This is a genomic window from Verrucomicrobiia bacterium (assembly GCA_036405135.1).
Taxonomy (GTDB): Bacteria; Verrucomicrobiota; Verrucomicrobiia; order Limisphaerales; family JAEYXS01; genus JAEYXS01.
This window is the reverse complement of record DASWYF010000013.1, coordinates 57,672-115,342: the sequence shown is the minus strand read 5'-3', so window position 1 is coordinate 115,342 and position 57,671 is coordinate 57,672. Positions and strand designations below refer to the sequence as shown.

The 57,671-nt window shown below is 55.8% G+C and carries 42 protein-coding genes and 2 tRNA genes (2 of these 44 cut by a window edge); 19 read left to right on the top strand and 25 right to left on the bottom strand.

Annotated elements, in window-relative coordinates; translation table 11 throughout:
* From VGH19_05930 to VGH19_05875, 12 genes are all read right to left on the bottom strand, one after another.
* Positions 1 to 1,698: the 5' portion of a nitrate reductase gene (locus VGH19_05930; GenBank protein HEY1170891.1), read on the bottom strand. Its footprint begins 609 nt before the window's first position; 1,698 of the gene's 2,307 nt are visible here — the first part of the coding sequence; it begins with the start codon at positions 1,696 to 1,698; the stop codon falls past the left edge of the window.
* Entirely contained in the window at positions 1,695 to 3,362 is a 1,668-nt protein-coding gene (locus VGH19_05925) for a DmsC/YnfH family molybdoenzyme membrane anchor subunit (GenBank protein ID HEY1170890.1), read from the bottom strand. The genes VGH19_05930 and VGH19_05925 overlap by 4 nt, the downstream gene beginning before the upstream one ends.
* Positions 3,363 to 3,719: 357 nt before the next feature.
* Positions 3,720 to 5,189: an alginate export family protein gene (locus VGH19_05920; GenBank protein ID HEY1170889.1), complete on the bottom strand. Its 1,470-nt coding sequence runs from the start codon at positions 5,187 to 5,189 to the stop codon at positions 3,720 to 3,722.
* Between the two features lie 27 nt (positions 5,190 to 5,216).
* Positions 5,217 to 6,125, bottom strand: a complete 909-nt coding sequence (locus VGH19_05915) for an ABC transporter ATP-binding protein (protein ID HEY1170888.1) — start codon at positions 6,123 to 6,125, stop codon at positions 5,217 to 5,219.
* Positions 6,122 to 7,039 (bottom strand): ABC transporter ATP-binding protein, encoded by a 918-nt coding sequence (locus tag VGH19_05910; protein ID HEY1170887.1) that lies wholly within the window; start codon positions 7,037 to 7,039, stop codon positions 6,122 to 6,124. The genes VGH19_05915 and VGH19_05910 overlap by 4 nt, the downstream gene beginning before the upstream one ends.
* 18 nt (positions 7,040 to 7,057) lie before the next feature.
* Positions 7,058 to 7,897, bottom strand: a complete 840-nt coding sequence (ntrB, locus tag VGH19_05905; protein HEY1170886.1) for a nitrate ABC transporter permease — start codon at positions 7,895 to 7,897, stop codon at positions 7,058 to 7,060.
* Positions 7,898 to 7,914: 17 nt separating this feature from the next.
* Positions 7,915 to 8,223, bottom strand: coding sequence for a hypothetical protein (locus tag VGH19_05900; protein HEY1170885.1), 309 nt, complete (start codon positions 8,221 to 8,223; stop codon positions 7,915 to 7,917).
* 155 nt (positions 8,224 to 8,378) lie between these two features.
* Entirely contained in the window at positions 8,379 to 9,656 is a 1,278-nt protein-coding gene (locus VGH19_05895) for a CmpA/NrtA family ABC transporter substrate-binding protein (protein ID HEY1170884.1), read from the bottom strand.
* Positions 9,657 to 9,663: 7 nt separating this feature from the next.
* Positions 9,664 to 9,852: a hypothetical protein gene (locus VGH19_05890; GenBank protein ID HEY1170883.1), complete on the bottom strand. Its 189-nt coding sequence runs from the start codon at positions 9,850 to 9,852 to the stop codon at positions 9,664 to 9,666.
* Between the two features lie 305 nt (positions 9,853 to 10,157).
* Complete coding sequence (locus VGH19_05885; protein HEY1170882.1) at positions 10,158 to 11,840, bottom strand: protein phosphatase 2C domain-containing protein; 1,683 nt, start codon at positions 11,838 to 11,840, stop codon at positions 10,158 to 10,160.
* Between the two features lie 149 nt (positions 11,841 to 11,989).
* On the bottom strand, positions 11,990 to 13,195 hold the full coding sequence (locus VGH19_05880; GenBank protein HEY1170881.1) for an MFS transporter: 1,206 nt from the start codon (positions 13,193 to 13,195) through the stop codon (positions 11,990 to 11,992).
* Between the two features lie 84 nt (positions 13,196 to 13,279).
* Positions 13,280 to 14,380 carry a CmpA/NrtA family ABC transporter substrate-binding protein gene (locus VGH19_05875; GenBank protein ID HEY1170880.1) on the bottom strand — a complete coding sequence of 367 codons (1,101 nt, stop codon included), beginning with the start codon at positions 14,378 to 14,380 and terminating at the stop codon, positions 13,280 to 13,282.
* Positions 14,381 to 14,451: 71 nt separating this feature from the next.
* On the opposite strand from VGH19_05875, the gene VGH19_05870 reads away from it, so the two are divergent.
* From VGH19_05870 to VGH19_05860, 3 genes are all read left to right on the top strand, one after another.
* Positions 14,452 to 15,450, top strand: coding sequence for a LysR family transcriptional regulator (locus VGH19_05870; GenBank protein HEY1170879.1), 999 nt, complete (start codon positions 14,452 to 14,454; stop codon positions 15,448 to 15,450).
* Between the two features lie 54 nt (positions 15,451 to 15,504).
* The gene (locus VGH19_05865) at positions 15,505 to 20,037 is read left to right on the top strand and encodes a polysaccharide lyase family 8 super-sandwich domain-containing protein (protein HEY1170878.1); all 4,533 of its coding nucleotides are present in this window, start codon (positions 15,505 to 15,507) and stop codon (positions 20,035 to 20,037) included.
* Positions 20,038 to 20,171: 134 nt separating this feature from the next.
* A complete protein-coding gene (locus VGH19_05860) occupies positions 20,172 to 22,964 on the top strand; it encodes an AAA family ATPase (protein HEY1170877.1) in 2,793 nt (930 codons plus the stop codon).
* A gap of 2 nt (positions 22,965 to 22,966) precedes the next feature.
* Here the strand turns inward: VGH19_05860 and VGH19_05855 are convergent.
* The 4 genes from VGH19_05855 to VGH19_05840 form a co-directional block, all read right to left on the bottom strand.
* Positions 22,967 to 23,050, bottom strand: a tRNA-Leu gene (locus tag VGH19_05855).
* Positions 23,051 to 24,414: 1,364 nt separating this feature from the next.
* Entirely contained in the window at positions 24,415 to 25,674 is a 1,260-nt protein-coding gene (cls, locus tag VGH19_05850; GenBank protein HEY1170876.1) for a cardiolipin synthase, read from the bottom strand.
* 214 nt (positions 25,675 to 25,888) lie between these two features.
* On the bottom strand, positions 25,889 to 26,677 hold the full coding sequence (locus VGH19_05845) for an SDR family oxidoreductase (protein ID HEY1170875.1): 789 nt from the start codon (positions 26,675 to 26,677) through the stop codon (positions 25,889 to 25,891).
* A gap of 131 nt (positions 26,678 to 26,808) precedes the next feature.
* Complete coding sequence (locus VGH19_05840; GenBank protein HEY1170874.1) at positions 26,809 to 27,186, bottom strand: response regulator; 378 nt, start codon at positions 27,184 to 27,186, stop codon at positions 26,809 to 26,811.
* Between the two features lie 234 nt (positions 27,187 to 27,420).
* Between VGH19_05840 and VGH19_05835 the strand changes: the two genes are divergently transcribed.
* Genes VGH19_05835 through VGH19_05825 form a run of 3 tightly spaced genes read left to right on the top strand, consistent with a single transcriptional unit; the run spans position 27,421 to position 33,789 of the window.
* Complete coding sequence (locus VGH19_05835; GenBank protein ID HEY1170873.1) at positions 27,421 to 30,951, top strand: pyruvate carboxylase; 3,531 nt, start codon at positions 27,421 to 27,423, stop codon at positions 30,949 to 30,951.
* 13 nt (positions 30,952 to 30,964) lie between these two features.
* Positions 30,965 to 32,320, top strand: coding sequence for a Trk system potassium transporter TrkA (gene trkA / locus VGH19_05830; protein HEY1170872.1), 1,356 nt, complete (start codon positions 30,965 to 30,967; stop codon positions 32,318 to 32,320).
* Complete coding sequence (locus VGH19_05825; protein ID HEY1170871.1) at positions 32,317 to 33,789, top strand: TrkH family potassium uptake protein; 1,473 nt, start codon at positions 32,317 to 32,319, stop codon at positions 33,787 to 33,789. Before trkA ends, VGH19_05825 begins: the two co-directional genes overlap by 4 nt.
* A 27-nt stretch (positions 33,790 to 33,816) precedes the next feature.
* Here VGH19_05825 and VGH19_05820 read toward each other — a convergent pair whose 3' ends face one another.
* From VGH19_05820 to VGH19_05805, 4 genes are all read right to left on the bottom strand, one after another.
* On the bottom strand, positions 33,817 to 35,319 hold the full coding sequence (locus VGH19_05820; protein ID HEY1170870.1) for a sigma 54-interacting transcriptional regulator: 1,503 nt from the start codon (positions 35,317 to 35,319) through the stop codon (positions 33,817 to 33,819).
* A 110-nt stretch (positions 35,320 to 35,429) separates the two neighbouring features.
* Positions 35,430 to 36,089 (bottom strand): hypothetical protein, encoded by a 660-nt coding sequence (locus VGH19_05815; protein ID HEY1170869.1) that lies wholly within the window; start codon positions 36,087 to 36,089, stop codon positions 35,430 to 35,432.
* Positions 36,090 to 36,230: 141 nt separating this feature from the next.
* Positions 36,231 to 37,670: a sulfatase gene (locus VGH19_05810; GenBank protein HEY1170868.1), complete on the bottom strand. Its 1,440-nt coding sequence runs from the start codon at positions 37,668 to 37,670 to the stop codon at positions 36,231 to 36,233.
* 49 nt (positions 37,671 to 37,719) lie between these two features.
* Positions 37,720 to 39,381: an arylsulfatase gene (locus VGH19_05805; protein HEY1170867.1), complete on the bottom strand. Its 1,662-nt coding sequence runs from the start codon at positions 39,379 to 39,381 to the stop codon at positions 37,720 to 37,722.
* Between the two features lie 87 nt (positions 39,382 to 39,468).
* Here VGH19_05805 and VGH19_05800 point away from each other — a divergent pair, with 87 nt between their 5' ends.
* Entirely contained in the window at positions 39,469 to 39,927 is a 459-nt protein-coding gene (locus VGH19_05800) for a hypothetical protein (protein HEY1170866.1), read from the top strand.
* A gap of 65 nt (positions 39,928 to 39,992) precedes the next feature.
* Here VGH19_05800 and VGH19_05795 read toward each other — a convergent pair whose 3' ends face one another.
* Together VGH19_05795 and VGH19_05790 are read right to left on the bottom strand one after the other, a co-directional pair.
* On the bottom strand, positions 39,993 to 41,027 hold the full coding sequence (locus VGH19_05795) for a fatty acid desaturase (protein ID HEY1170865.1): 1,035 nt from the start codon (positions 41,025 to 41,027) through the stop codon (positions 39,993 to 39,995).
* 339 nt (positions 41,028 to 41,366) lie between these two features.
* Complete coding sequence (locus VGH19_05790; protein HEY1170864.1) at positions 41,367 to 41,786, bottom strand: secondary thiamine-phosphate synthase enzyme YjbQ; 420 nt, start codon at positions 41,784 to 41,786, stop codon at positions 41,367 to 41,369.
* Positions 41,787 to 41,954: 168 nt separating this feature from the next.
* Here VGH19_05790 and VGH19_05785 point away from each other — a divergent pair.
* The 3 genes from VGH19_05785 to VGH19_05775 all read left to right on the top strand — a co-directional run bounded on the left by VGH19_05785 (position 41,955) and on the right by VGH19_05775 (position 42,775).
* A tRNA-Asn gene (locus VGH19_05785) sits at positions 41,955 to 42,029 on the top strand.
* A 219-nt stretch (positions 42,030 to 42,248) separates the two neighbouring features.
* On the top strand, positions 42,249 to 42,560 hold the full coding sequence (locus tag VGH19_05780; protein HEY1170863.1) for a hypothetical protein: 312 nt from the start codon (positions 42,249 to 42,251) through the stop codon (positions 42,558 to 42,560).
* Entirely contained in the window at positions 42,557 to 42,775 is a 219-nt protein-coding gene (locus tag VGH19_05775; protein HEY1170862.1) for a hypothetical protein, read from the top strand. The genes VGH19_05780 and VGH19_05775 overlap by 4 nt, the downstream gene beginning before the upstream one ends.
* Before the next feature lie 3 nt (positions 42,776 to 42,778).
* Here the strand turns inward: VGH19_05775 and VGH19_05770 are convergent, their stop codons facing one another.
* On the bottom strand, positions 42,779 to 44,089 hold the full coding sequence (locus VGH19_05770) for a PQQ-binding-like beta-propeller repeat protein (protein HEY1170861.1): 1,311 nt from the start codon (positions 44,087 to 44,089) through the stop codon (positions 42,779 to 42,781).
* Between the two features lie 94 nt (positions 44,090 to 44,183).
* The gene (locus VGH19_05765; protein HEY1170860.1) at positions 44,184 to 44,630 is read right to left on the bottom strand and encodes an SRPBCC family protein; all 447 of its coding nucleotides are present in this window, start codon (positions 44,628 to 44,630) and stop codon (positions 44,184 to 44,186) included.
* A 1,036-nt stretch (positions 44,631 to 45,666) separates the two neighbouring features.
* Here VGH19_05765 and VGH19_05760 point away from each other — a divergent pair.
* The 9 genes from VGH19_05760 (at position 45,667) to VGH19_05720 (ending at position 57,275) form a co-directional block, all read left to right on the top strand.
* A complete protein-coding gene (locus VGH19_05760; GenBank protein HEY1170859.1) occupies positions 45,667 to 47,133 on the top strand; it encodes a sulfatase in 1,467 nt (488 codons plus the stop codon).
* Between the two features lie 18 nt (positions 47,134 to 47,151).
* Positions 47,152 to 49,344 carry a prenyltransferase/squalene oxidase repeat-containing protein gene (locus VGH19_05755; GenBank protein ID HEY1170858.1) on the top strand — a complete coding sequence of 731 codons (2,193 nt, stop codon included), beginning with the start codon at positions 47,152 to 47,154 and terminating at the stop codon, positions 49,342 to 49,344.
* Positions 49,345 to 49,385: 41 nt separating this feature from the next.
* Positions 49,386 to 50,825 (top strand): neutral/alkaline non-lysosomal ceramidase N-terminal domain-containing protein, encoded by a 1,440-nt coding sequence (locus VGH19_05750; GenBank protein HEY1170857.1) that lies wholly within the window; start codon positions 49,386 to 49,388, stop codon positions 50,823 to 50,825.
* A 52-nt stretch (positions 50,826 to 50,877) separates the two neighbouring features.
* The gene (locus VGH19_05745; GenBank protein HEY1170856.1) at positions 50,878 to 51,720 is read left to right on the top strand and encodes a DUF3800 domain-containing protein; all 843 of its coding nucleotides are present in this window, start codon (positions 50,878 to 50,880) and stop codon (positions 51,718 to 51,720) included.
* Between the two features lie 151 nt (positions 51,721 to 51,871).
* Positions 51,872 to 52,756 (top strand): DMT family transporter, encoded by an 885-nt coding sequence (locus VGH19_05740; GenBank protein HEY1170855.1) that lies wholly within the window; start codon positions 51,872 to 51,874, stop codon positions 52,754 to 52,756.
* Positions 52,757 to 52,882: 126 nt separating this feature from the next.
* Positions 52,883 to 55,966 (top strand): PVC-type heme-binding CxxCH protein, encoded by a 3,084-nt coding sequence (locus VGH19_05735; GenBank protein ID HEY1170854.1) that lies wholly within the window; start codon positions 52,883 to 52,885, stop codon positions 55,964 to 55,966.
* A gap of 6 nt (positions 55,967 to 55,972) precedes the next feature.
* Positions 55,973 to 56,773, top strand: a complete 801-nt coding sequence (locus tag VGH19_05730; GenBank protein HEY1170853.1) for a TatD family hydrolase — start codon at positions 55,973 to 55,975, stop codon at positions 56,771 to 56,773.
* Positions 56,774 to 56,815: 42 nt separating this feature from the next.
* Entirely contained in the window at positions 56,816 to 57,037 is a 222-nt protein-coding gene (locus VGH19_05725) for a hypothetical protein (GenBank protein ID HEY1170852.1), read from the top strand.
* The gene (locus tag VGH19_05720; GenBank protein ID HEY1170851.1) at positions 57,030 to 57,275 is read left to right on the top strand and encodes a hypothetical protein; all 246 of its coding nucleotides are present in this window, start codon (positions 57,030 to 57,032) and stop codon (positions 57,273 to 57,275) included. Before VGH19_05725 ends, VGH19_05720 begins: the two co-directional genes overlap by 8 nt.
* 50 nt (positions 57,276 to 57,325) lie before the next feature.
* On the opposite strand, the gene xylA is transcribed toward VGH19_05720, so the two are convergent.
* Positions 57,326 to 57,671, bottom strand: partial view of a xylose isomerase gene (gene xylA, locus VGH19_05715; protein ID HEY1170850.1) — the end only. The gene runs 965 nt beyond the window's last position; only the last 346 of its 1,311 coding nucleotides appear in the window; its start codon lies beyond the right edge, outside the window; its stop codon occupies positions 57,326 to 57,328.

Below are 57,671 nucleotides of genomic sequence, written 5' to 3'. Positions count from 1 at the left end.
ACCGCTCTCGTCGAGATGCGCATAATCACGCACGCCGGTGATGTCGCAGGGACGACCGGCGGAGAAGCGTTTCAGGATTTGGAAGGCGGCTTCCGGCGAGGACCATTCCTTGAACAATTCCTCGCAGCCCCAGTAATGTGCGATGAGGCGGAAGATATTGAAATCACTCAGCGCCTGACCGGGAGCCAGCGAGACTTTCTTCACCAGACCGATGCGCCGTTCGCTATTGATGAACGTGCCTTCTTTCTCGCCCCAACCGGCAGCAGGCAGCACCAGATGCGCGTTCTCGATCGTCTCGGTGGTCGCATACATGTCCTGCACTACTAGGAAATCCAGCTTGCGCGCGATCTCGCGGAACTCTTTTTGGTTCACCCAGGAATGCGCCGTGTTAGTGGCGATAACCCATAGGCCCTTGATTTTACCCTGCTCAATGCCATCGATGATCTGATCGTAGGCCCACGAATTCTTTTGTGGGATGCGTTCTTCCGGGATGCTAAGGAGGCGGGCGATGTCAGCGCGATCCTCTGCCTTCATGAAGTCGCGACCGCCGGGCAAACCGGTGACATTCGCATACAGACGTGAGCCCATCGCGTTGCATTGGCCCGTCACAGAATTCGCACCGGTGCCGGGTCGGCCCATATTGCCCGTCATGAGCGCGAGATTGATGATGGCTTGCGCCGTGCGAGTCGCTTCGTGGCTTTGATTCACACCCATTGTCCACCAGAAGGAAACAGCTTTGCCCTTCGCGATCGTCTCCGCGCAATGATAGAGCTGACCAACGGTCAGACCCGTTTCCGCTGCGACCTTATCCGGCGTGAATTGACGCACAAATTCGGCGAAGTCGTGGAAGCCCGTGGTGTGATGCGTGATGTAGGCGAGCTTGATCCAATGATTTTGGATGAGCAGGTTCGCCAGTCCGTAAAGCAACGTGAGATCGGACTTCGGTTGCAGTGCGAGATGCTGCGTGGCGGCGGCAGCGGTCTCCGTGCGACGCGGATCGATGACGATGATCTCCGGCTTCTTCTTATTCAACAGCACGCGCTGCCACATGATGGGATGCGCGATGCAGAGATTTGAACCGATGAAGAACAGCACGTCTGATTCTTCGAAGTCCGCGTAAGTGTAAGGCGGCGCATCGAAACCGAAGCTCTGCTTGTAAGCGACGTGCGAGGTGGCCATGCATTGGCGCGTGTTGGAGTCGCAGTGCAAGCCGCCCATGCCGAATTTGTAGAGCGTGCCGAGGAACGCCATCTCTTCCGTGCAGATCTGGCCAGTGCTGAGAAACGCGACGCTCTCATTCCCATGCTCTGCCATGATGCCTTTGAAGCGGCTGGTGAAGAGCTTCATGGCATCATCCCAGGAGGCCGGTTGCAGCTCGCCACGTTCATCACGGATCAGTGGCGTCTTGGCGCGATCAGTAGCGTAAAGCGGTGTAAGTGCTTCCCAACCTTTTGGGCAGGCCATGCCGAGATTCACGGGATAACCGCTGCTCGGGCTGAGGTTCACCGCCACACCGTCCTTCAGATGGATATCGAGCGAGCAACCCGTGGAGCAGAAGCCGCAGACGCTACGCGTGGTGGCATCGGGCTTCAAACGCGCAGGCACCTTGCCCAGACCGAAATCGCCGGGATGCAACAGGAGTTCCTCGGTGAGAGGACCCTGCCATTGGCGGAACAAGGTGTTGGATTGTTCGCTCATATCGAACCCGGCATTTTGCGGGCGGCTTCGGCGACAAAGAACAGATGGCGCTCCAGCAGTTCACCCGCGAGACAGAAGCAGAAGATCAGCGCGGCCATGCCAGCCAACGGAGTGCCGCTTGCCAGCATCAGGAGCGGCAGCAGCAAGCCACCAACCACTGCGAGTGCTACACGGCCACGGAACAATTCGCCGAGCGGACGCGTGAGGTGCAGGCGGGCGGACTTGCTCAGCGGTGCATCGGGCGCGTGTTGGTGATTCGAGAAGATGGAACATTCCACCGCGAGCTTCATGGCAGTGAACAATGTCGTCATCATGACCAGCACCACGCGGTCTGCATCCGATGGCGCGAATATCATGCAGCCGGTCCAGCCGAGCAGCAGCGCGGTGAAACCGAACTTCGGGAACGTCAGCGCACCGCTCCAGAAGGGCCGTTTCGTATCCACATAGATCATCGCGGAGCAGAAGACAGCGGCCAATCCCACACCGGCGGTGAGCCAGGCGGTCCACGGCTTTAGCAACACGATGTGCAGTGCCAAAGCGCCGAGGAACTTGTTGAAAACGATCAGCTCACGGCTCAACCACGAATGGCGCCAGCCAAGAAAACCGCGCCACGCTTTCAACGGCTGACCGAGATGCAACGCGGCGGCGACCATGCCTACCAACGAAACCGCGAGAGCGAAAATGCTTTGCGCGCGGTTCGGCACGCCACTGATGGCTTCGAGCAAGGTCATGCCCACACCCGCTTGCGTGAGCACCAGCATCAGCGTGAGCGGCACGTGTGCCTTGGCCGGACGTACTTCATGGCTGTCGCCAGAGACCAATTCGGTGACGGGCTTGGCGGAACGATAGCGCGTGGTCGGGGCGGTGATGGCCGGACTGGGCGTGCTCGGCAAAAAGTTGGGAATGACGAATGACGAAGCACGAGTGGATTGACCATTGGAAGATTTGGTCATTCCTTCGTCATTCGTGCTTGGGCATTGGACATTCTTGGCGCGGTAGCCGGAAACGATCTCTGCCTTATCCACCACAGCGATGCGGATGGCTTCGTTCGGGCAGGCTTGCACGCAGGCGGGCGCTTCACCCACTGCGAGGCGGTTCGCGCACATGTCGCACTTGCGCACGATGCCGAGACGTTCCGAATACTTCGGCACATCGTAAGGGCACTTCATCACGCAGTACTGGCAGCCGATGCATTGGTCATCCAAGTGACGGACGATGCCCGTGAGTGGATCTTTGTCATAAGCCAGCACCGGGCAGCCGTTAAGGCAGCCGGGATCGGCGCAGTGATGACACGCGGTGGTGACGTGCTTGTGGAAAGACTTGGGCTGTAAAATCGTGATGTCGTCCGGCTCCACTTCGGCGGGCGGCGGAACGAGCAGTCCCACACCGCGCCAAGTCTCCGTGTCATCCAAACCGTTCAGGGAGTGGCAGGCGGTCACGCATGCCTTGCAGCCGGAGCAGACATCCAGATCCACATCGAAGGCGTATTGCTGACCTTTGCTGGGTGCTTGAGCGGGAAGAAGGCTGCGATAGCGGGATTCGAGAGCGGGAGACTTGTGGCCCTCATGCCAGTTGGCGAAGCGCTCCACGGCGGTGAGCGACCGTTGCTCGGCGAGCAACTGGTCGATCAACGTCATTTCAGGTTCTTCAGCCACGGTTTTCATTGGCAGTGCATTGGCACCTGCCGGGAATTCAGCAATCGGGGGGCCTAACCATCAAATAATCAGGTTCATAATTTTGTTAAAATGTATGAATTTTATTCATACACAGCTCATCCCCTTCATTTGCATCGTTTTAAGGGTGTTACGACGGTTTTTGGAGCGTCTTAACCACGTGTACCAGACAGGTTTGAGAATGTTTGATGGTCATTTCACAACTGTCGTTTTTTACCCACACTGACCAAGCTCAACACCGTTGAGCGGGAAAGACATCCGCCCGTTCAGCAGGCAAGCCAAACGGGCGGATGGAGCGTTTCCGGATGCACGCCGGAATCGCGCGGAGGAACCCGCAGACCGAAAGGCCTAGAAGCTGAAATTCGTCTGCAAATAGAAGTAGTTCGCATCGGTGGAGCCAAAGGCCGCACCGCTCAAGGACTGCTTCACGTAATCACCGCGGAAGAAGTGGGCGTAGGCCGCTTCCACCGTGATGTGCGGGGAGACCGCGTAGGTCACTACGAAGTCCACTTCGGAACCGACGTAGCTGCTGTAGCTAGGATTGATACCGTAGCCCGTGCCGCCCGGAGTCGCTGCGATACCGCCACGGCGGGCACCTGCGACCGTGTAGAAGTTATCACTTGTATCCGCGAGCCAGAAGAACTGGCCTTCCAGCAAAATCGTCAATCGCGGCAAGGGCTTGATAGAACTTTGCAGACGGACGTTGTGTATATTTTGCAGAGAGACGAAATCCATGAACCCGTAGAACTTGTGGTTCGTGGGGAACAGGTTTTCGAATGTCTCATGCTTGCCATCAGTCGGATTGCTGTCACCCGTGGCGAAGTTGTATTCCAAGCCTACACGAGGGGTCATGGACATCTCCGTCCAAGTGTAACCACCACCGGCGAACACGGCGTAGGCTTCATGTGACAAGCTGGCTGTGGCGGCAGGAAGAGCGGTGTCATTGAAGTGACCGAACTGGCCCATCAACTCATATGTGTAATCCCAGTTGCCGATCTCACCGGGATTCGATTTACCACGGATGCCGATGGTGTAGATGTCACGCGCGGATGGAGTCGGCACCAAGTTGCCGAGCTGCAGCGAAGGAGATTGTGCATTCGCATTGCGGGCCAGGAAGTAGATGTCTGTGCTCTGTTTCGGGATCTTCTTCGTCGTGGCGTAGATGCCAGAGAACGTCTCGTATTCATTGGAAACGTTGAAATTATTGTCATCCGGAACGACCAATCGGCTGGTGAAGATGTCTGCAGCGAACCACGGATTCTGCCAGCGCAGCTTGGCAGCATCAAAGGTACGGCCGATGTTGTTCCACGCAAAAGCACCAACGAGACGCTCATCACCGTAGGACAATTCCTGGCGACCAACCTTCAAGGAGACGGGAAACTCTTTGTGATTACCGATAGTCACGAAAGCCTGATGCAAATCCATGGGACCATCGGATTCGGGATTGGGATTGCGGTCATCACCGGTGCTGCTGCTGTGGCGGCCTTCCACCATCGCGCTGAACCACTCGCCGGTATAACCGACACGCGGACGCACGCGGGTGAGCAGATAGGAGTTATCCACATCGGCATTGTTCGCGCGGAAGTCCAAGGAACCAGGAGCGCCGGCGATGACGAAATTGTCTTTCACTTCATAACGCAGACGGACTTGGGCGCCGATATCCCAAGCGGTCATGTAGGGATCGTCCTTGCGCAGGTAATCATTCAGAAAACCTTGGCTGGGGCGAACGGGGCCAGTGACAGTGTAATCACCAGCATACAAGGAACCGGCGACAGCTAGAACGAATGCGCTAGTGAGCAGTGGGGTCGTGTGTTTCATTTGGGCGATTTTAGCGGTTGAATTAGTTCAGACGGAGTGGACTAAAGCTTCTTTGGAGACAGGGGCATTGACTGACGACGTGACGGTTGCCTTTTCGGCAGGCGGTTGCGCCGATGTAGCCACAGGCGGTGGAGTCGGAGTCGCGTGCTTGTGCTTGTTCTTATGGGCGTGAATCTCGAGGAACTCGATGAGACGTTCGCGCAACGGATAGTAATCCGGATGTTCCATCACTGCTTTACGCTCTCGCGGGCGTGGGAATTTCACTTCGATGATGTCACCCACCTCTGCCTCAGGGCCGTCCGTCATGCAGACGATGCGATCAGAGAGGAAGAGCGCTTCATCTACATCATGTGTGACCATGAGCGCAGTCTTCTTGTCCTTGCGCCAAAGCTCGATGAGCACCTGTTGCAACTCGTAACGCGTGAGGGAATCCAACATGCCGAACGGTTCATCCAGCAAGAGCATCTTGGGCGAGAGCGCGAAAGCGCGGGCGATACCGACACGTTGACGCATGCCTTGCGAAAGCTCGGCGGGCTTCTTGTGCATGGAATCGCCAAGGCCGACGACCGTCAGGTAATATTCCACGATCTGTTCGCGCTCTTCGTTATCCGCGGTGTAGAACACCTGGTCCACGCCGAGCTTCACGTTCTCGAATGCGGTGAGCCAGGGCAGCAGGCAAGGAGCTTGGAACACCACGCCGCGGTCTGGCCCGGCGCCCACAAGTTCCTTCCCTGCCAGAATGATGCCGCCACCGGTGATGTCGTTCAGACCGGCGAGCATGGAGAGCACCGTGGACTTGCCGCAACCGGAATGGCCGATGAGCGTGATGAACTCGCCCTTCTTGATGTTCAGGTTGAAATCTTTGACGACGGCCACCGGCCCTTTGGGCGTGGGATAGATCTTCGTCAGATTGGAAAGCTGCACGTAGTCGCTCATACTTCGACCTCCACTTTTTCGACTTTTTCTTCACTACGGCGGCGAGGCCGACGTTTCGTGCCGAACATCTGCTGCGGCACGGAAAGATCCTCTGGCTCGATATCCGGCAGCACCAATTTCTTGGTGATGGCAGCGGTGCGCTGCTGGCGGGAGCTCAATAGGAACTCGACCACTTCACGACGGATCTTTTTGAAAACAGGATCGTGATTGATCGCGCGACGATCACGCGGGCGAGCCATGTCCACTTTGAAGGAAGGTCCGAGCGTCGCATTCGGCCCGGCGGTGAGCGGGATGATGCGGTCCGCGAGGTAGATACCTTCATCGGGATCGTTCGTGATGAGCACCACCGTCTTTTTGTTCTCCTGCCAGATGCGCGAAATCTCGTCCTGCAACGTGGCGCGGGTCAAAGCATCCAAGGCACCGAGCGGTTCATCGAGCAGCAGGATTTGCGGATCCATCGCGAGAGCGCGGGCCACACTCACGCGCTGGCGCATACCGCCGGAGAGTTCGCTAGGTTTCTTGTCACGCGCGGGGGTGAGATTCACCATGGCGATGTGACGTTCCACATGTTGCTGCTTCTTGGCAGCAGCCCAGTTCGGGAACACCTGATCGACCGCGAGGTAGATGTTCTCATAAACACTCAACCACGGGAGCAGTGAGTAGTTCTGGAACACGATACCGCGATCAGGACCGGGCTCTTTCACTTCCAGATCGTTTAATGTAACCGAGCCAGTATCCGGGCGGATGAGACCGGCGATGAGGTTCATCAGCGTGCTCTTGCCTGCGCCGGAGTAACCGACGATGGCCACGAACTCACCCTTCTCGATGCTCAGGTTGATGTCCCGCAGAACCTCGTTGCGCTGACCGACCGCACCGAAGCCCTTGTTGACGTTTTTTAATTCAAGAAATGCCATGGCAATCAGAGTTGGTTGTTAGGCGGTCTTGAAGCGGCGTTCCACAACGCTCATCAGACGGTCGAGCACGAAGCCGACCAGACCGATGGTGAGGATGCACAAGATGATCTGCTCATAGATGAGCGCGTTGTATTGCTGCCAGAGGAAACCACCGACACCCGGGCGACCCGTGAGCATCTCCGCGGCCACGATCACGAGCCAAGCGATACCAAGGCTCAGGCGGAAACCTGTGAACATGTAAGGCAGTGTGGCGGGGATCATTACCTTCGTGAGCGTCTTCCACTTGGAGAGCTTCAGCACCTTGGCGACGTTCAGGTAATCTTGCGGGATGGCACGCACACCCACAGCGGTGTTCAGCACCGTGGGCCACATGGCGCAGATGGCGATGGTGAAGAGCGCAGCGAGATCACTCGCGTTCTTGCCCGCACCGAGGAAAAGCACCATACCGAGCGGCAACCATGCGAGCGGCGATACCGGGCGCAACACCTGGATGATCGGGTCCATCATCTTAGTGAATGACTTGGACAAACCGAGAAAGAAGCCCAAGGGCGTGCCGATGATAAGCGCGAGGAAGTAGCCTTTCGCCACGAGGATCAGTGAGAGCCAGGTGAAGCGCAGGATGCCTTGATCGAGTTCACCGCGCTTGGCGAAGGGCTCCATCACATACGGCTTGCTGGATTCCCACGTCTCCTTGACGTTCGGCAGCGCGGCGATGGCTCCGACGCGCTCTTCGGAAGTCACGTTACCTTCCGCGTCTTTGACGACGACTTTCTTGCCCGCCGCCAAGTGCCACGCACCGATGACGAGGAGAGCGCCGACGATCGGCAAGATCAACCAGTCGAGTTTAAATGATTTCATAAGTATAAAATTCTAAGTTAACGGGAAATTTCAGCAGTTTCAGGTTCCACCCGCACAACGACCGTGGTGTAAGTCTCCGTCTCACGTTGCCTTTCCACCCAAGTAGCGGCCGCAGCGACCAAGGCCACACTGGAGGTGACAAGCGGAGAGACGATTGTCTTAAAAAGTGTCAGGCCGGTGGCCTGATGGTGATACCAGACATCACCTTGATTGATGATCGATTGCAGAATCCCCACCGGCAGACCGACCTTTAGCACGCGCATCCAGACGACACGCTGACGTAGTGCAGCGAGCCAGAGGTTGCGGTTGCCGGTGGAGGATTTCATTGATTTCTAACTGTTCAGGTTTAAGTCCGTCTTGCTTATCCAGTAAGAAACACCGGCACCCCTCACCCCGGCCCTCTCCCCTCCGAGGGGCGAGGGTGATGGCACTACTGACATTCTGTGGTGTTTCTTGTTGGAGTTCATTCCGGACCTAATCATCAGCCCTTCGCGTTGTTCACAGCGAAGCCCTTGGCGTAAGCTTCGAGATCACCCTTTGGATCGAACTTCACGCCATCGAACATCTCCCAACCGGAATCATCTTGGGCGCGATCAGTGACACCGATTTCCTTCATCGCCTCGGTGTAGATGTCGCCGCGCATGACTTGCTTGGCCACGCCATCGTAATCCGGCTTGCCCGTGACCATGCCCCAACGGCGGAACTGGGTGAGCCACCACTTGGCGTAGGACGGCTGCGGGAAGTTGCAGTTGCGCTTGCTGAAGTGCATGTAGAACTCATCCTGGATGGTGCGGCCGTCACCGTAGTCCATCTTGCCCTGCAAGCGGCCGAGGATGGTTTCCTTGTCGCAGTTGATGAAGTTCGGCTTGCTGACGATTTCGCATTGTTCCGGACGGTTGTTGAGATCATCCAGCCACACACTGGTGTCGTGCAGACCTTTGAGCACCGCCTTCACGGTCTTGGGATTCTTGGCCGCGAAATCGGCGGTAAAGGCGCAGACCTTCTCCGGGTGATCCTTCCAGATATCTTGCGTGGTGACAGAGGTGAAACCGATCTTGTCCGCGATGGAACGGGCGTTCCAAGGTTCACCCACGCAGAAGCCATCCATCTTACCGATCTTCATGTTGGCAACCATCTGTGCAGGCGGAATAGTGAGAAGTGAGATATCCTTGTCAGGATTGATGCCGCCCGCAGCAAGGTAGTAGCGCATCCACATGGCGTGCGTGCCAGGCGGGAAAGTCATGGCGAAAGACATCGGCTCACCGAGTTTCTTGGCCTTGTCTACAAAAGGTTTCAACGCTTTCGGATCGTTGCTGACCTTTCCTTTGAGCTCGGCCTTCAACGAGATCGCCTGACCATTACGGTTCACCAGCCAAGGAATGATCATCGGTTTCTTGGGGGAACCGAGCAGGCCCATCGTGGAGGCGATCGGCATGCCGATCAGCATGTGCGTCATCTGATTATCGCCGGAGGAAAGTGAATCGCGGATGGCGGCCCAGTTGGCACCCTTCGCGATCGTCACGTCCACACCATACTTTTTGAAGAAGCCTTTTTCAGATCCGACCACGAATGGCGAGCAATCCGTCAGGGCGATGATGCCGCATTTAAGTTTTGGAGTCTCCGGAGCATCACTGGCGTAGGTGCTGCCGACCCAGCCTTTGGGCAGGCCGGAGAACAAGGCGCCGAGCGTGAGGCCCTTGGCGGATACACCGAGGAATTTGCGGCGGCTGAGTGAGGAGTTGGTTGGCTTCTGTTTCATGTGTTCGTTAGCGGGTGTTTTTATTGGAGGCGATAGAGCCGGAAAGACGGCGGCGGGCGAGACTGGCAACGGCGGTCTCCAGCGCGGACTTGCCAAGGCCGCACTCGGAAGTCGTCAGGAGAATATGCGACCATCCGCGCGTGCGGTTCGTGCGCATCATCGGCCTGAGCAAGACGGTTGACTTCTCGGTCACCATGCCGCGCCTTTAAGCTCCCGGCATGCCAGCACCTCGAATGGCGTGCCACCAACGCCACACATTCTATCTCTCAAATTGATGAATGCGGCTCATGGACCACTTATCTGCCTTGAAACCAAAGCAGAACCGTATGAACAACCCATGAAGAGACGCAGGACGTTTGAATCACGAAACCATTTGACGTCTCGCGGAGAAGTACAGGAATGAACAGTTGCCAGAAACGATTTGGCGAAATTTAAGCAAAACAGTGATTTCGCAGCAGCACAGGGTGTAGAAAAATAAACTGCGAAGACCGTGAGGAAGCACTACTTGAGAAGCATAAAAAGCAGGATAATCACTGTAATCAGAAGGAAATAGAACCCGTATTTATAGAACTTCAACGGGTCGCGCTGGATCAGCGGCGTGTCGGCTTGATGGAAAGGACGCACTTTTTCAGGGTGTTCCAGATCAAACAGCATCTCGCTGTAATTGAGATACCGGTCTTTCGGCTCTATCGCGAGCGAATGTAACAATATCATGTCCAACCACTGCGGGATATGATGGTTGGTGGTAGAGGGAGGACGCACCTGGCGGAACACGGGAGTTTGAAACGGCTCCACCTCGCCGAAGGGTAAACGGCCGGTCAGTGCTTCATATAATGTGACACCGATCGCAAAGATCTCCGTGGTCTCACTGAGGGCGGCTCCGTGAAAGCGTTCAGGAGCTAAATAACTAGGAGTGCCAGCGCGACGGTTGAAGCTGAAGACTTCGGCGACGCTGCCGAGGTCGATGAGTTTGAAACGCATCTCCGCGCCGGTGCCGATGACGACGATGTTCTCTGGCTTAAGATCGCCATGAACGAAATCATGGCGGACGAGAAACTGAACTGCGTTCAGCAGGAAGACGCCCAAACGAACGGCTTCTTCCACGGCCAAGTCACCATGGTCTTTCAGATACTGCCGGAGGTTCGGGGCGTGGAGATATTCCTGCGCGTAGTAACAATAGGTGCAGGGATCTGGCAGAAAGGCGGTCGGAAAGTATTCTGCCTGCAATCGCGTGGCGTGCCATATCTCGCGGAGGAACTGGGCTTGCAAGGGCTCATTGGTCGCGGCTTCGACGGGGGCGAATTTAAGGACGTAGGAGTTGCCAGCACGGGAGGCAAGCCAGATGCGGTCGCTCTCGCGGAAGCTGCGGCGCAGGGTGAAGCCATCCACAAGGTCACCGGCTTTTAATTGTCCGGCGATGGGGAGGGATTCGGAGGCATCAGAGCAAGCGCCCGTTTCCATCACTTCTACGAGCACGGCGGAGATGTCGTCGAGTTGCTCGAGTGTGGCGCGTTCGCGGGCGGTGCTGGCCAGACTGCGGGCGGAGGATTGTTTGCCAAGAAGTTCAGTCAGCGCATCTTCCTTCAACACGTCACTGAGACCATCGGAGCTGAGCAGGACGAGATCACCTTTAGCGAGATCATGCACGGAATAATCCGGGGTGATCTCGCCGATCATGCCGAGGGCTTTGATGAGATGATGTTCGCAGCCGGGATTGGTATCGCGATGATCTTGGGTGATCTGGTGTAGCTTACCTTTGCGGAAGAGGTAGCAACGGGAATCACCCGCGTGGATGACGTGCAGGCGATTGCCATCGAGCAAGGCGGCGACAATCGTAGTGCCCAGCTCGGATTGTCCGAAGCGCGCCTGGCCTTCTTGATACAGAAGGCGGTTCAGTTGGCGGGTGATCTCTTCCAGCACTTTCGCGAGCGGCCATGCGCGCGGGCGGCTGGCGAAATGGGTGGTGAAGGCGCTGGTGACGCGTTGTGCGGCTTCACGACCGTGGCGGGCGGAACCCATGCCATCGGCGAGGACGGCGAGGAAGAGGCCATCGGGATAGGTCTCCGAGGTGACGGAGTCATCGGGCGGAGCGGCTTCGTCTTTGCTGATGACGAAGGCGGTGGCGTGGACGCGCAGACGGGTGGCGGCCAGAGGCTTCGTTGCATTGGGGACGGTAAGGGGCATTTTAATACTAAAGGTCCGTGCTTAAAAATATCTGTGCTTTACGGCAATACGGGCACCCCTCACCCCGGCCCTCTCCCCTCCGAGGGGCGAGGGAAATAGTGAGCGACTTAGCCTATCATAAGCTTCCCGACCATTCGCTCGCAGGCATTTTAAATGCGGGCAGCGGATTGGGCGCCCCAGGTTGTGCGCCAGCGTTTCTTGACCAGTTGCAGGCCGACGAGCGCCACGAGGCAGAGGACGGCGAAGCTGGTGAAGCCGATGATATAGCTGCCGGTCTGGCCTTTGGAATAACCAAGTGCCAGCGCAAGGAGGAAGCCGCCAAGACCACCACCCGCACCGACCAAGCCGCTCATGGTGCCGAGATCGCGACTGAAACGCTGGGGCAGAAGTTGGAACACTGCGCCATTGCCACAACCTAAGGTTCCTGCGGCGAGGAAGAAGAAGAGGACGTTCAGCCAGAGGTTATGCACCATCACGCCGCAGACGAGGAAGATGGCGGCGAAGACGTAAACGAAGTGCAGCGAGCGGATGCCGCCGATGCGATCGGCGAGCGCGCCACCGATGGGTCGTGCCAAGGCACCCACGGCGATGCTGAGGGCGGCGAAGTCACCGGCTTGAATTTTAGAAAGCTGATATTCGTTGTGGAAATACATGACGAGCGAGTAAGCCAACCCGCTGAAGCCGCCGAAGGTAACGGTGTAGAAGAAGCAGAACCAGTGTGTGTCTTTATCGCGCAGGAGCGTGACGTAATCGGAGAGCGTCTTGGGCTTCACTTTGCCGGGCGGCTCTTTGGACATCACGATGTAAACGATGAGCACGAGCACGGCGGGGATAAGGGCGAGAGCGAACACAGCTTGCCAGCCGTAGGCTTCTGCGAGACGCGGAGCGATGAGGGAATCCAGCACGACACCGATGTTACCTGCGCCTGCGAGACCAAGCACGGTGCCTTGCATGTGAGGTGGATACCAACGACCGCTCTGCGGCAATGCCACAGCGAAGCTCGCACCGGCGAAGCCGAGGTTGAAGCCCATGAGCAGAATCGCAGGATAGGAGTTCAAGCCCACAAGCCATGCATACACCAGACCGGCGATGACGATACATTGGGCGAGGATGCCGGTATTCTTCGCGCCGATGCGGTCCACGAGCAAGCCGAGGGCGATGCGGAGAATCGCGCCGCCCAAGCTGGGGATGGCGACCATGAGGCCGACCTGTTGCTGATTCAGCTTGAGGGCCTCGGCGATGTGCGCGCTGAGCGGGCCGAGGAGCGTCCACACCATGAAACTGAAGTCAAAGTAGAGGAAGGCCGCGAAAAGTGTGGGCCAATGACCGTTTTTCTTAATTTCAGAGAGATTCATTCGTTTTGTTCATGGAGAAAAGCGTGAGAAACCCCTATACGGGTTAGTGGCCATTTTACCGGCCATCTCTGCTTGATTGCTTAATTACACGACGAGTGGCTGGTTACCGGCGTTGGCGATGGAGAGCGGACGGCGGCATTCAGAGAACATCTGATGCCCTTCTTCGTAGAGGTCCTGACGGAATACTTTGCTGGCAGTGCTGCGGACAATGCCATCCGGTTGTGTAGCCATGCCGCTGTGGATGAGGTGATTGATGACCCACGCGGCCTTGTCCATGGAGGGCTCATTCGCACCATGGCGGTGGAACACCAAGAAATCTGTGGTTGGACGCGTGCGGCCGTAACCGCAATCGAACGTGGAGGTCAGGCTTTGCCGAAGATTCTGCGCGGGGACGTTCAGATAGACGGGGCGCGAGAGGATGTTCACGAGTTCATCACGGTGCTCGGGATTGTCGCAGTAATCACAGGCTTCGAGCATGGCGGCGACGAGGCGGGTGTGTTCATCCGCGTGGTGGTCGATGAATTCCTTGCGCACCATGAGAACTTTCTCGGGGTGGTTCGGAGCGAGTTCCGCACTGGTGGTCACGCACCAGCCGATACCCGCGCGCACAGCGACGGAGTTCCACGGTTCACCGACGCAATAGCCATCTAAGTTACCGGCCCGGAGATTGGCGAACATCTGCGGCGGGGGGACGACGACGATATGTACGTCCTTATCCGGATCGATGCGACCGCTGCGAAGCCATTGGCGCAGGAGGAAATTGTGCGAGGAGAAAGGATAGACGACGCCGAAGGTGTAGGTGCGTTCTCCGCGATCGCGATCAATGACCTGCTTCAAGGTGCGAGCATCGCGGACGCCGCGTTCGTAGAGATCCTTTGAGAGCGTGATAGCGTTGCCGTGGAGGTTCAGGACGAGGGCGGTAGCGCATTCGCAGACGATGGAGCCGAGGCCGAGCGTGGCAGCGAAGGGCATTCCGGCGACGGCATGGGCGGCATCCAGCTCACCATAGATGACCTTATCCCGGATGGTGGCCCAGCCTGGTTCGCGGGAAAGTTCCACGTTCAGATCGTAACGCGCGAAGAAGCCTTTCTCCTGCGCGACGAGGAATGGCGCGCAGTCGATCAGCGGCACATAGCCGATTTTTAGCCGCTTCACGTTACGCTGGGACCGGTTACGAATGGTCATAAAAGGTGTCACAAATTGCTCACCGGCGGTCTGTGTAGCCTTCTGCGTGCCAGTTTTTGGAAGTTGGCCCAATGAATGCTCTGAATTGTTTCGATGAAGAGCATGAACCAGTTTCATCCATGAACCAGCCGCTCGATAGCCGCCAATTAAGGGCCTTTGTGACCCTTGCCAGAACGGGAAGCTTCACGCTTGCCGCCAAAGAACTGTTCCTATCCCAGTCCGCCGTCAGTCATTCTATGAAGGCTTTGGAGAATGATGTAGGGTGTAGACTTTTTGACAGGGTGGGCAAAAAAGTTTCCCTGACGCTCGCAGGTGAACAACTTCTGCAGTACGCGGAAAAAATACTACAGGAGATGAATAGCGCGCGGGATTCGCTGGAAAATCTCGGCAAATGGGGCCGGAGCCGGTTGCGTCTCGGAGCCAGCACGACGGCGTGCCAATACGTGCTGCCATCGGTGTTGCGGGAGTTCAAGGAGAGCTTCCCGGATTGTATCGTGACGATCGAGCCGGGTGATTCCCCTGCCCTCGTGGAGATGATCCGCAATCATCGTGTGGATTTGGCCCTCACACTTGAGCCGAAACTGGATGAGCAACTTTCTTTTCATCCGCTTTTCCATGATGAGCTGATGTTTCTGGTGAGTCCGTTGCATCCGTGGGCGGCGAAGAACCAGGTGAACCGGTTGGAGATACCGAAGCAGAATTACATCCTGTACAATCGTCATAGTTACACCTTCGGTGCGGTGGATGAATATTTTGCTCAGGAAGGTTATGAGCTGAAGACGTTCATGCAGCTCGGCAGCATGGAGGCGATCAAGGAACTGGTGAAGTTGGGCTTGGGCATCAGCGTGCTGGCACCGTGGATCGCGCAGAAAGAAATCCAGGAGCGTTCACTGGTGGCGTTGCCACTGGGTCGTCGCAAGCTGAAACGGAACTGGGGCGTGCTGCAGTGGAAGAGCCGTCACCTGAGTCTCGCAGAGCAGACGTTTTTGGGATTGTGCGAATCGGTGACGGAGGAGCTATCCAGGAAAATCGCGATCTCGGAAGGTGTCAGTGTTGGGGAGGCGGCTTAGCATCTCATATTTTCAGGGTTGTCTCGGGTCAAAGCAGGTCTATCTTAAAGCCCGATGACCCCTGTTCGTGAGTTGTACCAAAAGCCATGGGCGTATTGTGCCTATGGGGTGCTGTGCTGGCTTTTGCTGAGCGTCGCCACGCTGCGTGCAGATGAGTATGACACAGTGCGGCAGAAGTGGTTCGATACGATGGTGGGAGCGGGTTATGATCCACTGGATCCGATCATCGCGCCGAAGCTGACGAGCATCGCGAACGGGGCTAATTCCAACTGGTCGAGCATGGATAAGTCCCCTACCCGCACTTATCTGTGGAGTGATCTGGCTAGTTCCACGGTTTCTGCGAACATCACCAGTTCCTACGGACGACTGCGCTCGATGGCGCTCGCCTATGCTACTCCCGGTTGCTCGCTCCAAGGTAATGCCACGTTGCTCGCCGATCTCCTCAGTGCGTTGGATTGGATGCATGCCAATTATTACAACTCCACGAAGGTCATCTACGATAACTGGTGGGATTTCGAGATCGGCACGCCGATGCACCTCACGGACATCGCCGTATTGCTCTATGACCAGCTGAGTTCCACCCAGCTTTCCAATTACATGGGGGCGGTGGAGAAGTTCACGCCTTCGGCGACGACGCAGGCAACGGGAGGCAGCACAGGGACTTTTACGGGGGCGAACCGGATGTGGAAGATCCGCGTGGTGGCGGTACGCGGAACGGTGGTGAAGGATGGAGCGAAACTGATCGCAGCGCGGGATGCGTTCAGCGCACTTTTTCCGTATGTGACGAGCGGGGATGGTTTCTATACGGATGGTTCTTTCCTGCAACACGCGACGCATCCTTACACCGCGGGGTATGGGGCCAGCCTGTTGGGGACTATTGCACCGGTGATGAATCTGCTGGCGGGTTCTACGTGGGAAGTGACGGATCCTTTGAAGGAGAATGTGTATCGCTGGGTTTTCGATTCGTTCGAGCCGATCATCTATCGCGGAGCTGCGTGGGATCTGGTGCGCGGACGGGAGGCGGGACGATCTGGAGCGAATGCGCAGGCAACGGGACATTCGATGATCGATTCCATCATGCAGGTGGCGCAGTTCGCCCCGGCAGCGGATGCGGCGCGGATGAAGAGCATGATCAAGGAATGGGCGTTGAGTGATACGGTGCGGGATTTTGTGAGCAACCGTCCGCTGCCCACGATCAAAATGGCGCAGACCTTGATGAATGATGGAGATATCGTACGGCGTGGTGAATTGATCACGCATTTCACGTTCCCGGAGATGGATCGTGTGGTGCATCTGGGGGCGGGTTATGGTTTCGGGTTGAGCATGAGTTCTACCCGGATCGCGAATTTTGAATCGATCAACGGGGAAAATCTCAAGGGCTGGTATACGGGTGATGGCATGACGATTCTCTATAATTCCGACCTGCTCCAGTATGGGGATAATTATTGGGCGACGATCGATGCGTATCGCTTGCCCGGCGTGACGGTGGATGTGACGAAGAGCAAGCTGCCGCATCAAACGGCGTCCATCGGACCGCGCGCGCAGGGGCAGAACACGCTCTCGCCACATAACTGGGTGGGTGGCGCGACGCTGGATAAATTTGGCGCGGCTGGGATGCAGTTCAAGGGCGTAGCGGTGACGCTGACGGGGAAGAAATCGTGGTTCATGTTCGATGATGAGATCGTGTGTCTCGGTGCGGGCATCACGAGCACGGATGGGCGGCCAATTGAGACGACGGTAGAGAATCGCAAGATCTCCAGCACAGGAGCGAATGCGTTCACGGTGAATGACACAAAGCTGCCGTCTTCACTTGGGTGGACTGATACACTAGGCGGCACTGCTTGGGCGCACCTCGCAGGACATGTCGGGGGCGATGACATCGGTTATTATTTCCCGCAAGCCACGGAAATCAGAGCGGTACGGGAGGCGCGGACGGGTGCAATCTCAGATATTGATGATGGTGGCTCCACCACGCCGATCACGCGGAACTATCTGCGGATGACGTTAGATCATGGCTCGAACCCATTAGACGCAACCTACCAATACGTACTGCTCCCCGGACGCTCGGCCAGACACACGAAAACTTACGCCCAATATCCGCAGGTCATCGTGTTGACGAACACCGGAAATATGCAAGCCGTGCAGGAAACGACACTGGGCATCACGGCGGCAAATTTCTGGACGGATACGACCCGCACGGTGGGTGGCATCACAGCGAACAAAAAGTGCTCGGTGCTGGTGCGCGAAGACGGTGCATTCATCGACGTGGCGGTCAGTGACCCTACGCAGGCGAATACCGGAACCATCAAGCTGCAAATCGCCAAGGTCGGCACATGCATCAGCGCAGATCCGAGCATCAGCCTAGACCCCCTATCGCACACGATCGACATGACGATCAACGTGAACGGCTCAAACGGGAAAACGTTCAAGGCTCGGTTTTATCGTGGTGAACCGCAGCTCGTGACCATCCCCGCGGAGGCGGATACTTACACATACGATAACGATGCCAACAAAGATTCGAATTACGGCAATGCCTCCAATCTTGTCATCAAGAAGAGCGGCGCCGGGTTTAACCGTGAGGCTTACGTTCGTTTCAATATACCCGATGTCGGCGGCATCATGTTCAGCTTGTCGATGGGGCTCTACTGTCTGCAGGCGAGTTCGCCTGGAGTGCATGGAGTTTATCTGGTGCCAGATACGAGCTGGTCGGAAACAGCGGTCACCTGGAACAACGCTCCCGCTGCAACAGGTCCGGCATTGGCGACCTGGACACCGGTTTCTGCCGCCACCCTAGTTTTCGGTTTCGGCAAGACGATAACCAATACCGGGCCCATATCTTTCAAGATTTCTGCCACCACACAGACAGCGGATGGTTATGTGTCTTACGCCTCGAGCGAAAACAGCCTCACCTCAAATGGACCTCACCTCACTCTGGCAGTGGGGCACACTCCACCTGAGGTCAAAATCACGAGCCCAACAGATGGAGCGTATCATCCGCAAGCCGGACCAGTAACTATCACGGCGAATGCCATCGCGACGGATGGGGCGGTGACGGAGGTGAGGTTTTACAACGGAGCCACTTTGTTGGGCACGGATAACAACGGTGTACCTTATGAATTGGCGACGAGCCTTCCGGGCGGGCAACATCAACTCACGGCTGTGGCGATGGATGCGAATGGGTTGAGCCGCACGAGTCTGGTGCATCATGTGGAGGTTTCTTATGCGCCCAATGCGATCAGCACCACGGTTACAACTCCCCAGAGCACGGTGGTGGACGTGGACTTGCGCACGCTGGTGAGTGATGTGGAGACGCCGACGGCACAATTGCGCTTCGCCGTGAGCGCGCCGCAGAATGGCACGGTGACGCTGCTGGCGGATGGTTACACGGCGCGGTTCACGCCGACGGCAGGTTACAATGGCCCGGCGAATTTCACTTACATGGTGAAGGATAAGTCGCACGGAGAGAACGCGCTGTTCCTCTATGATTTCCAAACGGGCAATGCCACGGATACGACGGGGCAAGGGCGGGAGGCGACGGTGACGGTCGTAGGGACAGGGAGCGCGGCTTATACGTCCGATGTGCCGACGATCTTTGCACCGCAAGCGGGGCAAAGCATTTATCTGACGGAGAATGGCACGGCGGGAGCGGCGCGATTGGAGCGGGCGCTGACGACGACGGAGGTGGACTTGAAGAATGGGGATTGGACGATCGGTGGGTGGTTCAAACGGGCGAGCACGGCGAATATCGATTTCATCGTGCAGGTGGGTGAATCGGGCGGTTACGGGAACAGCGCGATGACGTTGGGTTATTATGGCACGGGCAACACGTTGGAGCTGCGTAACTACAATAACGCGACGCAGGACGTGGGCATCACGAAGGCGAACGTGGCGGCGAATGTGTGGCATCACTTCGCCATCGTGCGAAATAGCGGCACGCTGAGTCTGTATGTGGATGGGACGTTGGCGGGGAGCGATAATGCGTTCGCGTTCAGTTTCGATAATAGCAAGACGGTGCGCTTTGGCGGAGTCAGCACGTCCACAAGCAGTGCGATGTGGGATCGTTGGTGGAAAGGTCCGCTGGCGGATCTGGCGATGTTCAACACGGCGTTCAGCGCGAGTGAGGTGACGAAGCTGGCTGGATTGCCAACAGCTTACTTCGCGGGGCAATCGGGGACGAACACGGTGAATGTCACGGTGTTCAGTCCGCTGGAGAGCTGGCGGATCGAGAACTTCGGTTCTGCGAGCAATAATGATGCAGGGGATGCAGATGGCGATGGTTTCACAAACGCGCAGGAGTATGTGCTGGGGACGAATCCGCAGACGGGTGATGCGGAACGGATGTCCCCTGCCCTCGCGGGTGGGATGGTGAATTTCAGTTTCACCGCGGTGAAGGCGGAAGGTGTGGCGTATGCGGGGCTGACACGGCGTTATACGGTGGAGTATGCGACGGAGTTCGGGAATCCCACGGTGTGGACGGCGGTAACGGGGTACGTTGATATCGTGGGGAATAATCAGGCGGTGGCGGTGAGTTTGCCTGCAAGTGGAGAGCGGAGGTTTTATCGGGTGAAGGTGGTGTTGGGGCTTTAACCACAGATGGAATGCAACTCAGACAGCACCATGCCGTTTTGCAGCTTACAGTCGATTGCTTTTGACTCTCAATCCCCTGAGTGCATCATCCCGATTGAACAAACTGCAGCTAACCACTGCTTTCCAAGAGGGATATGGACAAAGGTGCTCATTTCTATAAATGCGATTTTCAGGTTCACACGCCAAGAGATTCACAGTGGTCTGGAACTGAAGCGATAACACCAGAAGAACGACAAGCCTATGCGAAAGAGCTTATCCAAGCTTGTCGAGATAAAGGTCTGCATGCAATCGCGATAACGGACCATCACGATTTCGTTTTCTACCCTTACATACGAACTGCAGCAAAAGAGGAAATCGCCCCCGATGGTCAACCATTTCCCGAGGAGGAAAAAATCATTGTTTTTCCCGGAGTAGAACTGACACTTTCATCTCCTCCCTGCCAAGTCATAGTTATTTTAGACGCGCATTTCGACGAATCCAAACTAAACGACGTTTTAACCGTTCTGACAATTGCGCAGGTTGATCCCTCCAAAAGTAAGCTCCCATCCGTCACATCAGTGTCACCAACTTCAATCACCGGGCTCAACAACCTTGAAGAAACACTCAACCAACACCTGTGGCTAAAAGGCAAGTTCACGATTCTTCCGAATGTCACTTCTGAAGGCTACAAAACAATTTTTCGAGATGGATTCACCAAGCACTATCAGGAAATGAGGTGTGTGGGTGGTTATATTGATGGAGATTACGCCAAATCCAAAACCGGCCATAAAAACATCTTTGAAGGCCGCCAAATTAACAATGGCTTCAAAGCACTTGCTGTCTTCCAAACTTCCGATAACCGTGACCGCAACCATTTTGAACTAGGAGTGCCAAGCACATATGTAAAATGGTCAGTACCGACTGCGGAGGCACTGCGGCAAGCATGCCTGGCAAAACAATCACGGCTATCCCATAACGAACCAGCACTGCCTAGCATTTGGGTAACATATCTAAAGGTTTCCAACTCAAAATTCCTTGGAAAAATTGATCTCCATCTAAATCAGCAACTGAATGCAATTATCGGCGGCAGGGGAACCGGGAAATCCACCATCCTTGAGTACCTACGATGGGGACTATGCGATCAATCTATTGAGAGTGAAGAAATTGATGTCGTTCAAACCAAGAGAAAAAATCTTATCGACAACACGCTTCAAAAGGTCGATGGCGAAGTAACTGTAGGATTCTATCTAAATGGAGTACACCATGCAGTCCGGAGAGATTCGAAGAAAAACGAAATTTTCCTCCAAATCGGAAGCAGCGATTTCAGTCCAGCCACTGAGCAGCAAATCCGCAGCCTGCTTCCGATTCAGGCTTACAGCCAAAAACAACTCAGCAGTGTGGGAGTGCGTGTCGATGAATTAAAACGATTCGTTGAGCTACCAATAAAGCAGAAACTCGACGACATTCGCTCGGAATTGAGAAATACAGCAGCGAATATGCGCGCCGCATACGGGCATTCAATTCGAATGAGCGAAATTGAAGTAGAAGTTCAAAAAAACAATGTCGAAATCACCTCTCTCTCAGAGCAGCTAACAGCTTTACGCAATAGTCTTAAGGGACTTTCTGAGGAAGATCAAAAACTGATCAACTTAAAATCGAAATACGACCTCGAAGAAGGCTTAATTGAAGGACTCCACAACAAGCTCGCAATTGCCAAAAGCAATATTGAACTACTTGTAGATTCGTTCAATGAAACAGAACAGAAAAACGACCCTCCCGAAGACATTGAAAACAAAGAAGCGATCAGACAGGTCCAAGAGAAGTTCAATGCAAAATTTCTGGAAATAGAATCAGCAGTGACATCCTTGTCCAATCTACTCAGTCCGCAATCTCTAGTTGAAATAAACGAATCCGTAAGCATCTGGGAAAATCTACGTGAGGAGTTCATTAAAAAGTACGAGGAAACTAAAACGAAAGCGAATGACAACAAACTTCAACTGCAACAAATCCAAACGCTAGAGCAGCGGATTGCTCTCCTGCGAAAACAGCAAACCGAAAAACAAAACGCTCTAACAACCTTAGGAGACCCCAAAGCAACTTATGTAACTCTTCGAAAATATTGGGACGAATTGCACACCAGAAAACTCGCAGAACTTAAAAGCCAATGCACTCAATTTACCGATCTTTCCGATGGGCTTATCAAAGCAGACCTTAGTAAAGGCTTGGACACATTCAAGTTAACCCAAAAGCTGAAACAGGCATTCATTGGAATGATTGTCCGAGAAGAAAAGCTCGATAGAGCCTGTCAAGGCATCCTAAATTCCACTGACCCATTCTCCGAGTGGAACACCATACTGACGGACCTTGAACATTTAGCTAAGCACTCAAACGAAGCCTCTACCGCACTACCAAATACGCCCACACTCGACAAATACGGCTTCATTGAAAGTGAAAAATCCAGAATTGGCTCAATGTTCGACTCTTCAAAATGGCTAGAGCTGTCAGTAACCGAACTCGAGTTCAATCCAAAATTTCATTACTGTTCCAACAAAAAAACAAACGAATACATAGATTTCAAAGATGCCTCTGCCGGGCAACAAGCCACTGCACTGTTAACAGTTTTACTCAATCAAACAGGTGCTCCACTGATAATAGATCAACCCGAAGACGACATTGATAGCCGAATGGTCAGGGATATTGTGGAACTTGTTTGGAAAGCCAAATGCCGGCGTCAACTTGTTTTCGCGAGCCATAGTGCAAACTTTGTAGTAAACGGCGATGCTGAGTTGGTTGTTTGCTGTGACTATGTAAAGACTGGTGACCAGACAAAAGGTATTGTTAAAGCCGTCGGCGCAATCGACAGCGAATCAATCAAAGAGGAAATCACGTCAGTAACAGAAGGAGGCAAGGAAGCATTCAAACTCCGTATGGAAAAATACGGATTCTAAAATGGTGCGCGAGAAAGGACTTGAACCTTCACCCCTTACGGGACCAGATCCTAAGTCTGGCGCGTCTGCCATTTCGCCACTCGCGCATCCGCTGGGAAGGAAGGTGCCTCTTCGGGGAGGGAGTTTCAAGTTTTCAGTGTTCAGTTTTCAGCCGGTTGCACCGGAGGCCAGAAGGTTTCTGGTTTCTGGTTTTGAGTTTCGAGTTTTGAGCATCTGGGACGCGGAGGGGGAATTTTTCAACCGAATGGGGTCAAGCGAATGAAGAAATTGTCTCAGGTTTCAGATTTAATGTTTCAGGTCCAGATTAACCGCGAAACACGCGAACTACGCGAAAACGGGGCGGATTTGTTTACTTAGTAAATTTGGCGGGCGTGGTTTAGGCTGGGAATTAAGAAATTATCGGTTGAATTTTCCTCTTTCGCAACAGGTTGGGAGAAATGTCGCTGTGGGATAACAGATTTCGGTGGTTTGAGTGGTTGGTATGATGGATAGTGGGATTGCTGACAACTCGTTGTCGGTAAAGGAAGGGCCGAAGGCCAAGTTTCTGGTTCCTAGTTTTGAGTTTCGAGTTAGGGACACGAAAGGCTGAAATCCCCGCTGAATGATTCAATGGAATCGTTTGGGCAATCCTTATGGGACCGTCAGGAAAGGGGCGAGGTGTGAGGTGGGAAGTGCGAAAAGCGCTTTTAGCTTCGAAGTCTCTGCTCTGAAGTTCGGTGGGGCAGTCGTGTGAAATAGTCAGGGCTCGTCGGGAGCCTCGCCCTACCATGTTTCAGGATCTGTGGGTGTATCGGGTGCTGGATCAGGGCTCGTAAGCTGGAGGGTGAAGTGGACGTCGGGCGGTGTAGGATTTTATGACCGCCCGGGGAATCTATCAGTAGCCACTGCGGAACCGGCCGGGTCTTGGACGGCGCTAGAGTCTGGCCTCCCTGTGAGGAGGAGCCATAGGCCAGATACATCAACAGGAATCGGATGGTTTCATTGCTCTTTGACATAGTTCCTGAGACTGGCTGTAAAGCTGTCTTGAGGCCGTCTGCTGGTCTGAATGGGCCAGGGCGTTGTTGTGGCTCGGTCACGTATCTTTTTATTGATATGCTCCCTCGCCACGCCTAGCCCTGTCCCATTCATCCGGCGCAGCCGACCTCAACCCAGCTTTCCAGACAGTCTCCGCCTTTGTGGAAATGAAGGTGTTTTGGAGTGGCTGGCGAGGGTCGGATCCGGGAGGTGCAGACTGGTAGCTAGAGTGCCGCAGGACAGGATGCTATCGAGAAGAGGGAGCATCAAGCAGACGAGACGGGAAGGCCGCTTCGGGGGAATGAAGAATTAGGAAGCCGAAGTTCGGCCTCCCAAGAATGAAGAAAGGGACGGGGGAAAATAGGTCTTATGGGTCCGATGGGACTAATAGGGCTTATGGGATAGGAAACCGCCTGAAGGCGGAACTCTTACGCGGCTACAGTTGCGAGCGGAAGGGAGTTGTTATGACTTCCATGACGCGGCGGTGGAAGGGGCGTTTCTTCCAGATCTCGTAGGTGACTTCGTCGGTCTTGGCTTTGTCGGCTTCGAAGATCTTCACCTGTTCGGCGGCGAAGGCAGCGGAGTAAATGTTCATGTTGGATTCGTCGTTCAGGCGGAAGGAGCGGTTGTCCACATTGGCAGAGCCGACGGAGACCCAGATGTCGTCCACGATCATGAGCTTGGTGTGGAACATGGTGGGTTGATACTCGTAGAACTTCGCACCAGCGCGGAGGAGCGGTCCCCAGTGGCCGCGGGAAACGTGGCGGACGAAGGGGACATCGGTGTTCGAGCCGGGGACGATGAACTCGACTTTCACGCCGCGTTCGCAGGCGCGGAGCAAGGCTTCCTCAGTGCCTTCACCGGGCACGAAGTACGGGGTGCAGATGCGGATGCTGTGGCGCGCGGAATCAATGGAGAGCAGAAACATCATGCGAACACTCTCGACGTTATCGCGCGGGGAGCTGCCGAAGACCTGGACGAGTTGATCGCCAGCTGGCTTGAGCTCAGGGAAATAATCTTCTCCGGCGAGGACTTCGGCGGCTGCCTTCTTCCAATTGTCCATGAAGACGGCTTGCATCTGGCCGACGGCGGGGCCTTCGAGTTGGAACATGGTGTCGCGCCATTCGCCGGGATGCTCAGCATTACCAAGCCAGACATCCGCGATGCCCGCGCCGCCGGTGAAGCCGATCTTGCCATCGACGATGAGGAGCTTTCGGTGATCGCGGTGATTGACACGAAGCACGCGCCAAGGGAGGAGCGGATTATACTTCACCACTTGCACACCAGCGGCACGCATGCGGATGAAGTGACCGGAAACAATCTCGCCGGAGCCCCACCAATCCACCAGCACACGGACGCGAACCCCCTGCTCTGCCTTCTGAATGAGCAAGTCAGCGAATTCCTCACCAATGTCCCCAGACCAATAAATATAGGTTTCCAGGTTGATAGATTTTTCGGCTTTTTTTACCGCATCGATCATGGCGGGAAAAATCCGGTCACCATTCACAAGGCTGGTGACTTTGTTGCTGGCGAGCAAACCGGGGCCGGTGAGGTAACTCAACGAACGGAGGAATTGTGGACTGCCGGCGGCGTGCGAAGGCTCGATGCGGTATTTGACGCGTTTGGCAAAATAGGACGTGCAGCCGGACGCAAACGTCAGGCAAAGCAGCAGGACCAATGAACGGAACAACTTCATCAGAGGGGTGAAGTGTGGAAGACGGGGGGAAAGTGGAAAGGGAAAAATGGAGGACACGGAAAGGGACGCGAATAAACGTAGGCAGGTATTGTCTCGAGAGAAACCTCTTGGCGCGCTCACCCCTCACCCTTGCCCCTCTCCCCATTGAGGGGAGAGGGAGAACATTTGTTGCCTGCTCTCGAAATCGAACCATTATCGGTTCACGAAAATATCCTTAGAAACACGAGCGGGCTACGCCGCCATCGACGCGGAGGGCGGCGCCGTTGATGCCGGAGGCGTTCGGGCTGCAGACGAAGGTGACGAGGGCCGCGATCTCTTCAGGGGTCTCGAAGCGTTTCAGCAACGAGCTGGGGCGGACGGTTTGGAAGAATTCTTTCTCGAATTCAGCGAAGGGTTTGCCACCGCTGAGTTCTTTCACGAATTCCTCCACGCCTGCAGAGCGCGTAGGGCCGGGCAAAACGGAGTTCACGGTGACAGCGGTGCCCGCGCAGGATTCGGCGAGGCCACGGGAGACAGCGAGTTGGGCGGTCTTCGTCATGCCGTAGTGGATCATCTCCACGGGGATCTGCAGGCCGCTCTCGCTGCTGATGAAGATGATGCGGCCCCAGTTGCGCTGCTTCATGCCAGTCAAGTAAGCGCGGCTCAGGCGGACGCCGCTTAGGACGTTCACCTCGAAGAAGCGGCGCCAGTCGTCATCGGGGATTTCCTCGAACGGTTTCGGCTCGAAGATGCCGAGGTTGTTCACGAGGATTTCGACATGAGGAAACTTCTTCACCAAGGCTTCGGCGGCTTCCGCAGTGGCGAGGTCGCCGGTGAAGCTCTCGATGAGGGCGTTGGGAACGGCCTTCTTGAGTTCCACGATGGCTTCGGCGACGGATTTCTCCGAGCGGCCATTCAAGATGACGCGAGCGCCTTCGCGGGCGAGATCGGTGGCGATGGCAAAGCCGATGCCCTTGGTGGAGCCGGTGACTAGAGCGAGTTTACCCGTGAGTCGTAAATCCATGGGCCGATACTAGTGCAGGAGGTGCGCCAGTGCAAATGGGATGGAAAACAATGGAAAACGCTACGTCGGACGCTCACTTACTGCCGGCTGGAATCCGGCAGCACGGGCTTAGCGCTTAGTCGACCTACTAACTAAGCCTCCTGTTTCACAAGCGCCTTGTTCAGCGTCTCGGCCAGTTCGTCATTGGAGAACGGCTTGGAGAGGGCGAAATTGGCTCCAAGTTGTTTGGCGACCTTCAACAAATCCTTCATGTGGATGCGGCCACCGGCGGACATGGCGATGATGATGACGCTCGGATAACGGCGCCGGAATTCCTGGATGATCTCCAAGCCCTCTTTTTCGGGCATGATAAGATCGGTAAGCAGCACGTCAGCCAAAAACTTCTTTTGCAAGTCGAGGGCCACCTTGCCGTTCGGCGCCTCTTCTACATCATATCCCATCTGCTCCAGGGTCATGACCAGAGCATTGCGGAGTACGTCGTTATCATCCGCTACTAATATCTTTGCCATACTACGTCCATCTGCTGTTCGGTTTGCCTGCCATCTTTGCCTCTTTCCCAGCTTCCGTGCATGGGTTGACCACCCCATATTTCCAATTAACGGGAGGTTGAGATGGTATACCGTAAACCACATTTCCATGTCTGCAAGCAGCTCAGCCATAAAGTTCTTCCTTTGCCTTGATTCCCCGGCTGCCGTATAAAGGCGGGCCGATTTCAAAGTATGAGTTCAGCATCCGGAACAGCCATGAAGAAAGCAGCCAAAGCAGCGGAAGAGACAGCAGTAGCGGGACCGAAGCCCTTCAAGAAATTGATGGCGGCGAATCGCTCGGAGATCGCCATCCGCATTTTCCGTGCAGCGACCGAACTCGGCCTGCGCACGGTGGCCGTGTATGCGCAGGAGGACCGCTTCTGCATGCACCGTTTCAAGGCGGATGAATCCTACCTCGTGGGCCAGGGCAAAGGGCCCGTGGCGGCTTACTTGGACATCGACGGCATCGTGGCCCTCGCCAAGGAAAAAGGCGTGGAGGCGATCCACCCCGGTTACGGCTTCCTGAGCGAGAATCCGGCGTTTGCCCGCGCTTGTGCGAAGGCGGGAATCACGTTCGTCGGGCCACGTCCTGAGTTGCTCGAGATGATGGGTGACAAGACCGCTGCCCGTGCGCTGGCGCAAAAGATCGGCGTGCCAGTGCTGCAAGGAACGGAAGAGCCCATCTCGGATCGTGACGAGGCGTTGAAGCTGGCGAAGCAGATCGGTTTCCCGCTCATCATCAAGGCCGCCTTCGGCGGTGGCGGTCGCGGTATGCGCGTGGTGCTGAAGGCCGGCGATCTCGCGAATCTTTTGGATGAAGCGCAGGCGGAAGCGGGTCGCGCGTTCGGCAATCCGGCCGTGTTCCTCGAGAAATACATACCCCGCGCTAAGCACATCGAGGTGCAGATCCTCGGCGACCAGCACGGCAATGTCATCCACCTACACGAGCGCGATTGCTCGGTGCAGCGTCGTCACCAGAAGGTTGTGGAAGTCGCGCCGAGCTTTGGCCTGCCGGAGCATGTCATCAAAGACCTTTGCGATGCCGCCGCCCGCATGGCCCGCGAGATCAAGTATGACAACGCGGGCACGGTGGAATTCCTCTACGATCTGGACAAGCACGAGTGGTTCTTCATCGAGATGAACCCGCGCATCCAGGTGGAGCACACGGTCACGGAAGTCATCACGGGCATCGACCTTGTGCGTGCGCAGATGCTCATCGCGCAGGGCTACAGCCTGCACTCCCGCGAGATCGGTTTGCCGGGGCAGAACGAGATTCCGCGCAACGGTTACGCTATCCAATGCCGCGTGACCACGGAAGATCCGGAGAACAAGTTCATGCCGGATTACGGCAAGATCCTCGCGTATCGTTCACCCGGTGGTTTCGGCATCCGTCTGGATGGCGGCATGGGTTACAGCGGAGCGGTCATCACGCCGTTCTACGACTCCATGCTCGTGAAGGTCATCGCCAGCGGCCGCACGTATGACATCGCGATGGATCGCATGGATCGCGCGCTATCCGAATTCCGCATCCGCGGCGTGAAGACGAACATACCCTTCCTGGAAAACGTCATCCGCCACACGCAGTTCCAGACGGGTCAAGCCACGACGACGCTCATTGATACGACGCCTGAGCTGTTCGCGTTCAAACTCAAGCGCGATCGCGCCACGAAGATCCTGAACTTCCTCGGCAACGTCATCGTGAACGGCAACCCGCATGCGAAGGGTTACAAGCCCACGAAGCTCATCGAACTCGCGCCTTCACCAACCTTCGAGCGCACACAAGTGATTCCGAAAGGCACACGCGATCTCTTGCTGGAACTCGGGCCGAAGAAATTTGCGGAATGGACGTTGAAGCAAAAGCGCCTGCTCGTCACGGACACGACGTTCCGCGATGCACATCAATCCCTCATGGCCACGCGCGTGCGCAGCTATGACATGCTCGCTTGCTCGGATGCCCTCGCCCGCCGTTTGGGCGATGTGAAGACAGGCTTGTTCTCCCTGGAGATGTGGGGCGGTGCGACGTTCGATACGTCCATGCGCTTCCTGAATGAAGACCCGTGGGAACGCTTGCGCGATCTGCGCACGAAGATCCCGAACATCTGTTTCCAGATGCTTTTCCGCGGCTCGAACGCCGTGGGTTACAGCAATTACCCGGAGAATGTCGTGGCTGGTTTCGTTAAGCACGCGGCAGCTTCCGGCATGGACATCTTCCGTATCTTCGATTCGCTGAACTATCTGCCGAATCTCAAGGTGGCGATGGAATCCGTGCAGGACACGCACGCGATCTGCGAAGCGGCGATCTGCTACACCGGCGACATCCTCGATGAGAAGCGCGACAAGTATTCGCTCAAGTATTACGTGAAGCTCGCGAAGGAGCTGGAGAAGATGGGCGCGCATTTCCTCGCCATCAAGGACATGGCGGGCCTGTGCCGTCCGTTCGCGGCGAAGAAGCTCGTGAAGGCGCTGCGCGAAGAAGTCGGCATGCCGATTCACTTCCACACGCATGACACGGCAGGCACGCAATCCGCCGCGATCTTGAACGCCAGTGAAGCGGGTGTGGACATCGTGGATCTCGCGATGGCTTCTATGTCCGGCAGCACCTCGCAGCCGAACTTGAACTCCACCGTGGCCGCACTGCAACACACCACGCGCGATACGTTGTTGAACATCGATGCGTTGAACGAATTCTCTGATTACTGGGAAAAGGTGCGCGAGTATTACACGCCGTTCGATACCGCGCCGAAGACTGGCAGTGCGGAAGTGTATCTGCACGAGATGCCCGGCGGCCAATACACGAACCTCAAGGAACAGGCCGCCAGCATGGGTGTTTCGCATCGTTGGCCGGAGATCGCCCGCACGTATGCAGAAGTGAACCAACTCTTCGGCGACATCGTGAAGGTGACGCCGAGCAGCAAGGTCGTGGGTGATATGGCCCTCTTCCTGTTCAGCCGTGGTATCAAGCCCGCAGACGTCGTGAATCTCGAACCCGGCGCGACGCCGTTCCCCGAGAGCGTGATCGACATGCTCAGTGGCGGTTTGGGTTGGCCGGAAGGCGGCTTCCCCGCCGATGTCTCGCGCGTGGTGCTCGGTGAAAAGCGTTACGCCGAAGCGAAGAAGAATTACGAGAAGGGCGTGGTGCCCGGTGCCGTCGCCACACCCGCGAACTTCGACAAGATCCGCAAGGAACTCGCCGAGAAGCTCAAACGCGAAGTCACGGAAGACGACGTGTTCAGCTACCTGATGTATCCGCAGGTGTTCACGGACTTCGCCAAGCATGCGCGCGAATATAGCGATGTGAGCGTGCTACCCACACCGTCCTTCTACTACGGCCTGCGCCGTGGCGAAGAGATCTCGGTGAGCATCGAAGAAGGCAAGACGCTCGTCGTGAAACTCGTGAACGTGAGCGAGCCGGACAAAGACGGTCGCCGCACAGTGACGTATGAATTGAACGGCCAGACGCGCGAAGCGTATGTGCAGGACAAGAAGGTCGCGCCCTCGAGCAAGACGCGCAGCAAGGCAGACATCAGCGATCCGTCGCAAGTCGGCGCACCGATCCCGGGCCTCGTGGCCGCCATCTCCGTGACCGTTGGCCAGAAGATTGCCAAGGGCGACAAGCTCCTGATGATGGAAGCGATGAAGATGCAGACCACCGTGACCTCGCCAGTGGACGGCGTGGTGGACGCCATTCATGCGCAAGTCGGCGAGACCGTGGAGAGCAAGGATCTGCTGATCAAGCTGCGAGCATGACGAGACAAGCACAGTGAATATCATCATAGTAGGCGCGGGCGAAGTGGGCCGGCATCTCGCGGAGAGCCTGTCCAGCCGGTTGCACAACATCATCCTGATCGAGCAGTCAGAAGCGCTCGCTGACGAGCTGAACGAGCTGCTCGACATCCATATCCTCTGCGGCAACGGTGCCTCGGTGACGACGCTCGCCGAGGCAAACACTGCCGAGTGCGATCTGTTCCTGGCGCTGAGCAGCGATGACAATACGAACCTCGTCTCCGCCTCCCTGGCCAAGTCCATGGGCGCGAAAAAAGCGATCGCCCGGGTTCACGGCGCCTTGCAACGGGAAGAGTGGCTCTTCGACTACAAAGCGCATTTCAAGATAGATTACCTCTTCAGTTCCGAGCGGCTGGCAGCAGTGGAACTGGCCAAGTTCGTGCGCAACCCGGAGTGCCTGCTGGTGGAGGAGATCGCCCGCGGCCGGGTGGAACTCCTGCAGGTGCAGCTCTCCGCCATCAGCCCGGCTGCAGGCAAAACCTTGAGGGAGATCAGCCTGCCCACCCGCGTGCGTGTGGCCTCCATCCAGCGGAACGGCTTGCAGATCATCCCAAGGGCCAACGACCAACTGCTCGCCGGGGACCTGGTGACTCTGTTCGGCGATCCCAATCGTCTGCCAGAGGTGCGTTCCCTGCTGAATCCGGAGAGCCAGCAGAACCGCCAGTTCAATGTCGTCATATTCGGCGGGGGTGAGACCGGTTGCGCGCTGGCGCAGATGCTGGAAAGCGGCAACTACCGCGTGCGCATCATGGAGCTTGACCCGAAGAAGTGCCGCGAACTGTCTGAAATCTTGCAGAACACAGTGGTCATCAATGGCGACGCCACCTCGCTCCAGCAATTACGCGAAGAACAGGTCGGCGATGCGGATTTCTTCATCGCCACCTCGCGCGATGATGAGGACAACGTGATGACATGCCTGCAGGCGAAAAGTTTGGGGACAAAATACACGCTGGCGCTCATCCACCGTGCGGACTACGCGAACGTCATCTCCCGCAACAGCACGCAACTGGGCATCATGGGGGCGGTCAGCCCACGAGTGGCGACCAGCCGTGACCTCATGCGTTTCATCACCTCGGAGAAATTCCACGTAGTGCTCACCCTGGCTGGCGGATCCGAGGTGCTGGAGCTCACGGTTTCCGAACAGAGCAGCACTGTGGGCAAGAAGGTATCGAAGATTCCCTGGCCGGAAGGCAGCGGCCTGGTGGCCATGCTGCGCGGGCAGGAGGCGATGGTCCCTTCCGCCGAGGACACCATTCTGGCCGGAGATACCGTCTACGCCATGGTATCCCCTTCAGCCCGGAAACCGATGGTCAAAATGCTGACCGATCAATGAACCTGCGCCTCCTGAGCAAGCTGATGGGTACGCTGCTGCTGCTGCTGGGCGGGATGATGTTCATCTGCCTTGGACTGGCCTATCTGCTGGACGTACGGCGCGATGGGTTCGATGCGATCGAGGGATTCTGGATATCTTCCCTGCTCACGGCCGGCACCGGCGTATTGCTCATCTATCTGGGCCGGGGCGAGAAAAGCGAACTGCTCAGAAAGGAAGCCATCGCGGTGGTAGGCATGAGCTGGCTGGTATGCAGTGCGTATGGCGCACTGCCATACATCTTTTCCGAGGCTCGGCTCACCCCTTCCGAGGCTTTTTTTGAAGCCGTCTCCGGCTTCACCACCACCGGGGCCTCCGTCTTCAGCGATGTTGAGATCTTGCCGCGCAGCATCCTGCTCTGGCGTTCCCTTACCCAATGGTTGGGCGGCCTGGGCATCCTGGTGCTGTTCGTGGCGCTGCTGACATATTTGGGAGTCGGCAGCAAGGCCCTGTTCCGCCATGAGTCCTCGGCCAAGTCCGGGGAAGGTGTCCAGGCTCGCATCCGCGATGTGGCCGCACGACTGTGGCAGATTTATCTGGGACTAAGCGTGATCTGTTTTATCGGCCTCATTGTGCTGGGTATGGACTGGTTTGACGCCATCAATCACGCTTTTGCCGCCATCTCCACCGGCGGTTTCAGCACGCGGAACGCCAGTGTGGCCGCTTTTGACAGTTTCGCCATCGAGCTGTGGCTGGTGATCTTCATGCTTATCGGCGGCATCAGCTTCATGCTTTACGCCTGGCTGTTGCGTGGCAAATGGGAACGTTGGAAGAAGGAGGAGGAGACGCAGGCTTTCCTGATCTTGGTGGCCGCAAGCACCCTGATCATCGCCTTGGACCTTTGGGTGCTGGGTTATGACCGCTCGTTCGGCAGCGCGTTACGTGATTCCCTGTTTCAGGTGGTCACCATTGTCACCACCTCAGGTTTTGCGACGGCTGACTTCGATCAATGGCCGCATTTTTCCCGGTTGGCCCTGATCTTTTTGATGTGTGTGGGCGGTTGCGCCGGCTCGACTTCGGGCGGCATCAAGGTCAGCCGCTGGCTGCTCTTCTTCAAGATCGTGCGGCTGGAGACCATCCTGGCCTTCCGCCCCAATCAGGTCATCCGCCTGAGCCTGAACGGCAATGCGACGGATGAGCAGTTGCGCGCACAAACCATCTTTTTCATCGCGCTCGCCGGAGTGACCGTGGCCTTGGGCACGGGCCTCGTCAGCCTGCTGGAACCGGGGCTGGACATCGAATCGTGTTTCTCCGCTGTCATGGCTACCCTGTTCAATATCGGCCCCGGATTGGGTGCCGTGGGGCCGACTCAGAATTTCGGTTTCCTCAGCCCGCTGACGCATCTCCTGCTGAGTTTGCTGATGATCCTCGGACGTCTGGAATTCTTCGCGATCCTGGTGCTCTTCGCCCCCTCTTTGTGGAAACGGTATTGAGTGATCAGGCGCGCTTTTGAAGCCGCTCTAACCGCTCACCGTCACATGCTTCTTCAAGCCGAGCTTCTTGATCTTGGAGACGAGGGTGGTCGGCTTGAGGCCCAACTTGGCGGCGGCGCCATCGGTTCCGTAAACTTTACCATTCGTCTTTTGCAGCGTGGCGAGAATCAACTCCCGCTCGCGAGCCTTCAAGTCGGCCAGCGTAAGCCCAGCTTGAGCATCTATCGTCAGGGGTGAAGTGACCGGCGACACCGCAGGCAACGGGCGTGATAATGTGTTGCCCAGATCGAAGCGCAATCCACCGCTCCTGGAAAGAATGACGGCGCGTTCCACCACGTTCTGCAATTCCCGCACGTTCCCCGGCCAGTCATAAGCCATCAGTTCGCGCACATGCACCTTGGCCAGCTTCGGCAACGGCACGAGCATGCGCTTGGCGGATTGTTTCAGGAAATGTTCCGTGAGTGAGGGGATGTCCTCGCGACGATCGCGCAAGGGCGGCAGCTCTATGGGGAACACGCTGAGGCGATAATATAAATCGAGGCGGAACCGACCTGCCTTCGCTTCACTCAAAAGATCACGATTCGTCGCGGCGATGAGGCGGATGTTCGTCTTGCGCGTGCGCTCCTCCCCTACCCGCTCGAACGTCCCTTCCTGCAACACACGCAGCAGTTTCGCCTGCAAATCCAAAGGTATTTCACCGATCTCATCGAGGAACAGCGTGCCGCCATCCGCCAATTCAAAGCGGCCCACGCGATCTTTCACCGCGCCAGTGAATGCACCGCGCACGTGACCGAAGAATTCGCTCTCGAACAGTTCCTTGGGGATGGACGCACAATTCACCTTCACGAGCGGACGCCCTTTGCGCCCGCTATGCTCATGGATGTCACGAGCAACGAGTTCCTTGCCCGTGCCAGATTCACCAAGGATGAGCACCGTTGCCTCCGTCGGAGCTACGACACCGATCTGCTGCAACACTTTCAGCAATGCCGGACTGGTGCCGACAATGTTGCACGTGTTCGTGTGCGATTTGATTTCGCTCAGCAGATACTCGTTCTCCAGCTCCAAATCTTTCTGCGTCTGGATGCAACTGAGCGCGCCTACCGTGCCGATGATCTCGCCTTGGGCATTGCGATACGGCGTCGCGCGCACACGGATCCAGTGCATGCTGCCGTCCTTGCGCCGGATCTCATGCTCGTATTCCTCCTCCTTGCCGCCGAGGCGCTCCTTTAAACGCCTCTCCATGATGGCCCATTCTTTCTCCGGCAGGAGTAGCTTGTAACTCACCAGGCCGAGCACTTCATCCTTCGAGTAACCCGTGATCTCTTCAAGCCGGGCATTCGCGTAAATGATCTGGCTCTCGTGATTCGTGATGAGGATGCCCTCGGTGAGACTCTCCAGCACCGTGCGATAAAGCTCCTCGCGCTTGCCCAAGATCTGCTCGAGCTGTTGCTGGCTTTTCAGCAACGTTTCCATCTCCGCCAGTCGCTGGCGAAGTTGTTCGAGTTCATTGGCAGGTGCGTTGCTATCCATGAATGCGCCATGTGGCGCAACGCAAGTAAGCGGAGGAGAGAAGAATACCGCAAGCAGGATTCACACGCGTGACCGCGAATGCAGAAGAAGATGACACGCAAACTGGCAGATCAACGAGGATTCCGGGAACGCCCGCTATCCGAGCCACCATCCCGTGGGCGGTCTCCACGTGGGGAACCGCCTCCACTCTTGTAAAGTTCTCTCAATGCTTCCTGTGCGGCCTGTTGCTTGGCTCGATCACTTGCACTGCTGCCTGCGGCGCCCCCGCTTCCCAGCAGACCCGTCCCCCGGCTGTCGCGATTCCCGAAAAGGCTGCCGCCACCCCCCCCTGCAGGTGATGTCGCAGGAGGCGCTTTGAAAGCACCGGCACCCCCTGGCGAAGGAGGTCGGGGAATGGTCGAGCGGGCGACTGTCGGGGCGGTTGCCACATTGTTCGGATCAATGATGACGATCCGCGTCACGTTCTCGTGTGTCTCGGTGTAGTAATTGAAACCATCCAAGATACGGGAAAGCCCTTCGCTGGTCGATTTACCCGTGAACTTCACGGAAACCATCTTGCTCATGCCCGGTGGCACATGGATGTCACGTCCGGTCGCCTTCTTGATGTCCGCAGCCACCGCGGAGAGCGGTTTGTTGTCTATGTCCGCATCCAAGGTGTTCGACTCTGCATGCCAGACGATGGAGTCGGCCGCCTGCATAGCGTAGCCATGCGCGAGGAAGAGGCATAGGGCCACCAGACAGGTTCTCAACAAAGAGTGGAAAGTTTTCATAGCTTATAGGCCATCTGAACGACACACGAAAACTGAGAACGGCAAATTGGGTGACGTGACAGCTAACCTATAGTCCAACACCGGTGCGCCAACAAGGTTGCTGATTGTAATGCCGGAAACATAGCAAACGTCTTCCTTTGCCTACATCATGGCCGCTTTCTTAAACGCTTCCAACTGCGGGTCTTTCGTCTTCTCCATATGTTCCTGCAAGAGCTTCTTCATCCGCTCGATCTCTTTCTGAAACTTGGGATTTGTCAGCTCGTTCGTACGTTCTTCCGGATCATTCTTCAGGTCGTAGAACGCTATGGGCGTTCCTTTGATAAATTGCTCCACGCGCGACTGTATCTTTCCATCCGTCTTGCCCGCCTCCGCCAGCGCATTGAAAGTCAGTCCGTTCATCGCCTCCACACGGAAGCTCGTCTTGCCATCCGACCACGCATGGAACATCAGCGCGTAATCTTTCGTGCGGATACAGCGTTGCGGCAAATCCTTGCCACTGCTGACCGAGTTCACGTGTGTGATCACATAGTCGCGCCCTTCCTGCTTTTCTCCCTTCAAGAGTGGCAGCCACGAACGTCCATCCATTCCGGCCGGATGCTTCACACTAAGCACATCGAGCAACGTCGGCATGACATCCACACTGCTCACGAATTCTTCACGCTTTTGCGGCTTGCCCATTCCCGGCCAGCGCATAAGCACAGGGGAACGCGTGCCATTAAAATAGACTGATGCTTTTGAGAATGGCGTCGAGATGCCGTGGTCCGACATGAACATGACCACTGTATTGTCTTCCTGCCCGCTCGCTTTCAATGCGGCCATGACTTCGCCAAACGTCACATCCAGGCGTTTGATGCTGGTGTAATACTGTGCCATCTCCTCTCGCACCAGCGGAACGTCCTCCAGAAACTTTGGCACACTCACCTGCTCTGCTTTTAATGGCTCCACCACGTCCTCACCGGATTTCTTCACTGCTTTACCTTCATTACCGGCCTTGCCCTTCTTCGCCTTCTTCTGCTCGCCTTGGGCACTGCCATAAAAAGGCCGGTGCGGGTCCGTTATGTTCGCATTGATGAAGAAGGGTTTGCCTGCCTTTTTTGCTTCGGCGAGTGCTTCTTCCATCTGCGAACGGAAGAGTTTTGGATTCTTGCCCGAGCCATCGAATGGATGATCCCACGGAAACTTCTCCTTCGGCGCCATGTGCTGCGTCTTGTTGATAGCCGCCGTGTAATAACCCTGTTCTTTCAACACCTCCACCAACGTCGGCACATCCAGGTTGATCGGATTGAAACCGGTCCCACCATTGCGATGCGGCACACGTCCCGTCATGATCGCCTGTCGCCCCGGCTGACAGATCGGCACCGTCACATGATTGTTCACGAACTGATGTGACGTCTTGGCCAACGCATCCACGTTCGGTGTCAGCTTCAGCGGGTTGCCCATCCAGCCCGGCGAATCCGCATTCATATCATCCGCCGTGATGATGAGCAGATTGAATTTCGTTTTGGCTTCGGCGGCAGTGAGTTGCGCACTCACCGCCAGCAATGCCAGCACCGCCAATAAAACATATCGAATCGCCTTCATGGTCTTCCTGAATGGACGTTGCGACGGCGGTTTAAGTTACGTGTTCCCCTTACTCAGCTACCTTCCCGCCACCTGCCCCTTCCACTGGCGGCTCTGATTTCTTCCGATACCCCTTCGTCGGCTGGTAATTCGCGCCCGGCAATTGTTCCCAAGGCACCACGCCCACTTCATCCGCCCATTGTTGATAACGGACGCTCATCTCCTGCACACGTTTCGGATACTTCGCCGCAAGATTATTCACTTCCGTGCGATCTTTGCCCAGATCGTATAACTCCCAATCACCTTTGAAGGTCGCTACCAGTTTCCAATCCCCTATTCGATACGCGCGATTGCCTTCATGCTCCCATCCCAGCGTGCGTTCACTCCCGCGCTTGCCTTGCAAAACCGGCACCAAGCTCGTGCCAGCCAAAGGCTTCAAATCAAAACTGCGATAACGCGTGGGATATTCGCCACCGGCTAGCTCCAGAAACGTCGGCATCAAGTCAATGACATGACCGACTTCACCGGTGATCTTGCCACGCGTCTTGGTAATACCAGCAGGCCAATGCGCGATGAACGGCGTGCTGATGCCGCCCTCATGCACCCACATCTTATTCTCGCGGAAAGGCGTGTTCGCCGCATTCGCCCAGCCGATCTCAAGGCAGCGATGCGATTCTTTCGTGCCCGTCACGCTGCCGGGCTTGTGACCTCGCGCGGGATTGGGCCATGAGTCGAGCGCCTCGGCACTCGCTCCGTTGTCCGACAGGAACACCACCAACGTGTTCTCCTCCGCGCCCATCTTCCTCACCATTTCCATCACTCGCCCGATGCCTTGATCCATGCAATCGATCATCGCCGCATGCACGGCCATGCGCAGGTCCCATTCGTCTTTCTCCGCCTCAGATACATCCGTCCATGCTTTGGCCACTGGATCGCGCGGGGAGAGTTTTGCTTTCTTGTCAATGATTCCCAGCTCCTGCTGTTTCGCGAACCGTGTCTCGCGCAGCTTGTCCCAGCCTTCACGATATTTGCCGCGATATTTCGCGATATCCTCAGGCTTCGCGTGCAGCGGAAAATGCGGTGCGGTGTAACAAAGATGCAGGAAGAACGGTTTGTCCTTATGACGGGCCTGATGTTCGTCCAAAAGCCTTACACCCCAATAGCTGAACGCATCGGTCGCATAGAAGTTGTCACCCGGTTTGATATTTTCACGATCCATGTAGAGCGGTTGCAGGGCGAAGTAATTGCCGCCACCGCCTGAACCATACGCACGGTCAAAGCCCCGGCTCATGGGATGATTGCGCGGTTCCGCTTTCGCCCCGATGCCGCCCACATGCCACTTGCCTACGTGATAGGTGCGATAGCCGGACTCACGCAGAAGCTCCGCGATCGTGGCGCTATTGTCATTCAAACCGCTGGTGTAACCCGGCTTCTTGAAATCCTGCAGCATGTGCCCCACTCCCGCCTGATGTGGATACAACCCTGTAAGCAACGCCGCGCGTGTGGGACAGCAGCGTGCGCCATTGTAGAACTGGGTGAAGCGAAGCCCGTTCGCCGCGAGCTTGTCGAGGTTCGGCGTTTTAATCTCGGAGCCGTAACAGCCGAGATCAGAGTAGCCCATGTCATCGGCGAGGATGAGGATGATGTTGGGCTGCGTAGCGGAATGAACGGAAACAGAGCTGCACAACATCAAGGCTAGGAATACGGCCAGCCGTCGCCAAACGAGGTTCATGCCGGGATAATGACGGGCAGAGGGTGTGAGGCAAGGCTGCAATCGTCATCGTTGATTGCCACGACAAGATCCTTTCGTTAAGGTGCTATGAGTCCTATGGAGAAACCCCTTAAGCGCAAATTACTTTGGGCCATATTGCTCACTGTGATTGGTTGCGTATGCTTTGCCGGATATAGTGCCATCGTAACATGGCGGAAAATCCCGGAAGCTTACGCCGCTTGGGACACAGGCACTCTTCTTGTTGAGTATATGAAAGCCCATGATGATCAATGGCCCAAATCGTGGGATGACCTGCTCACCATCATGGATGGCAAAACCGGAAGCGATTTCATGCTGCGAGGACGAGGCGGTCTAGATAAAGAATATGCAATTTCACTGCGTCAAAAAATCTTGATCGACTGGAGTTTTGACCCAAGAACACGACATCCTGAGCGCCCCGTAAGACCGCTGGACGGAAAACCTTTTCCCGTCACTTGGAAAGGCGCTGAGCCAAATCAAATGGTCCGCGACCATCTCGACTCCCGCTCCAAATCATCACCGAAATGATGGTGATAAAAGCAAAACGGCGCTGTCCTTTTCAGAACAGCGCCGTCATGTAGGAATTATCTAAATCAATTCTGCGGATAGCCCACCAGCTTCTGCTTCTCTTCGTCCCACAGGCGGAACGTCAGGGACTTCAAACTGCTGATCAGCGTGATCGGTTTCACCTGTTGGAAGAGCGGTTCCGCATTATGGCACTTTTCCAGATTATAGTTCGGGATGCGTGAGCTGAGATGGTGGATGTGATGGAACCCGATGTTACCGGAGAACCATTGCAGTATCTTCGGCAGCTTGTAGAAGGAACTGCCCTTGATCGCCGCCGTCAGGAAATCCCACTTCTCGCTCCGTTCCCAGTAAGTATCCTCGAACTGATGTTGTACGTAGAAGAGCCACACACCGGCCGTCGCGGCCACACCCATCACAATCACTTGTAACAGGATGTAGGTCTTGAAACCGAAGATCATGCTCATGCCGGCGATCATGCCGGCGAGGGCCAGATTCATCCACAGGGCCGAGCGTTGTTCACGTTTGCTGCCTTTCTGATTGGGTACGCGCTGATAGATCATGAACAGGAACAAAGGTGCCACGGTGAACAGGATGAACGGATTACGATTCAAACGATAGGCGAGGCGTTTCCATTTCGAGGAGGCCTGATATTCCTTCACCGTCATCGTCCACACATCACCCACACTGCGGCGATCGAGGTCACCATTCGTGGCGTGATGCACGGCATGTTCCCAGCGCCATTGATAGTAAGGGGTGAAGGTGATCATGCCCGTGATGAAACCCACCACATTGTTCGCCGTGCGTGAGGCGAAGAAGGAACCATGACCGCAATCATGGAAAATGATGAATGCCCGGACCACAAACCCGGCAGCGAGAATGGCCAAGGGAATGGTATATAGCCAGGAAACCTGCACAGTGAAGTACATCGCCCACCACAAAGCCGCTAAAGGAACGAGTGTATTGACCATCTGCCAGACGGCCTTGCCCAGCGAAGGCTTCTCATACTTGGCCACGATGGCTTTCCAGGCAGGAGCAGCGGCGGTCGGCGCGGGCGTAGCGGCTTTGCGTTCCTCAACGGTCGAGGCAATGGCGTTAATCATATTTTCTTTATGCAGACTGCCGAAGATTCAAATGTGCCTTGTCATCGGCCTAACGTGAATTTTCGACTGGGAACCGTAGGCCATTCGACCCCGACATTCAATCTCCAAAATTCGGCAAATTTTGGAGGAGACAGACCAGAATTTGACCATTCAGACACGACTGCATACTGCACTTAAATGCTATCCATCAACTAGCAGGTATCAGTGGCAGAGGGAGTTAGGATGGAAAGGCGGAGGCACACCAATATCTGTTCGACCATCGGGTGCAAGCACAGCAGCACAAATTAAGTAAAAACACGGGATTCAGCGGCATCACTGCCCGAGAACTGAAAAAAAATCTCACTCCCCGATGATCTTCACCAGCACGCGCTTCTTCCGGTTCCCATCGAACTCACCGTAAAATATCTGTTCCCACGGTCCCATATCCAGCCGACCCTTTGTAATGGCCACGACCACTTCACGACCCATGATCTGGCGTTTCATGTGGGCGTCGGCGTTATCTTCACCGGTGCGATTGTGGTGATACTGGGCGGTGGGGGCATGGGGTGCGAGTTTCTCCAGCCACACCTCGTAATCGTGATGGAGGCCGCTTTCATCGTCATTGATGAACACGGAGGCGGTGATGTGCATGGCGTTTACCAAGCATAAGCCCTCTTGGACACCGCTCTTCTTCACCAAGGCTTCCACGGTAGGCGTGATGTTCTCGAAACCGCGTCGGCCGGGGATCTCGAACCAGAGGTGTTCCGTCAGGGATTTCATGGTGTCTGCCATTTTACAACAGCAGGAAAAACTGGCCAAGGGGATTACTCACATGGCTGAACCCCATGATAGCAAGGCACTTGAAGGCGATTTTCCAGTCGCATAAAAAAAGTATTTCACCTGTTGACGGTCAGAGGGGTGGTCGCTAGATTGTGCGCCCGTTTGCGTTCCAGAGTAGCTCAATGGTAGAGCACGCGGCTGTTAACCGTGTGGTTGTAGGTTCGAGTCCTACCTCTGGAGCCACTTCTTGTTTTCTGCAATTTTCCCTTAGTTTTTAACCATTTCTCTTTAGGCCTTACTGCAATTTGCACCAAAAGGCATGTTTCCAGATAGGGTTTTCGTCCCGAGTCAAGGGGGTGCTTCTCCTCGTGGCGGCAATTTGCAAGGCAGCAGACCTTATACCAGCCATAAAGCGGGCGGTTAACAATTGTGTCAACTGTGCCAAATTACGGCTAATTTGAAATGTGTTTAAGTATCAACAGTTCTGCTAGAGCTGTGGAGAAACGTCCGAAGAACGACGACCTCCGCATGCTGAAACCAAATCAAGTGCGAATCCGGCTATATGCTGATGATGAGCAAGTTGTACGACGCATCTCCGAACACACACGGCTTTCTTCAACCGATGTGGTGAGCATGATCCTTCATGCGGCCCTACGTTCGATAGATGAGAATGGCGGCCAGTTCTCGCTGCCATTGCGCTTCGACATCTCAGAGCAAGCTGCTACTCCGCCGCCGCGCGCGAAGGCGAAGTCTAAAAAAGCGCGAATGTCATGAACGACAAGCTCGATGTCTATAACAAGACGCTGACGGAATGGGACGAATTCCGGAAGTGGTGCGAAGATCGTCGCGGCCCTATGGTAGTGGCGCGTGATCTGGCCTTGTTTGTGGAGCTATTCCGCGAAACGCAGGAACGTCTCCGTCACGCCCAACTGCTCAAATGCGTGGGCGCCAATGGCTCTGGCCGTTCCTCCAACGACAAAGCGGAATAGCGCTCACCGCGCCGCTACACCGGGTTGGCCGCTTGCGGCCGTGGTCTTCTTCTCGCTGATGCACCACAGATGACTGTGGGTGCGGAGGAAAAGCTCCCCGTCTGCTACCGCCACCGATGAGTTCGATTTCTCTTTGGCTCCGAGCGTATTGATGGCGAGCAACTCGAACTTGGGGCTTGCGCGGAAAACGATGCCGTCACCGCCTTGCGTCAAGGCGTAGAGGCGGTCGCCGGAACGCATCAGGGATGACCAGTTTTGACCGGTCGGTCCGGGGCCTTTGATGCGCTCTTCCCAGACGAGCTTGCCGGTCTTGAGTTCGAAACACTCGGCCACGCCTGGATCATTCAGGATGTAGATGTGGCCTTCGTAAATCACACCAGAACCGATTCGTTGCTTGGTTTTCGGATGCTGCCAGAGACGTGTGGCGGTGACGTCGCCATTGCCACCGGCTTTCACCGCGGCGGCTGAGCCGTTGAATCCGCCCATGCCCACGACGATGCCGTCACTATATAGCGGTGAGGTGTAAACGAGCGGGTTTAAGCCATCGCACGTCCACAGTTCTTTGCCGTTCTTGGGGTCGTAAGCGCAGATGCGTTTGGGCCAGGTCATGATGAGTTCATCGCGGCCATTGACTTGGCGCAGGATGGGGTCGCTCCAAGAGCCGATCCAGATGTCTGTATTCTTTTTATTGGGCTCGGGATTGCCCGCGCCACCGCCGGGTTCGTTATGCTGCCACACGGTTTCGCCGGTGCGCTTGTTCATGGCGACGAGAAATGTTTTCTCGCCGGGACCGTAATTCAGATAGCACAGATCACCGAAAATCACGGGTGAAGCGGCGTGGCCCCAGATGTGGACTTGCTTGCCGAGATCGCGCTTCCACAATTCTTTTCCGTTCAGATCGTAGCAATACACGCCAGCGGAACCGAAGGAGGCAATGATGCGTTCACCATCGGTGACAGGTGAGGCGGAACAATAGGGATTCGTGGCGTGAGTGGCTTCAGGCTCGGCGTAAACAGGGCCTTGTTGCCAGAGGAGTTTGCCATTCGCGCGGTCGAAGCACATGAGCGTGCGGCGTTTATCTACTGTTTGCGTGATAAACACTTTGTTGCCCCAAACGATAGGCGTGGAATTGCCAGGGCCGGGCAAGGCGACTTTCCAGCGAACGCTGTTGGTGGTGTCCCATTTCAGCGGGAGGTTGGATTCACTAGTGACGCCATCACCATTGGCACCGCGCCATGAAGGCCAGTTGGCGGCAGAAGCGGAAAAGACGATGAAGGATACGACCAGACCAAGGCACAGCCGTGACGTATTCATAGGGAATTTTCGGATGAAGCAAAGGATAGCAGGTTTGCGCGATGTGGGTAGATGAAAAGCGTCACCTATTTATTGGCCCACCAGCGGTCTGCGGCTACAGGGTCTTGGCGAGTGCGGCGAGCATCTTCGACCATGCTTCTTCTGAACGCACAACGAAGTCGGCCCATTCAGGAGCCATCTCATGGATCAGTGCGAGTTCGCAGCCCTCCTCCATTGGCGTGATGTCGATGATCACCTTGCTGGGTTCGCCACCGACTTGCGTCACGGCCCAGGTGAAGACAAGGCGCGTGGGGCGTTGGATCTCCAAGTATTCGCCGACATGATCGAACTGCTTGCCTTGGCGATTTACGATGAAGGAGAATTTTCCACCGACCTTGGGTGAGGTCTTCAGGCTGATGATCTCTTCATCGCGGATGGTTGGGCCGAACATCCAGTGGCCGATCTGCAACGGGTCCAGCCAGGCGGAGAAGACACGTTCAGCGGGAACATTGAAATGACGCTGAACTTTGGCTTGGGGTTTCGGTTGGACACTGGATGACATGGTGAATGGAAGGTCGGCTGAGAGGAGTAGTTTGTCCAGATGGGATGATGCAACCTCGTAAGCGCCTGAACTGCCGGCTGGAATCCGGCAGCACGGGGTCTGTGTCTCGTCGATTTTGATGAAAAACATTCACGAAATACCGGTTGCACAACCGGCGCGGAGGAGTAGGTTGCCTTAGTAGTAGTGGTAGCAAAGCAGGTTAAAACGGTGTGTTCTTTAAAACCGGTTTTCAGATCTACAGATAGATGAATGAATGTCTGACGGAATTTATACAGTTTCGTCACGAAGCCGCCGCAGTGCTGGCAAAAAGCCCCCGAAAAGGCTGAGCCGGTGCTGCGGCCTTTTCTTTGTTCAAGGAGCAGTTCTGGAAAAAATTCTGCCGTCCCTGACGGGACTGAGGCTGCATCAGCCAGCGTACCCCAGCGATGAATCGCATGGGCTATTGGCTTTCGCCCTCCGGGCTGAGGGCGAATTTTGCGTCGCTAACGCGACGCTCACTCTGCGAGGAGATGGACGGCGGCTTGGAAAGCCGCCGCTATGAATCTTTCCGTGCCTAGCGGCACGAAACCGCAGTTCCGAGTAACGCCCTCGGTAAAAATTATCCGGAGCGCAGACAGTTCATTTATGACAAAAGTGTGACATATGGAGAGCCGACTTGGGCTACTGTTCTGGCAAATGGAGGAAGGTGGGTTACGTTTCCCGACGATCGCCAAACCGAAAGATACAATCCGTCCATTTTACTCACTGAAATTATTTTCAGAAAAGTGAGGGGTATGACAGCGGATGTCATACCGGGCGGTTTAGGATGAGAGTGTAGAAAATGAAAACGGACGAGAATAGGACACGCTTTGAGGTTACGCGGGCACCCCTCACCCCGGCCCTCTCCCCTCCGATGGGAGAGGGAGGTTCAGCGTTGTCTTGCTTTCCCAGTCCACTGGCATTCCGGAAAGCATTATCAGCATACGCACGCAGAAACATGGAAACGAACTCGCGGCTTGATTGCCGGACAGAACGGCTCTGTAATGTGGCCACGCCCATGAAAGCATCACTCTTGCTTGCCTGCCGGTTCGTGCTTCTCACCATCGGCCTTGCTGCCGGTCCACTGCTTCACGCGGCGGAAGCCACCAAACCTAACTTTGTCATCATCAATGTGGATGATCTGGGTTATGCGGATATCGGGCCGTTCGGGTCCAAGTTGAATCGCACGCCGCACTTGGATCGCATGGCGAAGGAGGGAATGAAGTTCACTTCGTTCTATGCGGCGCCGGTTTGCTCGCCATCGCGGGCGCAGTTGATGACGGGGTCTTACTTCAAACGCGTGAGTGTGAATCGCGTGTTCTTCCCCGGCGAAGCGGAAGGGCTGGCGCCGAGCGAGATCACCGTGGCGGAGTTGCTGAAGGAGCAAGGTTACGCCACGGCGTGCATCGGGAAGTGGCATCTGGGTGATCAACGCGGCATGCTGCCGACGCATCAGGGTTTTGATTATTATTACGGCATCCCCTACTCCAACGACATGGGCCCGGCGATTGAAGGAGCGCGAAGCAATCTGGGCGACATGCCTCCTGAGGACAAGGCTGATGAGAAAAAGCGCAAGGCACCAAAGCATCCGCCGCTGCCGTTGATCCGCGGGGATTCGGAACTCGTCATCCGCGTGAAGGCGCAGGAGCAGACGGAGCTGGTGGAGCGTTACACGCGCGAATCGATCAAGTTCATCGAGCGCAACAAGGACAAGCCGTTCTTCCTCTACCTGCCGCATTCCTCGGTGCATTTCCCGATCTATCCGGGCAAGAATTTCGCGGGGAAATCGCCGAACGGGATTTACAGCGATTGGGTAGAGGAGACGGATTGGAGCGTGGGGCAAGTATTGGACAAGTTGCGCGAACTGAAGCTGGAGGCGAAGACGCTCGTGATCTTCACGAGTGACAATGGCGGCACGGCGCGCGGGAAGAACACGCCTTTGCGCGGGTTCAAGGCGAGCACGTTCGAGGGCGGAATGCGCGCGTGCACTATCGCGTGGTGGCCGGGAACGGTTCCCGCGAAGGAGAGCACGGATGAGATCACGGGGATGATCGATATCTTGCCAACATTTGCCGCACTCGCAGGCGGTAAATTGCCGACAGATCGCAAATTAGATGGGCAGGACATCACTCCATTGCTGACGGGCAAGAAGGATGCGAAGGGTCATGAGAAGTATTTTTATTATCGGGCAGGATCGCGGGAAGGCGGCACGCTAGAGGCCGTGCGCTCGGGACAATGGAAGTTGGAACTAAAAACCGGCAAGCTCTATGACCTGAAGAAGGATATCGAGGAATCGAAAGACGTGGCGGAGAAGAATGAGGAGACGGTGAAACTACTCAAGGCGTACGCAGATTTGGCTCGTGCGGATCTGGGCGATGGGAATACCGGACCGGGATGCCGTCCGCTGGGCAAGGCGGCGACGGCGAAGCCGATCATGGATCAGGATGGACTTTTGAGGAAGGGGTTTAAGGCGGTAGGCAGGTGAATGAAGAAGGAATGAGCAATGACCAATATCGGAAACATCGAACACCGGTTGCACCGGTGGGCCATAACATCGAACTCTGAACATCGAGTGAAAGACGCGGCGTTGAATCGTCGTGAGTGGTTAAAGGGTTTGGGATGTGTTGGTGTGGCGATGGGGATTAGTGGCGGGGATCTGTTTGGAGCGGAGACGATTGACTGGCGAAAGAAGGTTTTTAGTTATTTGGCGCAGCATCCGCGGGCGGATGGTGGGTATGCTTGGGGTGACCAGGAGGAGTCGCATCTCACGCCAACGTTTGCGGTGATCGGGTGTTATAAGTTGTTAGGAGAATTGCCGCCGGAGCCGAAGAAACTGGCGGAATGGGTGCGGGCGAATCATCCGCTGCGAAAGAAGAAACCGGAGCAGGACATCCTCAGCTTCGTGTATCAACAGGTGCAAAGCCTCGTGTGGCTCGGGGACAAGGCGGAGGATTTGCAGCCACGCGTGAAGGCGATGGTGAAACCGTATCGCTACCTGCCGCAGTATGAGAAGCATTCGTATCCGGTGTTTGAATCAGAGATGACGGCTTTCGTGGGGCGCGAGTTGCTGGGGCTGCCATTCACGGATCTGGATCCGGAATTCATCCACTATGTGGATGAACGGCGACGGGCGAATGGGAGTTTCAATAACACGCCGAACGCAAAGAACAGCGATGGCAATGTGCTGAACACGTGGTGGGGCTTGCAGGCGATGCGCGTGCAGAATCGCCTGGACGAGAAGCGTGAGGAGACGGTGGCGTGGTTGCGCGAGTGCCAGTTGGCGAGCGGTGGCTTTACGCATCAACCGGGAGCGAAAGTTGGGGTACTGGATGATGTGGCTTACACGCGGGCGGCGGTAAGATCATTGAAATTACTGAATGCAGAACCGGGGAACCGGGAGACGTGTCTCAAGTATTTGTTCTCATTATGGAATGAGGATGGCGGGTTTGGGGATCGACCGGGGTGGCAGAGCAATCCGCTGGCAACGTATTACGCGCTGGATGCGTTGAGTGCTTTGGGCGTGCTGGATCAATTGACGAAGCAGACGCCGCAACTGGCCGCGAAGAAGGCGTTACCGAAGGATCTGAAGATTTGGTCGATACAGATCGAAGCGCATGGGCAAGGCAGTCCGACGGAAGCGGTGCTGATGGCAAAGTCGCTCGGCATCCATCTCTGGGGCGCGAAGAACGCGTCGGCGAAGTGGCTGGCGAAGGCACAAGCCCTAGCGGAAGAGGAGAAAGTGCCGGTGAAGTTTTTTGTGGCGAATGAGGAATACGGTACGTGGGTGGATTTCAATGGCTTCGGCACCTACAGCCACACGAGCGATATCATCGCGCCTGCGGGAGCAGAGATCGGTGAATCGCTGGGCAAGGCGGGTGATGTGTCTTGGGAAGAATTTCGCGAACGACGCTTGAAGCCGTTGGAGAATGGGCAAGGACGGCTCATCTGGCAGTTTGGCGAGAATGAGGCACTAGTACGCGTGTTATTGGATGATTCGATCCAGCGCGGCGGGTTCGCGGCGATCAGTACGTTTCATTTTGGAAACCCGCGGTTCACAAACACGTCGCCTTGGCTCATGCGGTACCGCGGGCAAATCCCGTTCATCGCGTTACAAGACGCGCATGGACCGGAGGCGTGGTGGTTCGGCGACATGACGACGGGCTTCCGCACGCTCTTTCTAGCAAAGGAACCGACGTGGGAAGGCTGGCTTGAGGCGTTGAAGAATAATTGGGTGGCAGCGGTGCGGCGCGATGCGAATAGCGAGGGCAAGCTGTGGATGCATAGCGGCTCGAAGGAAGTCGCGGATTTCGTGAAGCAAGGTGAGCTGGGCTGGCGCTGGTGGGATAATCCGAATATCCAACGACCGTTGGCGTCGATAGTAGTGGTGCGGGCGGAGGATGAGTTTGAGGCGGGCAAACCAGAGAGCGGAATGAATATCCGGGTGCGTTGCCAGTGGGAGAATACGGCGCAAGGGGCACCGAAGACGGAACGGGTGCAGTTGGTGAGGTTGCTGATCGATGAACAAGTCATCGCGACGAAGGAAGTGCGGAAAGGTGCGGCGCCGAAGATCGCGGATGTGTATCATGAATGTGCGGTGCCGGCGCTGAAACCGGGCAAGCATGTGGTGACGGCGGAGGTGAAGATTTTGGATGGTGGGAAGGTGGAGAAGGTAGTGAGGGAATTTGTGGTGGCTTAGTTAAAATGCGATTTGGAGATACTGGGCATATGAGGTCTTACATGTCATTTATCAGGTTGATGGGGTTGTTTTGTCTATTTGGGTTATTTGCCATTTCAGCAAAAGCCCAACAAGCGACCAAATCGAAAGTCTTCAAAGCGGGTGCCGCCACGAGCAATATCACGCCCTTTCTGGGCGCGGGCATTGTGGGGAATTTTACAGTGCCGCCAGCCACGCACATCCGCGATGAACTTCATGCGCGTTGTCTCGTGCTGGATGATGGCACGACGAAGCTGGTGTTTGTGGTGGTGGATAGCGTGTCGGTGAACCGCGAGGTGTTCGATGCGGCGAAGAAACAGATCACCGAAGCAACGGGCATCCCGGCGGAGAACATGATGATGTCTGCCACACACACGCATTCGGGTCCCAGCGCGCGCGGGGCGAATGCGTTGGCGGTGGGCAAGCCGTTCGATGATTATCAAACGTTTCTAACACAACGCATCGCGGATGGCGTGAGGCGCGCGGTGAACAATCTGCAACCGGCGCGTCTGGGTTACGGTGCGGGTGCCGTGCCGCAACATGTGTTCAACCGCCGCTGGAAGATGAAACCGGGCACGAAGATGACGAATCCTTTCGGTGAAGAAGACAAGGTGGTGATGAATCCCGGCGTGGGAAATCCGAACTTGCTCGAACCCGCTGGCCCCACGGACCCGCAGGTGTCGTTCATCTCGGTGCAATCGACGAATGGTGTTCCCCTCGCCTTGCTCGCGAACTACTCACTGCATTACGTGGGCGGTGTGCCGACAGGTGCCATCTCCGCAGATTATTTCGCGGTGTTCGCCAATCGCATCGGGGAGTTACTCAAGGCGGAACGCACAGATGCACCTTTTGTCGGCATTCTGGCAAATGGGCCCTGCGGCGATGTGAACAATATCAACTTTGCCGGGAAATCGGAGAAACGTGCACCTTATGAGAAGATGAAGATCGTGGCGGAGGATGTGGCGCAGGAGGTCTTGAAGGTTTATCAGAAAACGGAGCATCACGACTGGGTGGAACTGAAAGCGGCGCAGAGTGAATTGACCTTAGCCATGCGCGTGGCCACACCGGAACAGGTGAAGTGGGCGAAGGAGACGTTGGCTAAACCAACAACCATCTCCCCTATCCACCGACTGGAGAAAGTGTATGCAGAACGGACCTTGAGCGCGGCCGAGTGGCCGAAGGAGGTGAGCATCCTTCTGCAAGCGTTCCGCATCGGCGAGTTCGCCGTAGCAGCGATCCCGTTTGAGACATTCACGGAGACGGGATTGGAATTGAAGGCGAAGAGTCCGATCAAGCCGATGTTCGTGATTGAGCTGGCGAATGGCGGTTATGGTTACCTGCCCACGCCGGAGCAGCATGAGTTGGGCGGTTACGAGACATGGTTAGGGACGAACCGGGTGGAGAAAGAGGCGTCGCGGAAGATTGTGGCGCAATTGCTGGAATTGCTGGGGAAGATCAAGTAAACGATTAAAATTGAATGTTGATGGTTATGAACCAACTAGCAACACTTTCGACATGTCGGTGCGCCTTATCTATATTGACGAATCATACGATGCCTCCAAGTTTTGCTTGTCTGCAATTGTCATACGTCACTCCGAATGGAATACATGTTTTGAACTAGTTTTGGAACACCGGCGAAAATTGAAACGCGACTATGGCATTTTTCTGCGTAAAGAAATTCACGCCACAGAGTTTGTTGCTGGTAGAGGCAAAATTAGCGATCGCCTTATTGGAAAATGGGAGAGGAGTAGGATATTTCTGGGATTGCTAGAATTAACAGCTTCTCTACCTAAGGTATTGTGCTTCAATGTTTGCTTGGATAGTACCAATCATGAAGATCCACAAATGGCGGCCTGGGATCGGCTTTTGAATCGCATAGAAAGAACTCTGCTAGAATTTGAACGCCGAGAAATCCCTGAAAGACGGACACTAACTGACGAAGCCGTGATAGGAATGCAAACCGAGCGCGCTGAGTCATTAAGGATCAGATTAAACGATTACAGTGCTCGTGGTTTAATCGTTGCCGACGAAGGAAGAGAGCACGACATCACAAAAGCACTCAGAAAAATGAAGGTATACAATCCAATACCCTCACAATTCGGGGCTTGGCCAAATGGACAAACAACGCAAAATATCACTACTAGAAGAATTCTGGAGGATCCCGTCTTCAAACCGTCGTTCCAGTCTTACTTTATCCAACTGGCAGATTGTATAGCTTTTTCCCTCTTGAAAAGAGAAGTCGCCCCCACGTCAAACATTCAGAAATATCGCATCAACAAGATGTTTGACGATACGGTCACGGGCATTTGTTACAAGCCGGCGTCACCTAAAGATCCACTTGGAATTGTCCGGGCATAAAAAAGGGCCGCTTTCGCGGCCCAAGCAAGCACGGATGACCGCCGCTAAAGACGGGCCGCGCAAGCAAATGTAATATCGTCATATTTGACGATACTGTCCAGCATAATAGGAAAGCAATCCAAGCAAAACAACCACTTGCGTCAACGTTACTATGTCCGGACACCTGCTGTTCCCCCTCATCGCCAGTTGGTTGTATGTATTCGGCGTGCTGCTGGTGAAGCGCTCGGGTGATTACGGCGTGGGCGTGTATCGCACCACCTTCGTGGCGAATGTCACTACGGGCATCGTGTTTCTGCTGCTCCTGTTCCTGCATGCGGAGCCATTTCCCGGCTGGCAGCATATTTGGGAACCCGCCGCGACCGCCCTGCTCTTCATCGGCGGGCAAGTGCTCACATTTTACGCAGTGAACAAAGGGGATGTCTCCATCGCTACACCAGTGCTTGGAGTGAAGATCATTTTGGTGGCGCTCTTTACCACGTTGATAATCGGTGAACCGGTGGCCGTGAAACTCTGGATCTCGGCCGTGATGAGTGTGGCGGCGATCGCGCTATTGAATCGCGGCGGCAAGAGCCAGCAACAGCATCATCATGTGAAACTCACCATCGCCTCGGCGGGTGGAGCAGCGCTAGTATTCGCGCTGTTCGATGTCTTTGTGCAGAAGTATTCGCCTGCGTGGGGTGCTGGCCGATTTCTGCCGATCATGATGGGGATGGTGGCGGTGTTTTCGTTAGGCTTTATCCCCTTTTTCTCCGCACCGCTACGCGATCTCTCGCCCACGGCTTGGAAATGGCTGGGAGGCGGCAGTTTCTTCATGGCGGCTCAAGGCATCTTTTTCATCTCCACGTTAGCGGTGTATGGGAAGGCGACGGCCTCCAACATCATGTACAGCTCACGCGGTCTCTGGAGTGTGGTGGCGGTGTGGCTCATCGGACATTGGTTCAAGAACCAGGAGCAGCAATTGGGCGCAGCCGTGCTTAAGTGGCGATTGGCGGGAGCAGTGCTGATGCTGGCGGCGATTGTGTTGGCATTGGGATAAGAGGTTAACCGCGAACTACGCGGAATACGCGAACAGGAGATTGAACAGGCGGTCGTGTTCGCTTCGCTATTCCATGCATTTCTGTCCTTCCGCAATGCGTTTCAGCCATTACACTCTCCGCATTGCATGAAGATCCGGTTTGTATCTAAAGGTTGGCAGGCGGCATTGCTCGCCATGCTCACGTTAGTTCGCGTAGACGCGGCTGAATTCCCCAAGCTCTACAATAGCGAGACGGACTTGAGCGTGAAGATCATGCCCGCCGAGGAAGTGGTGAAGAATCTCACGCTGCCGCCGGGCTTCAAGGCCACGGTCTATGCCGCGGAACCGGATGTGCAGAATCCCATCGCGATGACATGGGATTCGCGAGGACGTTTGTGGGTGGCGGAGAATTACACCTATTCCGAGCGCAAGGTGAAGTTCGACATGAATCTGCGTGATCGCCTGCTGATCTTTGAAGACCGCGATGGCGATGGCAAATTCGACAAGCGCACGGTGTTCACGGATCAGGTACAGATGTTGAGCAGTGTGGAGATCGGCCTCGGCGGTGTGTGGCTGATGTGCCCACCACAGGTGCTCTTCATCCCGGATCGCGATGGCGATGACAAACCGGATGGCCCGACAGAAGTGGTGCTCGATGGGTTCAATCCACCCGCAGAAAATTATCACAACTTCGCCAATGGCCTGAAGTTCGGTCCCGATGGCTGGCTCTACGGCCGCTGCGGTGCCTCCAGTCCCGGCGAGATAGGCATTCCCGGAACACCTGCTAAGGAACGCATCCCGATGCGTGGTGGTATGTGGCGCTACAATCCGCAGACGAAGGTGTTCGAGGCGTTGACGTCCGGCACGACGAATCCTTGGGGACATGACTGGAACAAGTTCGGCGAACTGTTCTTTATCAACACGGTGAATGGGCATCTGTGGCATGCGACGCCAGGCTCACACTATGTCCGCCCGCACACGATTGATCCGAACACACACACGTATGGACTAATCGACACGCACGCGGATCATTGGCATTTTGATACAGGCAAGAGCTGGACGGATTCGCGCGATGGCAAGGCGGACAGTTACGGCGGCGGTCACGCGCACATCGGCATGATGATTTATCAGGGCGATAACTGGCCGATCGAGTATCAGGACAAGCTCTTCACGCTGAACATGCACGGACGGCGCGTGAACCGCGAGATTCTGCAACGCGATGGCTCCGGATACGTGGGAAAACACGGCGAAGACATGCTGCAGTTCACGGATAAATGGTTCCGTGGCATGGAACTGAGCTGCGGACCGGATGGTGGCGTTTACATCGCGGATTGGAGCGATACTGGTGAATGCCATGATAACACGGGCGTGCATCGCGAGAGCGGTCGCATCTACAAGATTGTCTCTGGCAAACCCAAGCGCCCTGCCCTGCGCGATCTGCGCATCCTTACGGATGGGCAGCTCATCAACCTGCAACGGCATTACAACGTGTGGTTCGCCAATCAGGCGCGGATGGAACTCGCAGACCGTTTCCAACGCGGCACGCTTCTCTCTGATTCCGTCAAGGAAGCGCTGGCTCTCTATAAGAGTGAAAACGACATCCCGCTGAAGCTCCGTATCTTCTGGACGCTCAATGCGATCGGCGCGGCGGATGAAACATTCCTGCGCACGCAATTGAGCAGCCGCTTGAATCCGGATGAAGAGTACATCCGCGCATGGTCGATACGCCTGCTCACGGACAAGTGGCCGCTGGACACGACGATGAGCCAACGACCAGCTGGCAATGAAGTAACCCCTTCGAAATCTCTCATGAACCAATTGGTGCGATTGGCGAAAGATGAGAAGTCTGCGGCGGTGCGCTTGGTTCTCGCTTCCACGCTGCAACGCTTACCCCTAGCGCAACGAGCGGACTTAGCCACAGCCCTGGTTGCACACAAGGAAGACGCGGACGACCACAATCTTCCGCTGCTCATCTGGTATGGCTTGATCCCGCTGGGCAACAGCAATCCGGAACAGCTCGCCAGCATCGCAGCACGTTGTGAACTGCCGAAAACACGGCAATACATCACGCGTCGATTGGCGGAAGATTTGGAGAAAAATCCGACGCATCTGAGTGCTGTGCTACAAACAGCGGCAAAGAAATCGGATGCGTTCCAAAAAGATGTGCTGACGGGATTATCCGAAGCGATGCGCGGCTGGCGCAAGGCGGCCAAGCCAGCGGCGTGGGATTCTCTAGCCGCTTCGGCAAATCGCTCGAAGGATGAGAAGGTCACGGCCTTGGTCCGCGAATTGAGCGTGGTGTTCGGCGATGGTCGCGCGCTGGATGATGTGAAGACGCTCGCACTCGATGGCAAGGCAGACATCGCCGCGCGCAAGGCGGCACTGCAAACGATCATCGACAGCAAGCCAGCAGACATGCGGCAGATTTGCGAGCAGTTGCTGAGCGTGCGCTTCTTGAATCCCGTCGCAGCACGCGGATTGGCGCAGTTCAATGATCCGCTCATCGGCGACAAGCTGGTGAAGGCTTACAAAGGGTTTCATCCCTCGGAACGGCCGCAGTTGCTGGCCACGCTGGTGTCGCGACCGATCTTCGCGAAATCGTTGTTGGATGCGATCGGTGCGAATGTGGTGCCGAAGGATGACTTGTCCGCCTTCCACGCGCGGCAAATCCGCAGCTTCAATGATGAGAAGCTGAATCAGCGTCTCGGCGAAGTGTGGGGACAAATCCGTGATTCTGACGACGACAAGAAGAAGTTGATGACGGAATGGAAGGCGAAGCTCACGAAGGATGTCTTGAGCAAAGCAGACAAGAGCGCGGGGCGCGAGGTCTTCGCACTGGTTTGCGCGAACTGTCATAAGCTTTACGGCGAAGGCGGCAGCATCGGGCCTGACCTGACAGGTGCAGGCCGCGATAACATCGATTTCCTCCTGGAGAACATCATCGATCCGAGCGGCGTGGTGAACGCGGACTTCCGCATGTCCGTGGTGGACCTGAAGGATGGTCGCACGTTGAACGGCGTGATCCGCTCGAAGAACGCGCGCACGCTCTCGGTGCAGACGATGACAGAGCTGTTGACCATCGAGCAAACGGAAGTGGACAAACTCGCGGAGTCCACGCTCTCGCTGATGCCCGAAGGCTTGGTGGAAGCGCTGACAGAACAACAGGTGCGGGACGTAATCGCGTATCTGATGCATCCTGGCCAAGTGCCGTTGCCCGCAACAAAAAAGTGAAGACCTGTGCGCCTCTACGATGCCCACAATCATCTGCAAGACGATCGCTTCGGCGGCAGGCACGCGGAATTAATCGTCGCCGCCGAAGCGGAGGGCATCGCACGCATGGTGGTGAATGGCGCGTGCGAGGAAGATTGGGCACAGGTGCAGGAACTGGCGCAGAAGCATGTGATCGTGCAACCAAGCTTCGGTTATCATCCGTGGTATCTGCACGAGCGCACGGAACGGTGGCAAAGTGAGTTGGTGCGCTTTCTCGATGAGACACCACACGCAGCAGTTGGAGAGATCGGCTTGGACAAATGGAAACCGGATTTGCCATACGAAGGTCAGGAAGAAGTATTCGTATGGCAATTGCGATTAGCTGCAGAACGCAATCTCGCGGCGAGCATTCATTGCCTCCAGTCATGGGGGCCGATCTTCCAATTGCTTAGAAAAGAGCCGCGGCCTGAACGAGGTTTCCTGCTTCATTCTTACGGTGGTCCTGCGGAGATGATCCGGCCACTCGCCAAGATCGGTGCTTACTTCTCATTTCCGGGCTATTACCTGCTCGACCGTAAAGAGCGCCAGCGCGAGACCTTCAAGCAAGTTCCGCTGGAACGCTTGCTGGTGGAGACGGATGCGCCGGACCAGTCATTGCCCGAAGAACTGAATCGGCATCCGCTCTCAGACGCTTCCACCAGCAAGGTGATCAATCATCCGGCAAATCTACGCGCGGTGTATGATGGTCTCGCGAAAGTGCGGGGAATGGCGGTTGAGGACTTGAGCGAACAGGTGGAGGAGAATTTTAAGCGTCTGTTTGGTGCATAACCGAAGCTTGAAGACAATCGGCAAACAGCCTACTGTAGCAATATGAGTTCCGGTGCCATCATTGAGGAAATCAAACAGCTCACGCCTGACGAGCAGGTGGAGGTGATTCAGTTTGTTATTCAATTGGCCAAAGCCCGCCCCCTTACCGCCAATGAATTGACTGAACTGGCCCGGCAGATGGTGGAATCCGAAGATCCAGCGGAAGTGCAGCGCCTGAAAACAGCCATCAGTCACGGTTTCTACGGAAACTCCGCTCATGCCTAGCATCAAGCGTCTCAATCTTCCTCCAGCGTTGCTAAATCATTTGCTGGACCGCATTAAAAAGCGGCAGATTTCAGTGGAACAACTTGGCTTGCTCGCAGCATGGTTGGATACCCACCCCGAAGTTCCTTTTGGAAAATGGTTCAAGCGATTCTCCGGCATGACCGTTTGTGGCGAAGGCGAACTGATCAAAACCTTCCTGACCATCGGTCAACTTCCTGACGGGCAGGAGGTCCAATAAAAAAGGCGTTGCCTTGCGGCAACGCCTGTGTCGTAAAACTTCTTTAGAGCTTAGATAAACTCGTTGATCAAGTTCTCCAAGAATTCCTGACGGCCACTGGCGTTCGCATCGGCCTCGCCCTTCTTGAGCATGTAGGCTTCCAACGTCTCGAAGCTCTCTTTGCCCTCCTCAATGCTCTTGCCGAGACCCTTGTCCCAAGAAGAGTAGCGTTGCTTCACAAAGTCCGCGAGGCGACCATCCTTGCGGATGGCAGCCGCGATCTTGAGACCGCGGGCGAAGGCGTCCATGCCACCGATGTGTGCGTGGAAAAGATCCACCGGATCGACGCTCTCGCGACGCACCTTCGCGTCGAAGTTCACGCCACCCGTCGTGAGGCCGCCATATTTCAGGATGCCC

What these genes read in the sequence shown, in the direction of transcription:
- VGH19_05725 (HEY1170852.1), top strand. Translation starts at nt 56,816, where the DNA reads ATGAGTTCCGGTGCCATCATTGAGGAAATCAAACAGCTCACGCCTGAC.
- VGH19_05890 (HEY1170883.1), bottom strand. Translation starts at nt 9,852, where the DNA reads ATGGTGACCGAGAAGTCAACCGTCTTGCTCAGGCCGATGATGCGCACG.
- VGH19_05885 (HEY1170882.1), bottom strand. Translation starts at nt 11,840, where the DNA reads ATGCCCCTTACCGTCCCCAATGCAACGAAGCCTCTGGCCGCCACCCGT.
- VGH19_05875 (HEY1170880.1), bottom strand. Translation starts at nt 14,380, where the DNA reads ATGACCATTCGTAACCGGTCCCAGCGTAACGTGAAGCGGCTAAAAATC.
- VGH19_05915 (HEY1170888.1), bottom strand. Translation starts at nt 6,125, where the DNA reads ATGAGCGACTACGTGCAGCTTTCCAATCTGACGAAGATCTATCCCACG.
- VGH19_05900 (HEY1170885.1), bottom strand. Translation starts at nt 8,223, where the DNA reads ATGAAATCCTCCACCGGCAACCGCAACCTCTGGCTCGCTGCACTACGT.
- VGH19_05910 (HEY1170887.1), bottom strand. Translation starts at nt 7,039, where the DNA reads ATGGCATTTCTTGAATTAAAAAACGTCAACAAGGGCTTCGGTGCGGTC.
- VGH19_05800 (HEY1170866.1), top strand. Translation starts at nt 39,469, where the DNA reads ATGAGTCCTATGGAGAAACCCCTTAAGCGCAAATTACTTTGGGCCATA.
- VGH19_05835 (HEY1170873.1), top strand. Translation starts at nt 27,421, where the DNA reads ATGAAGAAAGCAGCCAAAGCAGCGGAAGAGACAGCAGTAGCGGGACCG.
- VGH19_05925 (HEY1170890.1), bottom strand. Translation starts at nt 3,362, where the DNA reads ATGAAAACCGTGGCTGAAGAACCTGAAATGACGTTGATCGACCAGTTG.
- VGH19_05895 (HEY1170884.1), bottom strand. Translation starts at nt 9,656, where the DNA reads ATGAAACAGAAGCCAACCAACTCCTCACTCAGCCGCCGCAAATTCCTC.
- ntrB (HEY1170886.1), bottom strand. Translation starts at nt 7,897, where the DNA reads ATGAAATCATTTAAACTCGACTGGTTGATCTTGCCGATCGTCGGCGCT.
- VGH19_05735 (HEY1170854.1), top strand. Translation starts at nt 52,883, where the DNA reads ATGAAGATCCGGTTTGTATCTAAAGGTTGGCAGGCGGCATTGCTCGCC.
- VGH19_05765 (HEY1170860.1), bottom strand. Translation starts at nt 44,630, where the DNA reads ATGTCATCCAGTGTCCAACCGAAACCCCAAGCCAAAGTTCAGCGTCAT.
- VGH19_05845 (HEY1170875.1), bottom strand. Translation starts at nt 26,677, where the DNA reads ATGGATTTACGACTCACGGGTAAACTCGCTCTAGTCACCGGCTCCACC.
- VGH19_05745 (HEY1170856.1), top strand. Translation starts at nt 50,878, where the DNA reads ATGTCGGTGCGCCTTATCTATATTGACGAATCATACGATGCCTCCAAG.
- VGH19_05920 (HEY1170889.1), bottom strand. Translation starts at nt 5,189, where the DNA reads ATGAAACACACGACCCCACTGCTCACTAGCGCATTCGTTCTAGCTGTC.
- VGH19_05815 (HEY1170869.1), bottom strand. Translation starts at nt 36,089, where the DNA reads ATGAAAACTTTCCACTCTTTGTTGAGAACCTGTCTGGTGGCCCTATGC.
- VGH19_05820 (HEY1170870.1), bottom strand. Translation starts at nt 35,319, where the DNA reads ATGGATAGCAACGCACCTGCCAATGAACTCGAACAACTTCGCCAGCGA.
- VGH19_05860 (HEY1170877.1), top strand. Translation starts at nt 20,172, where the DNA reads ATGGACAAAGGTGCTCATTTCTATAAATGCGATTTTCAGGTTCACACG.
- cls (HEY1170876.1), bottom strand. Translation starts at nt 25,674, where the DNA reads ATGAAGTTGTTCCGTTCATTGGTCCTGCTGCTTTGCCTGACGTTTGCG.
- VGH19_05810 (HEY1170868.1), bottom strand. Translation starts at nt 37,670, where the DNA reads ATGAAGGCGATTCGATATGTTTTATTGGCGGTGCTGGCATTGCTGGCG.
- VGH19_05760 (HEY1170859.1), top strand. Translation starts at nt 45,667, where the DNA reads ATGAAAGCATCACTCTTGCTTGCCTGCCGGTTCGTGCTTCTCACCATC.
- VGH19_05770 (HEY1170861.1), bottom strand. Translation starts at nt 44,089, where the DNA reads ATGAATACGTCACGGCTGTGCCTTGGTCTGGTCGTATCCTTCATCGTC.
- VGH19_05805 (HEY1170867.1), bottom strand. Translation starts at nt 39,381, where the DNA reads ATGAACCTCGTTTGGCGACGGCTGGCCGTATTCCTAGCCTTGATGTTG.
- VGH19_05780 (HEY1170863.1), top strand. Translation starts at nt 42,249, where the DNA reads ATGTGTTTAAGTATCAACAGTTCTGCTAGAGCTGTGGAGAAACGTCCG.
- VGH19_05775 (HEY1170862.1), top strand. Translation starts at nt 42,557, where the DNA reads ATGAACGACAAGCTCGATGTCTATAACAAGACGCTGACGGAATGGGAC.
- VGH19_05825 (HEY1170871.1), top strand. Translation starts at nt 32,317, where the DNA reads ATGAACCTGCGCCTCCTGAGCAAGCTGATGGGTACGCTGCTGCTGCTG.
- VGH19_05740 (HEY1170855.1), top strand. Translation starts at nt 51,872, where the DNA reads ATGTCCGGACACCTGCTGTTCCCCCTCATCGCCAGTTGGTTGTATGTA.
- VGH19_05870 (HEY1170879.1), top strand. Translation starts at nt 14,452, where the DNA reads ATGAATGCTCTGAATTGTTTCGATGAAGAGCATGAACCAGTTTCATCC.
- VGH19_05790 (HEY1170864.1), bottom strand. Translation starts at nt 41,786, where the DNA reads ATGAAATCCCTGACGGAACACCTCTGGTTCGAGATCCCCGGCCGACGC.
- VGH19_05755 (HEY1170858.1), top strand. Translation starts at nt 47,152, where the DNA reads ATGACCAATATCGGAAACATCGAACACCGGTTGCACCGGTGGGCCATA.
- VGH19_05795 (HEY1170865.1), bottom strand. Translation starts at nt 41,027, where the DNA reads ATGATTAACGCCATTGCCTCGACCGTTGAGGAACGCAAAGCCGCTACG.
- VGH19_05880 (HEY1170881.1), bottom strand. Translation starts at nt 13,195, where the DNA reads ATGAATCTCTCTGAAATTAAGAAAAACGGTCATTGGCCCACACTTTTC.
- VGH19_05840 (HEY1170874.1), bottom strand. Translation starts at nt 27,186, where the DNA reads ATGGCAAAGATATTAGTAGCGGATGATAACGACGTACTCCGCAATGCT.
- VGH19_05720 (HEY1170851.1), top strand. Translation starts at nt 57,030, where the DNA reads ATGCCTAGCATCAAGCGTCTCAATCTTCCTCCAGCGTTGCTAAATCAT.
- VGH19_05865 (HEY1170878.1), top strand. Translation starts at nt 15,505, where the DNA reads ATGACCCCTGTTCGTGAGTTGTACCAAAAGCCATGGGCGTATTGTGCC.
- VGH19_05750 (HEY1170857.1), top strand. Translation starts at nt 49,386, where the DNA reads ATGTCATTTATCAGGTTGATGGGGTTGTTTTGTCTATTTGGGTTATTT.